At 65.6% G+C, this 57335-nt stretch carries 50 protein-coding genes and 2 pseudogenes (1 of these 52 running past the window's edge); 29 read left to right on the plus strand and 23 right to left on the minus strand.

Going from position 1 to position 57335, the window contains the following annotated elements:
* Positions 1–281: 281 nt before the first annotated feature.
* Positions 282–3758, minus strand: coding sequence for an indolepyruvate ferredoxin oxidoreductase family protein (locus JQ617_RS31850; protein WP_212029765.1), 3477 nt, complete (start codon positions 3756–3758; stop codon positions 282–284).
* Positions 3759–3923: 165 nt separating this feature from the next.
* Between JQ617_RS31850 and JQ617_RS31855 the strand changes: the two are divergent.
* From JQ617_RS31855 to JQ617_RS31865, 3 genes and pseudogenes are all read left to right on the plus strand, one after another.
* Positions 3924–4877 (plus strand): annotated as a pseudogene (locus JQ617_RS31855) (hypothetical protein).
* 236 nt (positions 4878–5113) lie between these two features.
* Positions 5114–5812: a cysteine hydrolase family protein gene (locus JQ617_RS31860; RefSeq protein WP_212029767.1), complete on the plus strand. Its 699-nt coding sequence runs from the start codon at positions 5114–5116 to the stop codon at positions 5810–5812.
* 10 nt (positions 5813–5822) lie between these two features.
* A complete protein-coding gene (locus JQ617_RS31865; protein ID WP_212029769.1) occupies positions 5823–7487 on the plus strand; it encodes a regulator in 1665 nt (554 codons plus the stop codon).
* 68 nt (positions 7488–7555) lie between these two features.
* On the opposite strand, the gene JQ617_RS31870 is transcribed toward JQ617_RS31865, so the two are convergent.
* The 11 genes from JQ617_RS31870 to JQ617_RS31920 all read right to left on the minus strand — a co-directional run bounded on the left by JQ617_RS31870 (position 7556) and on the right by JQ617_RS31920 (position 17307).
* The gene (locus JQ617_RS31870; RefSeq protein WP_063691532.1) at positions 7556–7852 is read right to left on the minus strand and encodes a hypothetical protein; all 297 of its coding nucleotides are present in this window, start codon (positions 7850–7852) and stop codon (positions 7556–7558) included.
* Positions 7853–7972: 120 nt separating this feature from the next.
* Positions 7973–8797 (minus strand): carbohydrate ABC transporter permease, encoded by an 825-nt coding sequence (locus tag JQ617_RS31875; protein WP_212029771.1) that lies wholly within the window; start codon positions 8795–8797, stop codon positions 7973–7975.
* Positions 8794–9732, minus strand: a complete 939-nt coding sequence (locus JQ617_RS31880) for a carbohydrate ABC transporter permease (protein ID WP_212029772.1) — start codon at positions 9730–9732, stop codon at positions 8794–8796. Before JQ617_RS31880 ends, JQ617_RS31875 begins: the two co-directional genes overlap by 4 nt.
* Complete coding sequence (locus JQ617_RS31885) at positions 9729–11054, minus strand: ABC transporter substrate-binding protein (protein ID WP_212029774.1); 1326 nt, start codon at positions 11052–11054, stop codon at positions 9729–9731. The genes JQ617_RS31880 and JQ617_RS31885 overlap by 4 nt, the downstream gene beginning before the upstream one ends.
* Positions 11055–11133: 79 nt before the next feature.
* Positions 11134–11913, minus strand: a complete 780-nt coding sequence (soxA, locus tag JQ617_RS31890) for a sulfur oxidation c-type cytochrome SoxA (protein WP_212029781.1) — start codon at positions 11911–11913, stop codon at positions 11134–11136.
* Positions 11910–12227 carry a thiosulfate oxidation carrier complex protein SoxZ gene (gene soxZ, locus JQ617_RS31895; RefSeq protein ID WP_063691523.1) on the minus strand — a complete coding sequence of 106 codons (318 nt, stop codon included), beginning with the start codon at positions 12225–12227 and terminating at the stop codon, positions 11910–11912. The genes soxA and soxZ overlap by 4 nt, the downstream gene beginning before the upstream one ends.
* Entirely contained in the window at positions 12227–12694 is a 468-nt protein-coding gene (locus tag JQ617_RS31900) for a SoxY-related AACIE arm protein (protein WP_212029783.1), read from the minus strand. The genes soxZ and JQ617_RS31900 overlap by 1 nt, the downstream gene beginning before the upstream one ends.
* Positions 12695–12698: 4 nt before the next feature.
* Entirely contained in the window at positions 12699–13109 is a 411-nt protein-coding gene (gene soxX, locus JQ617_RS31905; protein WP_212029785.1) for a sulfur oxidation c-type cytochrome SoxX, read from the minus strand.
* Between the two features lie 219 nt (positions 13110–13328).
* Positions 13329–14612: an FCSD flavin-binding domain-containing protein gene (locus JQ617_RS31910; protein ID WP_502754904.1), complete on the minus strand. Its 1284-nt coding sequence runs from the start codon at positions 14610–14612 to the stop codon at positions 13329–13331.
* 47 nt (positions 14613–14659) lie between these two features.
* Positions 14660–16846 (minus strand): xanthine dehydrogenase family protein molybdopterin-binding subunit, encoded by a 2187-nt coding sequence (locus tag JQ617_RS31915; protein WP_212029788.1) that lies wholly within the window; start codon positions 16844–16846, stop codon positions 14660–14662.
* Positions 16847–16857: 11 nt separating this feature from the next.
* Entirely contained in the window at positions 16858–17307 is a 450-nt protein-coding gene (locus JQ617_RS31920; protein ID WP_063691516.1) for a (2Fe-2S)-binding protein, read from the minus strand.
* A 318-nt stretch (positions 17308–17625) separates the two neighbouring features.
* Between JQ617_RS31920 and JQ617_RS31925 the strand changes: the two genes are divergently transcribed.
* Positions 17626–19245, plus strand: coding sequence for a B12-binding domain-containing radical SAM protein (locus JQ617_RS31925; RefSeq protein ID WP_212030033.1), 1620 nt, complete (start codon positions 17626–17628; stop codon positions 19243–19245).
* A gap of 4 nt (positions 19246–19249) precedes the next feature.
* Here JQ617_RS31925 and JQ617_RS31930 read toward each other — a convergent pair whose 3' ends face one another.
* On the minus strand, positions 19250–20638 hold the full coding sequence (locus tag JQ617_RS31930; protein WP_212029790.1) for an MFS transporter: 1389 nt from the start codon (positions 20636–20638) through the stop codon (positions 19250–19252).
* A gap of 164 nt (positions 20639–20802) precedes the next feature.
* Between JQ617_RS31930 and JQ617_RS31935 the strand changes: the two genes are divergently transcribed.
* The 3 genes from JQ617_RS31935 (at position 20803) to cax (ending at position 23647) form a co-directional block, all read left to right on the plus strand.
* Positions 20803–21864, plus strand: a complete 1062-nt coding sequence (locus tag JQ617_RS31935) for an isocitrate/isopropylmalate dehydrogenase family protein (protein ID WP_212029792.1) — start codon at positions 20803–20805, stop codon at positions 21862–21864.
* A gap of 229 nt (positions 21865–22093) precedes the next feature.
* The gene (locus JQ617_RS31940; RefSeq protein ID WP_082885091.1) at positions 22094–22447 is read left to right on the plus strand and encodes a UBP-type zinc finger domain-containing protein; all 354 of its coding nucleotides are present in this window, start codon (positions 22094–22096) and stop codon (positions 22445–22447) included.
* A gap of 102 nt (positions 22448–22549) precedes the next feature.
* Complete coding sequence (cax, locus tag JQ617_RS31945; RefSeq protein ID WP_212029793.1) at positions 22550–23647, plus strand: calcium/proton exchanger; 1098 nt, start codon at positions 22550–22552, stop codon at positions 23645–23647.
* Positions 23648–23735: 88 nt separating this feature from the next.
* On the opposite strand, the gene JQ617_RS31950 is transcribed toward cax, so the two are convergent.
* Both JQ617_RS31950 and JQ617_RS40110 read right to left on the minus strand, forming a co-directional pair.
* Positions 23736–24200 (minus strand): hypothetical protein, encoded by a 465-nt coding sequence (locus JQ617_RS31950; RefSeq protein ID WP_212029795.1) that lies wholly within the window; start codon positions 24198–24200, stop codon positions 23736–23738.
* A gap of 128 nt (positions 24201–24328) precedes the next feature.
* Positions 24329–24523, minus strand: a complete 195-nt coding sequence (locus JQ617_RS40110; protein WP_249157722.1) for a helix-turn-helix domain-containing protein — start codon at positions 24521–24523, stop codon at positions 24329–24331.
* Between the two features lie 262 nt (positions 24524–24785).
* On the opposite strand from JQ617_RS40110, the gene JQ617_RS31960 reads away from it, so the two are divergent.
* Positions 24786–25097 carry a hypothetical protein gene (locus tag JQ617_RS31960; RefSeq protein ID WP_249157723.1) on the plus strand — a complete coding sequence of 104 codons (312 nt, stop codon included), beginning with the start codon at positions 24786–24788 and terminating at the stop codon, positions 25095–25097.
* Positions 25098–25163: 66 nt separating this feature from the next.
* Here the strand turns inward: JQ617_RS31960 and JQ617_RS31965 are convergent, their stop codons facing one another.
* Entirely contained in the window at positions 25164–25388 is a 225-nt protein-coding gene (locus tag JQ617_RS31965) for a DUF1127 domain-containing protein (protein WP_212029801.1), read from the minus strand.
* A 172-nt stretch (positions 25389–25560) separates the two neighbouring features.
* Here JQ617_RS31965 and JQ617_RS31970 point away from each other — a divergent pair, with 172 nt between their 5' ends.
* Together JQ617_RS31970 and JQ617_RS31975 are read left to right on the plus strand one after the other, a co-directional pair.
* Positions 25561–27129, plus strand: a complete 1569-nt coding sequence (locus tag JQ617_RS31970) for a winged helix-turn-helix domain-containing tetratricopeptide repeat protein (RefSeq protein ID WP_212029802.1) — start codon at positions 25561–25563, stop codon at positions 27127–27129.
* 128 nt (positions 27130–27257) lie between these two features.
* Positions 27258–29111, plus strand: coding sequence for a caspase family protein (locus JQ617_RS31975; RefSeq protein WP_212029803.1), 1854 nt, complete (start codon positions 27258–27260; stop codon positions 29109–29111).
* Between the two features lie 231 nt (positions 29112–29342).
* On the opposite strand, the gene JQ617_RS31980 is transcribed toward JQ617_RS31975, so the two are convergent.
* Positions 29343–30086, minus strand: a complete 744-nt coding sequence (locus tag JQ617_RS31980) for an SDR family NAD(P)-dependent oxidoreductase (protein ID WP_212029804.1) — start codon at positions 30084–30086, stop codon at positions 29343–29345.
* Positions 30087–30230: 144 nt separating this feature from the next.
* On the opposite strand from JQ617_RS31980, the gene JQ617_RS31985 reads away from it, so the two are divergent.
* The 5 genes and pseudogenes from JQ617_RS31985 (at position 30231) to JQ617_RS32000 (ending at position 36574) form a co-directional block, all read left to right on the plus strand.
* The gene (locus JQ617_RS31985) at positions 30231–31001 is read left to right on the plus strand and encodes a methyltransferase domain-containing protein (RefSeq protein WP_212029806.1); all 771 of its coding nucleotides are present in this window, start codon (positions 30231–30233) and stop codon (positions 30999–31001) included.
* A gap of 198 nt (positions 31002–31199) precedes the next feature.
* The gene (locus JQ617_RS31990; protein ID WP_145664025.1) at positions 31200–32201 is read left to right on the plus strand and encodes a DctP family TRAP transporter solute-binding subunit; all 1002 of its coding nucleotides are present in this window, start codon (positions 31200–31202) and stop codon (positions 32199–32201) included.
* 362 nt (positions 32202–32563) lie between these two features.
* A pseudogene (locus tag JQ617_RS40395) lies at positions 32564–32905 on the plus strand (TRAP transporter small permease); the annotation flags it as partial.
* Positions 32906–33148: 243 nt separating this feature from the next.
* Positions 33149–34432: a TRAP transporter large permease gene (locus JQ617_RS40400; RefSeq protein WP_349630668.1), complete on the plus strand. Its 1284-nt coding sequence runs from the start codon at positions 33149–33151 to the stop codon at positions 34430–34432.
* A gap of 213 nt (positions 34433–34645) precedes the next feature.
* Positions 34646–36574 carry an alkyl/aryl-sulfatase gene (locus JQ617_RS32000; protein WP_212029814.1) on the plus strand — a complete coding sequence of 643 codons (1929 nt, stop codon included), beginning with the start codon at positions 34646–34648 and terminating at the stop codon, positions 36572–36574.
* A 192-nt stretch (positions 36575–36766) separates the two neighbouring features.
* Here JQ617_RS32000 and JQ617_RS32005 read toward each other — a convergent pair whose 3' ends face one another.
* Positions 36767–37837, minus strand: a complete 1071-nt coding sequence (locus JQ617_RS32005; protein WP_212029816.1) for a glycosyltransferase family 4 protein — start codon at positions 37835–37837, stop codon at positions 36767–36769.
* A 273-nt stretch (positions 37838–38110) separates the two neighbouring features.
* On the opposite strand from JQ617_RS32005, the gene JQ617_RS32010 reads away from it, so the two are divergent.
* Genes JQ617_RS32010 through JQ617_RS32025 form a run of 4 tightly spaced genes read left to right on the plus strand, consistent with a single transcriptional unit; the run spans position 38111 to position 44002 of the window.
* Positions 38111–39874 (plus strand): ABC transporter ATP-binding protein, encoded by a 1764-nt coding sequence (locus JQ617_RS32010; RefSeq protein ID WP_063691483.1) that lies wholly within the window; start codon positions 38111–38113, stop codon positions 39872–39874.
* Between the two features lie 57 nt (positions 39875–39931).
* Positions 39932–42136 (plus strand): amylo-alpha-1,6-glucosidase, encoded by a 2205-nt coding sequence (locus JQ617_RS32015; protein WP_212029818.1) that lies wholly within the window; start codon positions 39932–39934, stop codon positions 42134–42136.
* 19 nt (positions 42137–42155) lie between these two features.
* Positions 42156–42659 (plus strand): PRC-barrel domain-containing protein, encoded by a 504-nt coding sequence (locus tag JQ617_RS32020; RefSeq protein ID WP_212029820.1) that lies wholly within the window; start codon positions 42156–42158, stop codon positions 42657–42659.
* A 23-nt stretch (positions 42660–42682) separates the two neighbouring features.
* Positions 42683–44002 (plus strand): MFS transporter, encoded by a 1320-nt coding sequence (locus JQ617_RS32025; protein WP_212029821.1) that lies wholly within the window; start codon positions 42683–42685, stop codon positions 44000–44002.
* A gap of 35 nt (positions 44003–44037) precedes the next feature.
* Here the strand turns inward: JQ617_RS32025 and JQ617_RS32030 are convergent, their stop codons facing one another.
* From JQ617_RS32030 to fixL, 4 genes are all read right to left on the minus strand, one after another.
* The gene (locus tag JQ617_RS32030) at positions 44038–44736 is read right to left on the minus strand and encodes a helix-turn-helix domain-containing protein (protein WP_212029822.1); all 699 of its coding nucleotides are present in this window, start codon (positions 44734–44736) and stop codon (positions 44038–44040) included.
* 103 nt (positions 44737–44839) lie between these two features.
* Positions 44840–45262 carry a response regulator gene (locus JQ617_RS32035; RefSeq protein WP_212029823.1) on the minus strand — a complete coding sequence of 141 codons (423 nt, stop codon included), beginning with the start codon at positions 45260–45262 and terminating at the stop codon, positions 44840–44842.
* A gap of 73 nt (positions 45263–45335) precedes the next feature.
* A complete protein-coding gene (gene fixJ / locus JQ617_RS32040; protein WP_212029824.1) occupies positions 45336–45953 on the minus strand; it encodes a response regulator FixJ in 618 nt (205 codons plus the stop codon).
* A 3-nt stretch (positions 45954–45956) separates the two neighbouring features.
* Positions 45957–47474: a sensor protein FixL gene (gene fixL, locus JQ617_RS32045; RefSeq protein ID WP_212029825.1), complete on the minus strand. Its 1518-nt coding sequence runs from the start codon at positions 47472–47474 to the stop codon at positions 45957–45959.
* Positions 47475–47681: 207 nt separating this feature from the next.
* Here fixL and JQ617_RS32050 point away from each other — a divergent pair, with 207 nt between their 5' ends.
* From JQ617_RS32050 to ccoS, 10 genes are all read left to right on the plus strand, one after another.
* Positions 47682–48515 (plus strand): universal stress protein, encoded by an 834-nt coding sequence (locus tag JQ617_RS32050; RefSeq protein ID WP_212029826.1) that lies wholly within the window; start codon positions 47682–47684, stop codon positions 48513–48515.
* Between the two features lie 38 nt (positions 48516–48553).
* Complete coding sequence (locus tag JQ617_RS32055; protein WP_212029831.1) at positions 48554–48979, plus strand: CBS domain-containing protein; 426 nt, start codon at positions 48554–48556, stop codon at positions 48977–48979.
* A gap of 359 nt (positions 48980–49338) precedes the next feature.
* Positions 49339–50988: a cytochrome-c oxidase, cbb3-type subunit I gene (gene ccoN / locus JQ617_RS32060; protein ID WP_212029833.1), complete on the plus strand. Its 1650-nt coding sequence runs from the start codon at positions 49339–49341 to the stop codon at positions 50986–50988.
* A 10-nt stretch (positions 50989–50998) separates the two neighbouring features.
* A complete protein-coding gene (gene ccoO, locus JQ617_RS32065; protein WP_063691465.1) occupies positions 50999–51733 on the plus strand; it encodes a cytochrome-c oxidase, cbb3-type subunit II in 735 nt (244 codons plus the stop codon).
* Positions 51734–51746: 13 nt separating this feature from the next.
* Positions 51747–51911, plus strand: coding sequence for a CcoQ/FixQ family Cbb3-type cytochrome c oxidase assembly chaperone (locus tag JQ617_RS32070; protein WP_063691463.1), 165 nt, complete (start codon positions 51747–51749; stop codon positions 51909–51911).
* 6 nt (positions 51912–51917) lie between these two features.
* A complete protein-coding gene (ccoP, locus tag JQ617_RS32075; RefSeq protein ID WP_212029835.1) occupies positions 51918–52790 on the plus strand; it encodes a cytochrome-c oxidase, cbb3-type subunit III in 873 nt (290 codons plus the stop codon).
* Positions 52791–52901: 111 nt separating this feature from the next.
* Positions 52902–54368 (plus strand): cytochrome c oxidase accessory protein CcoG, encoded by a 1467-nt coding sequence (gene ccoG, locus JQ617_RS32080; RefSeq protein WP_212029837.1) that lies wholly within the window; start codon positions 52902–52904, stop codon positions 54366–54368.
* Between the two features lie 15 nt (positions 54369–54383).
* A complete protein-coding gene (locus JQ617_RS32085; protein WP_212029839.1) occupies positions 54384–54869 on the plus strand; it encodes a FixH family protein in 486 nt (161 codons plus the stop codon).
* Positions 54870–54880: 11 nt separating this feature from the next.
* The gene (locus JQ617_RS32090; RefSeq protein WP_212029841.1) at positions 54881–57070 is read left to right on the plus strand and encodes a cation-translocating P-type ATPase; all 2190 of its coding nucleotides are present in this window, start codon (positions 54881–54883) and stop codon (positions 57068–57070) included.
* On the plus strand, positions 57070–57237 hold the full coding sequence (ccoS, locus tag JQ617_RS32095; protein ID WP_063691453.1) for a cbb3-type cytochrome oxidase assembly protein CcoS: 168 nt from the start codon (positions 57070–57072) through the stop codon (positions 57235–57237). The genes JQ617_RS32090 and ccoS overlap by 1 nt, the downstream gene beginning before the upstream one ends.
* On the opposite strand, the gene JQ617_RS32100 is transcribed toward ccoS, so the two are convergent.
* Positions 57234–57335: the 3' end of an MFS transporter gene (locus JQ617_RS32100; protein WP_212029843.1), read on the minus strand. The gene runs 1101 nt beyond the window's last position; 102 of the gene's 1203 nt are visible here — the last part of the coding sequence; its start codon lies beyond the right edge, outside the window — the gene reads right to left on this strand; the stop codon is at positions 57234–57236. The two genes, ccoS and JQ617_RS32100, sit on opposite strands and share 4 nt — an antisense overlap.

Below are 57335 nucleotides of genomic sequence, written 5' to 3' on the forward strand. Positions count from 1 at the left end.
AAACCAGTACTCGAAGGTCCGCCGGCGCCCCATCCTGAGCGGATGGAGCCACATCATGCAATCCAGTACGCCGCGGCCCATCGACCTAATCACAACTGCCCCGGAGTACTGGATCGCCCGCCCTCGCGGGCGATGACACCGAATGTGTGGCGAGCGCGTCCTACGATCTCGGTCATTGCGAGCGCAGCGAAGCAATCCAGACTGTCTCCGCGGAGGGACTCTGGATTGCTTCGTCGCAAGGGCTCCTCGCAATGACCGGGAGAGAGGCTCGCGCCTATCCGCTACTCCGCAGCCGCGGCAAAGCGGCTGTTGTCCAGCTCCGCCTCGAGCCGCGCCTTCTCGGCCGCTGCCAGCTTGATATTGGCTTCCTTGACGTGGCCGAAGCCGCGGATGGTTTCGGGCACTTTCGCGAGCCGTGCCAGCAGCGGGATCTGCTCCGCCTTCAGCCCGGCGATCCGCTGGTCGATCATGGCAAGATAATCCTCGACCAGCTTCCGCTCGGTGCGGCGCTCCTCGGTGCGGCCGAACGGATCGAACGCGCCGCCGCGCAGGAACTTCAGCTTGGCCAGCACGCCGAAGGCGTGGAGCATCCAGCCGCCGAACTCCTGCTTCTGAAGACGGCCGGTCGCCTTGTCGCGCTTGGCGAAGATCGGCGGTGCCAGATGGTACTTCAGCGTGAAGTCGCCGTCGAACTTCTCAGACACCTTCTTTGCAAAGCTGCCGTCGGTGTAGAGCCGCGCGACCTCGTACTCGTCCTTGTAGGACATCAGCTTGAACAGGTTTTTCGCAACCGCCTCGGTCAGCTCCGTGGATGCGGGCGAAGCAACGCTCTCCGCCTTCCGTACCTTGGCGACCCCGGCGAGATAGCGGTCAGCATAGGCCTTGTCCTGGTAGCCGGTCAGGAACTCGGCGCGGGTCGCAATGATGTCGTCGAGCGATTTCGCCGGTGCGGACGCCCTGGCCTTGAACTGGAGCACGCTACGCACCCGCGACATGTCGTGGGCGGCAAGGCGGCCCCAGGTGAAGGCGAGCTTGTTCATCTCGATCGCGGCGCCGTTGATCTCGATGGCGCGGAGCAGGGCTTCCAGCGACAGCGGAATGGCGCCCTTCTGGAAGGCGAAGCCGAGCATGAACGGATTGGTCGCGATGCTGTCGCCCATCAGTGCCGCGGCAATGCCTGTCGCGTCGATGATGTCGAGGTTCTTGTCGCCGACGGCATCGCGCAGCACGGTCTGCATCGTGCCCATCTCGAAATCGATGTCGGGGTTCTGCACGAAGCTCGCGGTCGGCTGCAAATCGGCGTTGATATAGGCTTTGGTCACGCCGCGCTCGGCGCGGCTCAGCGCGGTCGGGCCGGCCGAGACGATCATGTCGCAGCCGAGGATGACGTCGGCGCCGCCGGTGGTGATGCGGACGGCCGAGATGTCCTCAGGCTTCGGCGCGATGCGCACATGGCTCATCACCGCGCCGTTCTTCTGCGACAGGCCGGTGAAGTCGAGCGCCGAGCAGCCGCGGCCGTCGACATGGGCGGCCATGCCGAGCAGGGCGCCGATGGTGATGACGCCGGTGCCGCCGATGCCGGTGACGAGGATGTTGTAGGGACCGTCGAGCTCATGGGCGGGCGGCAGCGGCAGGTCGGCAAAGAGCTGGCCGGAATCCACAGCCGACGTCTTCATGCGCTTGAGCGAGCCGCCATGCACGGTCACAAAACTCGGGCAGAAGCCTTCGACGCAGGAAAAATCCTTGTTGCAGTTCGACTGGTCGATCTGGCGCTTGCGGCCGAACTCGGTCTCCAGCGGCTGCACCGAGACGCAGTTGGAGGCCTGCGAGCAGTCGCCGCAGCCTTCGCAGACGAGCTCGTTGATGAAGGCGCGCTTGGCGGGATCGGGATAGAGCCCGCGCTTGCGGCGGCGGCGCTTTTCCGCGGCGCAGGTCTGGTCGTAGATCACGACCGTCAGGCCCTTGATGTCGCGCAGTTCGCGCTGCACGGCATCGAGCTCGCGGCGGTGATGGATGGTTGCGCCTTGCGGGAAGTAATTACCTTGGGGGTATTTGCTGGGATCGTCCGAGACGATCGCGAGCCGCTTGACGCCCTCGGCCCAGACCTGGTGCGCGATCTGCGCGACGTTGAAGGCGCCTTCGGCCGGCTGGCCGCCGGTCATGGCCACCGCATCGTTGTAGAGGATCTTGTAGGTGATGTTGATGCCGGCGGCCGATGCGGCGCGGAGGGCGAGCAGCCCCGAATGCGTGTAGGTGCCGTCGCCGAGATTCTGGAAGATGTGTTTCTCGGTGGTGAAGGGCGACTGGCCGATCCAGTTCACACCTTCGGCGCCCATATGCGAGATCAAATCGGTGCGGCGGGTCGGCATGCTCAGGGCCATGCCGTGGCAGCCGATGCCGGCCATGGCGCGGCTGCCCTCGGGCACGCGGGTCGAGGAATTGTGCGGGCAGCCCGAGCAGAAGAACGGCGTGCGCGCGAGCTTGATCTGCGAGGTGGAGGTGACGGGGCTATCGAACGCCTCGAGCCGGGCGAGGCGCTGCTCCAGCACCGGGCTGTGATGGCCGAGCTTGCGCAGGCGCTTCACCAGCGCGCCGGCGACGATGGTCGGCGTCAATTCGCCTTCGCTCGGCAGCAGCGGCGCGCCGCTTTCGTCGCGCTTGCCCGTGACGGTCGGACGCTTCGAGGCATCGATATTGTAGAGGATGCGCATCAACTGGTCTTCGATGAAGCCGCGCTTCTCCTCGACCACGAGCACGTCCTGCAAACCTTCGGCGAAGCGCTTCGCGCCGCTTTCCTCCAGCGGCCAGGTCAGCGCGACCTTGTAGATGCGAAGGCCCAGGTCCTGCGCGTCCTTGTCGGTGATCCCGAGGTCGGCGAGGGCCTGGCGCAAGTCGAGGTAGGCCTTGCCGGTCGCGACGATGCCGAGCCGGGCCGGCTTCGAATCCAGCACGATGCGGTCGAGCTTGTTGGCGCGGGCGAAGGCCTGCACCGCGGCCATCTTCGGTCCGAACAGGCGCCTCTCGGCCTCGAGCGGCGGATCGGGCCAGCGGATGTTGAGGCCGCCGGGCGGCATCTCGAAATCATCGGGCAGGATGATCTTGATGCGCTCGGGGTCGCTGTCGATCGAGGCCGAGCTCTCCACGGTCTCGCTGATCGCCTTGAAGCCGACCCAGCAGCCCGAGAAGCGCGACAGCGCAAAGCCGAGGAGGCCGAGGTCGAGATAGTCCTGCAGCGTCGCCGGATTGATGACGGGGATCAGGGCCGCCGCGAACACCTGCTCGCTCTGATGCGCCAGCGTCGAGGATTGGCAGCCATGGTCGTCGCCGGCGAGAGCGAGCACGCCGCCGTTGAGCGAGGTGCCGGCCGCATTGGCATGCTTGAGCGCGTCGACCGAGCGATCGACGCCGGGGCCCTTGCCGTACCAGATGCCGAACACGCCATCGACCTTGGCGCCGGGGAACAGGCCGACCTGCTGGCTGCCCCAGACCGCGGTCGCCGCCAGGTCCTCGTTCAGGCCGGGGACGAAGGCGATGTCGTGCTGCTGGAGGAATGACTTCGCGCGCCACAGCGCGTGGTCGTACATGCCCAGCGGGGAACCACGATAGCCCGAGATGAAGCCGCCGGTGTTGAGCCCCTGAAGCCGGTCGCGTTCGCGCTGCAACATGGGCAGGCGGACCAGCGCCTGTGTGCCCGACAGGAAGATCCGCTTCGATTCGAGCCGGTATTTGTCGTCCAGCTCGACCTGCATCAGCGTCATTTCAGGAGTCCTTGTCGTCTTGCTCGGCGGGATTTTGCGCTGCGGGAAGGGGTTGCGGCTGCGCGACGCGAATTGTGACAGTCAAAGCCATGGACCGGCGAAGTCAATATCGCTGGCCGCATCCGTGGCGGTCCTGTTAGTCATGGCTGCCTGTGGAGAAGACCGATGACCGCAAACGCATTCGAGACCGAGATCACCGAGACCGCGGAGGCGCTGATCGGCCCGTGGCGCAAGCCGCGCCAGATGCTGCAGGCACAAACCTACGACGCGCATGCCTCGATCCACGACGACGCCACCGCGCAGAAGCTCGGCTTCAAGGGCGGCACCATCGAGGGCCCGACGCATTTCAGCCAGTTCGCCCCGCTCGGCGCGCGGCTCTGGGGGCAGGCCTAGTTCGAGAGCGGCTGCCTGTCCGCGCACTACCGCAGCGTCTGCTACGAGGGCGAGGAAGTGCAGGCGATCCTGTCGAAGCCGCTGCCCGGTACACGCCAGTGCCAGATCCAGATGGTCAAGCGCGACGGCACCGAGGTCCTGCGCGGCACGGCCTCGGTCGGCGATGCCGCCGTCGCGACCGCGCTCGAGACCCGCCTCACCGAGCTGAAGCCGCTCGCCGATCCCGTCATCCTGCGCGACGTCAAGGTGGCCCAGACGAGCAAGCGGCAGACGGTGCGGATGGCGTTCGAGCAGAACATGGGCGACCTCTATCCGTTCTCCCTCAGGCAGAAGCTCGCGGTCATCACCGAGAGTTCGCCGTACTACTCGGCCGCCGACAATCCGTGGCGCAAGCCCATTATCCCGATGGAGATGCTGAGCGTGCTGTTCCAGTACCGCTCCAAGGAGGATCCGCTGCCGGCCAAGGGGCCGGCCGTCGGCCTGTTCGCCGACCAGGAGATCCGCCTGGTCAAGGGGCCGCTGTTCGTCGACGAAGACTACGAGGTCGAGCGCGAGGTGGTCGCGCTCTCCGGCAGCCGCCGCACCGAAAGCGCCTGGGCAAAGACGCGCGTGTTCGACAAGGCGGGCACACCGGTGGCGACGATGCTGCTCAACATGGCGACGCTGAAGGAGTCCTATGCGCCATATGAGGAGGAGTATCGGCGGCTGTATGGGGCGGGGCGCTAACCAGCTCTCCGTCGCCCCGGAATGACAGCCAGTCAGCAAGCCGGATGGCGCTCATCCTCTAGGCAGATGCACGTCGCAAAGCCGTCGCACAGGGAATAAGCAGGCGTCCGCTTCTCGCGTAAGGTTTTGAGCGCGCAACGAATTCTCTCGCGGCCCGTGCCTCACCGTCATTGTACACAATGGCACGCCGCTTGCAGAACTCTCCCTAACGAGAGTTCTCGCGAGGGGCGGGCGTCATGTTGAACTCAAGCAAGCCGACACTGGGCGTCATCAACGCCGAGCCCGAGCCGATCAAGCTCAACTGGGCCGCCACCGCGCTCCTCATCATCGATATGCAGCGCGACTTCATGGAGCCCGGCGGCTTCGGCGAGACGCTCGGCAACGACGTCAGCCAGCTCGCGCGCGCCGTGAAGCCGATCGGCGCGGTGCTGAAGGCGGCGCGCGACACCGGCATGCTGGTGATCCATACCCGCGAGGGCCATCTACCCGATCTCTCCGACGCGCCGCCGGCAAAGGTCGAGCGCGGCGCGCCGTCCTTGCGCATCGGCGATCCCGGCCCGATGGGTCGCATCCTCATTCGCGGCGAGGCCGGCCACGACATCATCCCCGAGCTCTATCCGCTCGACAGCGAGGTCGTGATCGACAAGCCCGGCAAGGGTGCGTTCTACGCCACCGAGCTCACCGACGTGCTGGAAAAGTACGGCATCGAGAATTTGCTGGTGTGCGGCGTCACCACCGAAGTGTGCGTCAACACCACGGTGCGCGAGGCCAATGACCGCGGCTATCGCTGCGTCGTCATGTCCGACGGCTGCGCATCCTACTTCCCCGAGTTTCACGAGATGGGCCTGAAGATGATCAAGGCCCAGGGCGGCATCTTCGGCTGGGTCGCGGATTCAGCCGCAGTTCTGGAGGCAATGAAGGTTTCGACCACATAGGGGTATTGTCATGAGCACATTGACGGGGACGGCCGGCAGTTCTGATCTGAACAAGTCCGAGTTCAAGCCGGCGCTATGGACATCGGGCGACTGGAACGCGTTTTTCGGCTTCGGCACCAACATCCTCGTCAACATGCTGGTGCTCACGGGCCTGCTGCGCTTCGTTCTGAAGATGCCCGACAGTCTCGTGTTCGGCCGCATCCTGCCCGCGCTCGGGCTGATGATGTGTCTGTCCACTTTTTACTATGCGTATCTCGCCTATCGGCTCGCGCAGAAGACCGGCCGCGACGACGTCTGCGCGCTGCCGTCGGGCGTCAGCGTGCCTCACATGTTCATCGTCACCTTCGTCATCATGCTGCCGATCACGCTGAAGACCGGCGACCCGCTCAAGGGCTGGTCGGCCGGCCTCGTCTGGGTGTTCTTCCAGAGCTTCATCCTGATGATCGGCGGCTTCATCGCGCCGTTCATCCGCAGGATCACCCCGCGTGCGGCACTGCTCGGCACGCTTGCCGGCGTCTCCGTCACCTTCATCTCGATGCGCCCCGCGCTCGAGATGTACATGACGCCGCAGATCGGGCTCGTCTGCTTCGCCATCATCCTGGTGAGCTGGTTCGGCGGCGTGAAGTACTGGCGCGGCATTCCCGCCGGCCTCGTCGCGATTGCGGCCGGCATGATCATCGCCTGGGGCTCCAACCTGTTCGGGCTTGGCCTCGGCGGGTTGAGCATCGCGGGCGTCGGCGCTGCCTTCGCCAATTTCGGCTTCTCGGTGCCGATCCCGGCGGTGGGCTACGTCTTCTCCGGCTTCGAATTCCTCGGCATCATCCTGGTCACCGCCATTCCCTTCGGCATCTACGACCTCGTCGAGGCCATGGACAATGTCGAGAGCGCGGAAGCGGCCGGCGACGAATATCCCACCACGCGCGTCCTGACCGCCGACGGCGTCGTCAGCCTGATCGGCTGCCTGATGGGCAATCCCTTCATCAACGCCGTCTATATCGGCCATCCCGGCTGGAAGGCGATGGGCGGCCGCATCGGTTACTCGGCTGCGACCGGCATCATGGTGGTGGTGCTGGCCTGGTTCGGCATCATCTCGGTGCTGCTGGCGCTGGTGCCCGTCGTCGCGATCTCGCCGATCCTGCTCTATATCGGCATGCTCATCGGCGCGCAGGCGTTCCAGACCACGCCGGTCAAGCACGCGCCCGCGATCGTGCTGGCGCTGACGCCGCATCTGGCCGCCTGGGCCAAGCTCCAGATCGACACCATGCTGGCCTCGACCATGACGGCGGCGGCGACCGTCGGCGGCATGGCGGCCGACAAGGCGGATGCGGTCAAGGTCGCCGCGGTCGCCGCACTGCCGCAGCAGGGCGTGTTCTATCACGGCCTGGAGATCATGGGCGGCGGCTCCATCCTCGGCGGCCTCATCCTCGGCGCGATCGGTGTCTTCATCATCGAGCGCGATTTCGAGAAGGCGTCTGCCTTCGCGCTGGTCGGCGCGGTGCTGACCTATTTCGGCTTCATGCACGGTGAAGCGGTCGGCATCGGCGGCGGCTTCGGCGTCACGCCTCCCGTCGCCTTCGCCTATGCCGTGATGGCAGCCGGGATGTACGCACTCAGCCGGCGCACCAGCGAGCACTACGCGCCGCATCCCGAGATGTCGGCTGCGCCGGCGGAGTAAACTTGGGCTAGCAAAGGCTGCGGCCGGGCGGCAACGTGCCGTCCGGCGCATTCTCCATCTGGCGACACTTATGCTCTGGACTCCATGCTCACCAGAACTTCCCCGTCGACGATCTCGGGGTCTCCAAGATTGAGGTCGAGCAGGCTCGCCTGAACGAAACCCAGCACCTTGTCGTTGGCCGCATTGGCGCTCTCGCGGTCCTCGAATATCATCACGGCGACGCCGACGCCGTCGCCTCCGTCCAGCACATAATACGATTTGAAGCCGGGAGATTCCCTCAGGATCTGACCGATGCCGCTCTTGGCACGGCGAGCTGCGTCCGCGACCGAACGAACCTTGGTGTACTTTCGAACGAACATGTACATCAGGGCACCTATGCGTCTCAGGCCCTGCCACATGCATCAAAGCACATCAGCACGCTCCCGGACTAGGATTTCTTTCTGAGATCGGACGCCCCGTCGGCCGGACGACTTGCGGCACGGAATTCAGCCGCCCTTGACCGCTCCCGCAGTGAGCCCCGCCACGATCTGCCGCTGGGCGAGCACCGTCAGCAGCAGCACCGGGAAGGTCACGATCAGCGCGGCGGCGGCGAGCGGTCCCCAGCTCAACTGATCGAACGAGATCATGTTGTAGACCGCGACGGGCAGGGTGCGCGTCTCGCGTCCGGCCAGCACGATGCCGAACACAAAATTGTTCCAGGAGAAGATCACGGCGAGGATGAAGGCGACCGCGACGCCGGGCTTGGCGATCGGCAGCGCGACATGGCGAAACACCTGCCAGCGGCCGGCACCGTCGATCAGGGCGGCTTCCTCCAGCTCCATCGGCGTCGTCTCGAAATAGCCGATCATGATCCAGATCACGATCGGCACCGTGACCACGAGATGAATGATGATCTGCGGCACCAGCGTGCCGAGCAGGCCGAGCCACTGGAACAGCAGGAACAGCGGGATCAGATAGGACAGGCCCGGCGTGATGCGGGCAATCAGGATCACGATCGCGGACTTATGTGCGGCCATCCGCGCGATGCCGTAACCGGCGGGGACGCCGACCATCAGCGCCAGCAACGTCGCGCTGCCCGTCACGATCAGGCTGTTGATGAAATAGGTCATGAAGCGGTTGGAGGCGAGCACGTCGGCATAATTCTTCCAGGCGATGCGATCCGGAAAGAGCACCGGCGGGTAGGCGGCATTGTCGACCTCGAACTTGAGCGACAACGAGAGCATCCAGAGAAAGAACAGGATCGCCGGCGACACGATGACGAGCACGGAGAGCCACAGGCCGATTTTGCCGATGATCTGACGGGGTGTCATGCGCCGCTCTTGATTTCGGTCCACACCATGCGCTGGCGGGCGTAGAGCATCACCGCCGCAAGCAGGACGATCAGCAGGAAGAACACGACCGCGATCGCCGAGCCGTAGCCGAGGTCGTAATAGGTGAAGGCGACGCTGTAGAGGTAGATGTTGATCGTCTCCGACGCCGAGCCGGGCCCTCCTTGCGTGATCGCGAAGATGATGTCGAAACTCTTCACGGCGTCGATCATGCGGATCATGCCGGCGATGAACAGGAACGGCATGATCAGCGGCAGCGTGATGAAGCGGAACACCTGCCAGAAGCTGGCGCCGTCGATCTGCGCACTCTCGTAAGGCTCGGTCGGGATCGCAGCGAGGCCGCCGAGCACGATCAGCATCACCAGCGGCGTCCATTGCCAGGTCTCGACCAGCACCAGCGAGGGTATGACGGTCGCGGGGTGGAAGACCCAGAGCTGCGCCGGGATGCCGACCAGCGACAGCAGATAGTTCAGCACGCCGAGTTGCGGATGGAACATCATGGTCCAGACCAGCGCGATCGCCACCGGCGTTGCCATCATCGGCATGATGAAGACGCCGCGCAGGAATCCGCGTCCGGCGAACTTCTGGTGAAACACCACGGCCGAGAGCGTGCCGAGGATCAGCGGCAGCACCACCGACAGCACGGTGTAGACCAGCGTGTGGCCGACCGCCTCGAGAAAGCGCGGATCATTCGTGAGCCGCAGATAGTTGGAGAACCCGACGAAGGTGGTCGGCGAGCCGACCTTCCATTCGTTCAGGCTCATCCAGATGGTGAAGACCCACGGGAAGATGATGATGGCGAGCACGACGACCAGCGCCGGCACCACGAACGGCCAGTAGGACGGCGGCCGCAACTCCCTCTCCGGCGCGGCATCGGACCGTGCCGCGGCCGGAGTCGATTGTGTCAACGCACTCACGCCTTTTCGCTGCGCTCCAGGATCGGACGGAACTGATCGTGAGCCTTCTTCAACTCGGCCGCGGGATCGGCGCCCGATAGTGTCGAGGTGAGCGCCGCGCCGACGAGATCGCGGAATTCGGCGACGGGAATCACGACCGGCAGGCCGAGCTTGCTGATCTTGGCGGAGTCGATCACCGACTGCAGCCACTCCTTGGGCATCTTCACGCCGCTCTGGACTTCGGCGTCGTTCAGGATCGAGTTGCGGAACGGCACGCCGCCGCCGGCCTGCAGCAGCCGCGCGCCCTGCTTCTTCGAGACTACCCACTGGCACAGCAGATAGGCGGCTTCCTTGTTCTTGCTCGCCGCGGCGATGCCGATGCCGTCGCCATAAGTGGCCGAATACTGGCCCTTCGGTCCGGCCGGCACGACGGTGTAGCCGACCTTGCCGACGACGCGCGAGGCGGCCGGATCCTCCAGAGGCGGTGCCCAGCCGACGCCGTCGATCCACATCGCCGAGCGTCCTTGCGTGAACGAAGCCATCGACTCCATCCAGTTGAAGCCGGCGACGCCGGGCGGGGCGACCTTGGTCAGGAGCGTCTGATAGAGTTTTGTCGCCGCGACCGCCTCCGGCCCGTCGGTGAGGATGTTGCCCTTGGCGTCCAGGAATTCCCCGCCGTAGTTGAGGAAGAAGTTGGTCCACAACGTCATGTTGGCGTTACGCAGGCCGCGCCCGACGAAGCCGTAGGTGCCGTCCTTGGCGTCGGTGAGCTTCTCGGCGGCTGCGACCATCTCGTCGAGCGTCTTGGGGACCGCGACGCCCTTCTTCTGGAACAGCTCCTTGTTGTAGTAGAGGATGAAATAGTCGACCGACCAGGGCAGCGACAGCATCTGGCCCTTGTCGTTCTTGGCGTATTGCAGGCCGGCGGCCGAGAAGTCGCTCTCGACGAGGTCGGGCGCGGTCAGCGTCGGATCCTTCATGAACGGCGTCATGTCGGCGAGCCAGCCGGCTTTCTCGAACTGCCGTTTCTGCACGTGATAGCTGAGATGCACGACGTCGAAGCTCGGCCGTCCCGAAGTGAGCTCGATCACGACCTTCTGCCGTTGCTGCTGCTCGGGGATCTGCTCCGATTCGACCTGGATGCCGGTGAGCTCGGTGAATTCCTTGATGTTCTTTTGCAGGTTGTCGCCGCGCGGACCCTTGGCGAGGATCACCTCCAGCTTGGTCCCGGCGTATTTCTTCCAGTTGACCTCGGCGCGCGCCGGCAGCCCGGTCAGGCTGAGCGCGCCGGCAGCCGCGGTGCCTGTCAACAGCGTGCGGCGCGAAATGTTGTGGTTTGCCAATTGAGTCCCTCCCTCTCACTCATTTTCTTTGGGAGGGATACTAGCGGCCGTGCCACGCCTGCCTAGCCCTAATCTGCCATCAGGGACGTACGGCCGGTGTTTCCATCGGAAGGCCGCGCGCCCGCGACATCAGGTACAGTTCGAGCGCGACCAGCTCGGGCGAGCCGTAATCATAGGCCTGGGCGCGGACGCCGCTCATGCAGCTGCGCAACCGGCGCTCGATCGACCCCAGCGTCTGCCACTCCAGGCGGTAGAGCGGATAGCCGGTCGGCTGAGCTTGCGTGATCGGCGCGCCCGCAAGGCGCTTGTCGAAATTGTCGTCATGGCAATTGGTGCAGGCGAGGTTGAGCTGACCCTCGCGCTGCACGAAGAGATCGTGGCCCTGCTGGACAAACGGCTTGAGCTCGGGATCTTCGCCGGCCGTGATCAAGACGCCGCGGGACTGGTGGGCGACGAAGGCGGACAGCGCGAGGAGGTCGCGGCTCTCGTAGGGCAGCGGCGTCGTCTGCTGTTGATTGGCCCGGCAGAGATTGATGCGCTGGTCGAGCGTGACGGGGCGGCCGAGCTGCCTGTCGAAGCTGGGATAGCGCGCCGCGACGCCTTTCATGCTGCTGCGCGCATCGCCATGGCAGTCGGCGCAGGCCTTGCCGGCGTCGCCGGTCTTCTTGCCCCAGAGTGCCTCGCCGTCGAGCACGAACAGCATGCCGGGATTGGACGTGTCGTCATCCTGCATGGCGCGCGTGTCGGGCCCCATGAACGAATAGCCGGAGCGGCGCGCATCCGGCGGGATTTCGCCGGCGAGGAGGGCAGGCCCCGTAATGACCAGGAGCGCCGCCGCTATCGCGCGCCAAACAGTCATTCGACTGTGATCGATGCCGAGGCGGTGGATGAATAGCCGTTGTCGCCGATCCACTCGAACTCGAACTTGCCGCTCTCCTTCGCGACCGTGAAGAACGAAAGATACGGGTTCGCCGCGATTGCGGGAAACAGGTCGGCGCGGAAGATCTCGGCGCCGTTGTAGCGGCATGTGAAGCTCGCGATGATGTCGCGCGGCACGAGCTTTCCGTCCGCGGTGTGGCGGAAGCCGGTCTCCATGATGTGCGAGGTCAGCGTGCGGATCTCGATGATATCGCCGCGCTTGGCCTTTGCCGGGACGTTGATGAGCGCGGCCATCAGTTCATCTCCTCGGTGCAGGCGGCCAGCGTCACGACCACGTCGGCGGCGACCTGCCAGAAGCTGTCGTCGGAGAGGCGGGCAATCGCCACGACCTTCTGGGTGTCGGCGAGCCGGATCCTCGTCGAGACCTGGGCACGGCCGGCGGAGGGATTGAGGTAGAAATTGCCGATATTCGGCTGCGGGTTCTTCTCGTTGAAGACGTGGATGCTCTTGACGTAGTCGGCCGCCGTCATCGGGCTCGCGACACTCACCGTCATCGGCACGGTGTTGCCGTTCTCGACCAGCGGCGGAATGTCGAGCTTCACCCTGCCGGTGCGGATCTGGGCCTCGCCGACGACGTTGCGGATCGCGGTGGTGAGCATTGCGGGCGTCGCCTGCAGCGGCCGCAGCGTGATGACGGGGATCGTCCCGGCGACTGTGACGCCACCGGCAAGGCTCAGAAATCGTCGTCGCGTGGTTGGCATGAACCTAGTCCCGAAGCGCTGCAAGAAAAGCCACGATGTCCTCGATCTCCGCAGCCGACAAGATCGGCTTGCCGGCAAAATTGCGCCCGACACGGACGAGGCCATCATTGCGATAATAGGACGGCATGATGGTGTCGGGGTTGAAGCGCGCCGCGTCGATCAGACGAAGCCGCAACTGGCTCGCCGTCCAACGGTTCCCGGCGCCGCTGAGATCGGGCGCGAGGTCGCCCTGGAAACGCGTTTCCGGGAACGGGCCGGAATGGCAGAGGATGCAGGTGGTCGTGCGCGCCAGCACCAGCGCGCGCCCGCGCGCGGCATCGCCAGGCGAGCCGGTGAGCGAGGCCGGAATGCCGTCGCCGGTGATCTCATAGGGGACCAGGTCTTCCGCTTGCGCGGGCAAGGCCAAGATCGACACGAACAATGCTGAAATCGCAACTGCTCGATGGAGTGACTGAGATTGCCACGAGCTCCGCTCACCTCTCCCGCTTGCGGGAGAGGTCGCCGCGCAGCGGCGGGTGAGGGCTTTCTCCTCTTGGGGGTTCTCGCGTACGGAGACACCCTCTCCCCAACCCTCCCCCGCAGGCGGGGGAGGGGGCGCACTGTGGTCGTGGTGGCGGCTTCGTCTCAGCATGCTCTAGCCAAAGGTGTCCGCCGTGATGGTTTGAAACCAGCGCTCCGCCTCCGCCGCCTCGCGCGCGCGCAGTTCGCGCGGCGCATCGACCGGGCTGGTCGCACCGCCCTCGACCTCGGCGAAGATATCGCCCCGGGGCTGGTAGTTGCCGGCGAGCGAGAAGCCGTAACCGGGGGCGACGGTGTTGTAGCAGGCACCGGTCAGCCGCGGTGCCTCTGGCGCACGGCCGGCGAGCAAAGCGACGATCGCAGTCGCGCAAGCCTTGCCCTGTGCGCTCGCGGCCGAGGCCGATTTGGGGATGCCGCCGCCGAGACAGGCGTCGCCGATGACGTGGATGTTCTTGACGAGCTTCGACTCGAAGGTGACGGGATCGATCGGGCACCAGCCGGTGTGATCCGCCGCGCCCGCGATCTCGGCAATGCGTGCCGCGCGCTGGGGCGGAATGACGCTGGCGACGTCAGGGGTGTAGTTGCCGAATTCGGTGACGATGGTTTTGGTCGCGGCATCGACGGAGGTCACGCGGCCGCCCTGCGACAGGCCAATGCGCTCGATCATGTCGCCGTAGAGCTCCTTCCAGGCCTTCTCGAACAGCCGTTGTTGGGAGAAATTGTCCTTGGCGTCCAGGACCAGCACTTTCGAGCGCGGCTTCTTCGTCTTCAGGTAATGGGCGATCAGGCTGGCGCGCTCGTAAGGCGCGGGCGGGCAGCGCGAGGGGTTGGCAGGGATCGCTATGACCACGGTGCCGCCGTCGTCCATCGCCTCCAGTTGCCGGCGCAGCAACAGCGTCTGTGCGCCGGCCTTCCAGGCATGCGGCATCTTTTCCGATGCGGCCTCGTCATAGCCGGGCAGGGCCTCGAGATGGAAGTCGATGCCGGGGGATAACACGAGACGGTCGTAAGGCAGCGCCACACCGTCGGCCGTCAGGAGGCTGCGCTGCTGCGGCTCGATCGCGGCCACGGCCTGGCCGATCACGGTGATGCCATCGGCAGCGATCTTGTCGTAGCCGAACTGCTGCGCGTCGATGTCGCGCAGGCCCGCAATCACCTCGTTGCTGAAGGGACAGGAGGTGAAGACCGCGTTGGGTTCGATCAGGATGATCTGCAGGTCGGCCTGCGCGCGCTTCAGCGCGCGGGCGCAAGCCGCGCCGCCGAAGCCGCCGCCGACCACGACGACACGTCCCGTGGACTGGGCGCGCGAGATCGATGGCCGCGCCAACGTTGCGGCCGCCATGGTGATGCCGAACACGGCATTCCGCCGTGTCACCGGGCGCATGGTCATCAGGGACATTCGAAAACGGCTGCGGCGGCGATCTCTCGCCGCCGAAGCATGTTGCTCTAGGCGAAAGTGATGTTCTGGTCGCGCAGCGGCACCGAGCGGATACGCTTGCCGGTCGCCGCGAAGTAGGCGTTGAGCACCGCCGGCGCCGCAACGCCGATGGTCGGCTCGCCGACGCCGCCCCAGAACCCGCCGCTCGGCACCATCACCGATTCCACCTTCGGCATCTCGTTGATGCGCATCGAGTTGTAGGTGTCGAAGTTGCTCTGCTCGATCTTGCCGTCCTTGACGGTGCAGCCGCCGTAGAACAACGCTGAGAGGCCGTAGACAAAGGAGCCGGCGATCTGCCGCTGCACCTGCGCCGGGTTGACGACATAGCCGGGATCGGTGGAGGCGACGATGCGAAGCACCTTGATCTTGTTGCCATCGGTCACCGAGATCTCGGCGGCGCCGGCGACATAGCTGCCATAGCCCATCACCTGCGCGATGCCGCGATAGACGCCCTGCGGCGCCGGCGTGGTCCAGCCGATCTTCTCCGCGACCGCATTGAGCACCGCCAGATGCTTGGGATGGTTGCCCATCAGCTTGCGGCGGAACTCGAGCGGGTCCTGGCCTGCGGCCTGGGCCAGCTCGTCCATGAAGCATTCCATGTAGATCGCGTTGTGATTGACGTTGACGCCGCGCCAGAAGCCCGGCGGAACGTGCGGGTTGCGCATCGCATGCTCGACCAGCAGGTTCGGCACCGAGTAGCCGAATGCGGCTTCGCCGGTTTGGGCGACACCCTGGAATGCTGCCGGGTCCATGCCGTTCTGCAGCGCTTCGGGGCGCAGCGAGAACAGGATCGACTGTCCGGACAGGCGGTAGTGCAGCGCGACCAGATTGTTGTTGGCATCGAACGCGCCGGTCATCTTGCACTGGGTGATCGGGTGATAGCGGCCGTGCGCCATGTCCTCTTCGCGCGACCACAGCAGCTTGATCGGCGTGCCCGGCATCTGCTTGGCGATCATCACGGCCTGACGGACATAGTCGGTCTGGCCGCGCCGGCCGAAGCCGCCGCCGAGCATCACCTTGTGCACGTCGCACTTCTCCGCCGGCAGGCCGGAGGCCTCCAGCACGGCCGCAAAGGCGGCCTCGCCGTTCTGCGTGCCGCACCAGACCTCGCACTTGTCCGCCGTGTAGACCGCCGTGGCGTTCATCGGCTCCATGGTGGCGTGGTTCTGGTAGGGATAGCTGTAGACCGCCTCGACCTTCTTGGCGGCGCTGGCAATCGCGGCCTTGGCGTCGCCGTTCTTGTTGCCGACATAGGCGGGCTGATCGTCGTTGAGGCCTTCCGCCAGCCACTTCGCGATCGACTCGCTGGAGACCTTGGCGTTCTCGCCCTCGTCCCAGACGATCGGCAGCGCTTCCAGCGCGGTCTTGGCGTGCCACCAGGTGTCGGCAACCACCGCGACCGCGGTGTCGCCGACCTTGACGACCTTCTTGACGCCTTTCATGCCGGTGACCTTGGCCTCGTCATAGCTCTTCAGCTTGCCGCCGAACACCGGGCAATCCTTGATCGCGGCGTTCAGCATGCCCGGCAGCTTGACGTCGATGCCGTACACCATCGCGCCGTTGGTCTTGTCGGCGGTGTCGAGGCGCAGCAGGCCCTTGCCGACCACCTTCCAGTCCTTCGGGTCCTTCAGCTTGACGTCGGCAGGCGGCGTCAGCTTCGCCGCGGCCTCGGCGACCTTGCCGTAGGTCGTGGTTCGTCCGGTCGGCGTATGGGTGATGACGCTGCTCGCCGCCGTGCATTCGGAGGCGGGCACCTTCCAGGCGTCGGCGGCGGCCTGGATCAGCATCACGCGCGCGGTGGCGCCGCCCTTGCGGACATAGTCCTGCGAGGAGCGGATGCCACGGCTGCCGCCGGTGGAGAAATCGCCCCAGACGCGCTTGCGGGCAACGCTCTGGCCGGGGGTCGGATATTCGGTCGTCACCTTCGACCAGTCGCATTCGAGCTCCTCGGCGACGAGCTGGGCAAGGCCGGTGAGCGAGCCCTGGCCCATCTCGGAGCGGGCGATTCGGATCACGACGGTGTCGTCGGGCCTGACCACGACCCAGGCGCCGATCTCGGGCGAGCCGTCGGCGGCGCGGACCACGGCGGGGCCGCCGAAGGGGAGATCAAGGCCGATCGCGAGGCCGGTGCCGACAGCGGCGGTGCCGATCACGAAGGCACGACGGTTCATCTTGGGAGAAACGTGCTTGTTCATGGTGCGGCTCCTTACGCGCTTGCGATCGTGTGGATCGCCTCGCGCACCTGCTGGAAGGTGCCGCAGCGGCAGATATTGGTGATGGCCTCGTCGATGTCGGCGTCGGTCGGCTTCGGCTTCTCGTTCAGCAGCGCGGCGACCGCCATGATCATGCCGCTCTGGCAATAGCCGCATTGCGGAACGTCCTTGGCGATCCAGGCCTCCTGCACCTTGTGCAGCGTGGCGCCGGAGGCGAGGCCTTCGATCGTGGTGATCTTCTTGCCCTCGGCCTCGCTGACCGAGACGCCGCAGGAACGCATGGCGACGCCGTCGATGTGGACCGTGCAGGCGCCGCATTGTGCGATGCCGCAACCGTATTTGGTGCCGGTCAGGCCGGCATTTTCGCGGATCGCCCAGAGCAGCGGGGTATCCGGCTCGACGTCGAGCGTGAAGGTTTTTCCGTTGATTGTTAGGTTTGCCATCGCAGTCCCCTGATTGGCCCAATCCACCGATTAGACTCAGGGGCGCAATGTGTCCGGCAAATTGGAACTGTTCAAATCAAGAGTCTGCGGGGTGGCCTGTCGAAGAAGCTGGCATGGGCCGGGAAGAATGCCGGGGGCGCGGTGTTGCGCCTCGCCAGGCCTTTCGGTGGGGCAACGCCTCTCCCGAGGCGCCAGCGCCGGGCCTGGGGCGACGTCCCTGCGGTTCCTGCGCATGGGGCGGGCGGCAGTTTGTCCCTTTTGCCGGGGGTGCAAGACGACGGCGCTTTGCTACACTGCGCCCGACGCAAAAGGAGTTCCATCGACGTGGCAAGCCCTTGCAATGTGCTGATGCTGTATCCGCAGTTCACCGCGGAGTCGTTCTGGAGCTTTGGCGAATCCTGCAAATTGATGGGAGTCCGGCGCCCGGCCGCGCCGTTGGGTCTGATCACGGTCGCCGCCATGCTGCCCGAGAGCTGGACGGTCCGGCTAATCGATTGCAATACGCAACCCTTCGGCGACGGCGACCTCGCCTGGGCCGACGTCGTCTTCACCGGCGGCATGTTGCCGCAACAGGCCGACACGCTGCGCCTGATCGAGCTCTGCCGCGCCGCCGGCAAACCGGTCGTGGTTGGCGGGCCCGATCCGACCTCCAGCCCCCACATATATGAGCGGGCCGCCTTCCGGGTGCTCGGCGAGGCCGAGGGCGTCATCGACGAGTTCATCGCGGCCTGGGAGGGCGGGTCCCGCTCCGGCGTCTTCACCGCACCGAAATTCCAGGCCGACGTCACCAAGACGCCGGTGCCGCGCTTCGACCTCCTGAAGTTCGAGGACTACCTCTATCTCGGCGTGCAATATTCGCGCGGCTGCCCGTTCACCTGCGAGTTCTGCGACATCATCGAGCTCTACGGCCGCGTGCCCAGGACCAAGACGGTCGAGCAGATGTTCGTCGAGCTCCAGACGCTCTACAATATGGGCTATCGCGGTCATCTCGACTTCGTCGACGACAATTTCATCGGCAACAAGAAGTCGCTGCGCCAGTTCCTGCCGCAGCTCGCCGAATGGCAGCGCGCCCACAACTATCCCTTCGAGCTGTCCACTGAAGCCTCGATCAACCTCGCCGACGATCCCGAGCTGCTCGAGCTGATGGGCGCCGCCAACTTCTTCGGCATCTTCGTCGGCATCGAAAGCCCCGATCCGGCGACGCTGGTGGCGATGCGCAAGAAGCAGAACACGCGGCGCAATATCGCCGAGAGCATCCACAAGATCTATGCCGCCGGCATGCTGGTCACCGCCGGCTTCATCGTCGGCTTCGACAACGAGAAGGTCTCGATGGCCGAGGCGATGATCGATTTCATCGAGGAGGCGGCGATTCCAGTCGCCATGGTCGGCCTGCTCTATGCCTTGCCGAACACGCAGCTGACGCGCCGGCTCGAGCGCGAAGGCCGGTTGCATCCGGGCCACGATGTGGCGCCGACCATCGGTGCCGATCAGTGCACGGCCGGCATCAACTTCGATCCGGTCCGCCCGTTGCGCGACATCCTGACGGATTACAAGCGGGTGCTGGAGCACATCTACAGCCCCGCGGCTTATGCCAGGCGTGTCGACCGCCTGATGACGCTGCTCGACCGTTCCAGACAGCGCCATGAGCTCGCCGAAGGCGATATCCGCGCCAGGCTCGGAGCGATGGAGACCGTGCACCGCGTCGTCACCGCCCTTCCCGAGGCGCGTGCGCCGCTCTGGCAGACTTTCATGAACTGCGCCAAGCGCGACACGTCATCGGCGCGCATCGCCGTGCAGATGATCGCGGCCTATGCGCATCTCGGGCCGTTCTCGCGCAAGGTCATCGAAGCCATCGATACGCGCCTCGCCGCGCTCGACGACGAGACGGTCATCCCGGCGGCGACGATCGACGTGACTGCGGCGCGGCACCTGGCCTGAACGTTTACTTCACCGCGAGCCGCAAAAAGCTCATCACGCTGCCGAGCGCGGCAAAGCCTGCGCCGAGCGCGAGTGCGACGGTCGCGCCGCTGTGCCCCGCAAGAGCGAAGCAGGCGGCAGCGAGCGCCGCGCCCGTCGTCTGGCCCGTCAGGCGCGCAGTGGCGACAATGCCGGAGGCGCTGCCGCTGCGGTGCGGCGGCGCGCTCGACATCACCGCCTTCATGTTCGGCGCCTGGAAGAAGCCGAACCCCATGCCGCAGATCACCATGCGCCAGATGATGTCGGGGATGGCGGGGTTGGACGGCAGCAGCGCGAGCAGCGCCATGCCGAGCCCGAGCAGCACGAGGCCGATGCCGCCGAGCAGGCCGACGGCGTAGCGGTCGGACAGGCGCCCCGCGATCGGCGCCATGATGCCGACCACCAGCGGCCACGGCGTCATGAAGAAGCCGGTCTCGACCTGCGATCGCCCGAGCACGTCCTCGAAATAAAACGGCAGCGACACGAAGGCGAGGCCCTGCACGGCGAAGGAGCACACCGCGGTCGCCGCCGAGAGCGCGAACATCGGCCGTGCGAACAGGTCGATCGGAAGCATCGGCGCCGGATGGTCGGCATGGCGGCGCGTCAGGATGAAGCCGAGTGCGAGCGCCGTGACCAGCTCGACGCCCACGATAACAGGCGACAGATTATGCGCGGCGCTGCCGATGCCGGTGATGAACAGGCCGAGACAGGCCGATGCCAAGAGCGCGCCGAGGAAGTCGAAGCCGTGATCGGCGCGCGGCGTCTTCGGCAGCATCGCAAAGCCGATTCCGATCGCGACCAGACCGAAGGGGATGTTGACGGCGAACAGCCAGGGCCACGGGCCGAAGGCGAGGATGGCGGAGGCGATCGACGGGCCGAAGGTGAAGGCGGTCGCGACCACCAGCGCGTTATGGCCAAAGCCGCGGCCGAGCATCCGGCCGGGATAGACGAAGCGCACCAGCGCGGTGTTGACGCTCATGATGCCGCTGGCGCCAAGGCCTTGCAGCGTGCGCGCGACCAGCAGGCTGTCCAGCGACCACGCCACCGCGCAGAACAGCGAGGCGATGGTGAACAGGATCAGCCCGCCGAGATAGATGCGCTGGTGCCCGACGATCTCGCCGAGCGCCCCGAGCGGCAGCAGCGTCGCCACCAGCGCGATCTGGTAGACGTTGACCACCCACACCGACTGCTCCGGGCTGACATGCAGGTCGGCGGCAATGGCGGGCAGGGCGATGTTGGCGATCGCGGTGTCGAGCGAGGCCATTGCCAGCGCGGTGAAGATCGCGGCGATCGCCCAGCGCCGCTGCGCGGCCGGAAGGCCGTCGGCAACGGGATGGTCGGGCTCGCGCGCGGCGGCAGGTAACGTGATTGTCATTGCCTGGCGCGTTGCTCCGGCGGCTGAGGGGACTTTGGCCATGTACTACGCCGAAGGCCGCTTCCACAGGCATATGCTTGCATGCTGTGTATGCGCGAAGGTGAGGCGATACAGCCGCGCGACGGCGTATGATCGCGCCGGCTGCTGCAGTGAGGGGAAACGCCATGCAACTCGTCGTTCTGCCCGGTGACGGCATCGGACCGGAGATCACGACCGCGACATCGGGCGTGCTGCGCGCCGCATCCGAACGCTTCCAGCTCGATCTGCGGCTCGAGGAGCACGCGGTCGGGCATGCCAGCCTGAAGCAGTTCGGCACCACGGTGCGCCCCGAGCTGCTCGACATCGTCCGCGGCGCCGACGGCCTGATCCTGGGACCGACCGCGACCTTCGACTTCAAGGACGAGGCGCATGGCGAGATCAATCCGTCCAGGCACTTCCGCAAGAGCCTCGACCTCTACGCCAATATCCGGCCCGCGCGTACCTATGCAGGGCGGCCCGGCCGCTTGGGGGATTTCGACCTCGTGGTGGTGCGCGAGAACACCGAAGGGTTTTACGCCGACCGCAACCTCGAGCAGGGCAACGGCGAGATGCTGGTCACATCGGACGTCGTGATCTCGCTGCGCCGGATCACGCGCCTGTGCTGCGAGCGCATCGCGCACGCCGCCTGCCGCCTCGCCATGAAGCGGCGCAAGCATCTCACCATCGTGCACAAGGCCAATGTGCTGAAGATCGGCGACGGCATGTTCCTCGACATCTGCCGCGCGGCGGCGAAGGGCTATCCGGGCCTTGCAGTCGACGACATCCTGGTCGATGCCATGATGGCGCATGTGGTGCGGAGCCCCGATCGCTTCGACGTGATCGTCTCGACCAATATGTTCGGCGACATCCTGTCCGATCTCACGGCGGAGCTCTCCGGCAGTCTCGGCCTCGGCGGCTCGCTCAATGTCGGTGACCGCTATGCGATGGCGCAGGCCGCGCACGGCTCGGCGCCCGACATCGCAGGGCAGGACGTCGCCAATCCGGTCTCGCTGATCCTGTCGACCGCCCTGCTGCTGGCCTGGCACGGCGAGAGAAGCGGCGCGGTGCGTTACGAGGAAGCCGCGCGTGCGATCGAGGCGGCGGTGGCGAAGGCCATCGGCGAGGGCAGGGCGACGCGCGACGTCGGCGGCAAGCTCGGGACGATCGCGGCGGGCGCCGCCATCGCGGAGATCCTGCAGGCGGAGTGAGGGCGTCTTCGCGTTTTCAATCGGGTCTCAAAACAAAAATCGGAAAACAACCCCATGCACAGTAGAACGCCCCTTGATCGACAAGAGATTTTCGCTCCGCGCCGTGACGGCACCCGCGACCGCGGTCAAGTTGACCCGTCGGGCAAAACACTGGCAGGATACGATCGTGGCGGATCGCGGCGTGAAGCATCTGCAGCGGCGACCGTACGCACTTCCAGTGGGTTGACCTATGACGTCTGAGAGCGATGGCATCAACCTCGCAGCCAAGCCGAGTGGAACGGGTTGCGTGGAATGCTCGGCCGCGGGCGGGTGGTGGTTTCATCTCCGCCGATGCGTCGAATGCGGTCACATCGGCTGCTGCGATGCTTCTCCCAACCAGCATGCATCGAAGCACAACGCGGCGACGGGGCACCCGATCATCACGAGCTTCGAGCCGGGCGAACGATGGTTCTACGACTACCGGACAGGCGAGGCTTTCGCCGGCCCGAAGCTTCAGGGCCCTCAATCGCATCCGTTGGATCAGCCGGTGCCCGGACCGGCCGGGGCGGTGCCATCAGATTGGCAAACACGGCTCCATGACTAGGCGGTAGCGGCAGTACGGCGCCGCACACGTTGAGCCAGATCAACACTCCCCCCGCACGCCCGCCGGACCTTTCCATCAGCGCACCATGGAAAGGCAGCCGACATGCAGACCCTGCTCCGGGAAATCCGGGATACCCCTTTGCTCTGGATGCTGGTGTTCGTGCCGATCGTGCTGGTGGCCGAGGCGGCGGCGCCGCATTCGCATACGCTGCTGTTCGTGCTGGCCGTGCTTGCGATCGTGCCGCTGGCGGCGCTGCTCAGCCACGCCACCGAGGCGGTCGCGGCCAAGACCGGCGATGCCGTGGGCGGGCTGCTCAATGCCACGCTCGGCAATCTGACCGAGCTGATCATCGCCATCACGGCGCTGCGGGCGGGCCAGTACATGCTGGTGAAGGCCTCGATTGCAGGGGCGATCGTCACCAACGCGGTGTTCATGCTGGGAGCCTGCCTGCTGCTCGGCGGGCTGCGCTACCACGTGCAGGAGTATAACCGCGCCGGCGCGCGGCTCTCGTCCGGCCTGCTGCTGATGGCGACCGTCGCCCTGCTGGCGCCTTCGGCGGTCGCCGACCTCGACCACCTGCCCCCGGACGGGAGCATCCTGAACAAGCTCAGCGTCGGCATCTCGGTCCTGCTGATCGTCGCCTACGCCCTTGGCCTCCTGTTCTCGCTCGGGACCCACAAGGAATTGTTCGCAAGCGCCGATCATGGCGATGACGAGGGGCACTTGCCGATCGGCGTGGCCGTCGGGACGTTGCTGGTCGTCACCGTGCTGGTCGCGCTGGTGAGCGAGATCTTCGTGGAATCGGTGCAGAAGGCGGCGGAAACGTTCGGGATGAGCCCGGCCTTTGTCGGCTTCATCATCGTCTCGCTGGTCGGCGCCGCCGCCGAATTTGCGGTGGCCTTTGCCGCTGCACGCAAGAACCGGCTCGACATGGTGGTCAGCATTGCGCTCGGCAGCGCCTCCCAGATCGCGCTGTTCGTCGCGCCCGCGCTGGTGCTGCTCAGCTACGTCGTCGGACCTACGCCTATGAATCTGCAGTTCTGGCCCGGCGCCGTCACCATGGTGATGATCGCAACGGTGACGGCGACCTTCATCACCACGAGCGGACGCTCGGCCTGGTTCGTCGGCGCCCTCATGATCTTCATCTACGCGGTGTTCGCGCTGACGCTCTATGTGGTCCCGCCGGCGGGCGAGGGATGATGTGCTGCCGTCCGCCGGCACGGGGACCTTGACTCACGAAGGATGGCGGCGGGTAGCCAGCCATCCCTAAGATGTGAACACGTTCGCGCTAATAGGCCCAGTAGCTGCCGGTGGGCGGGCAATACTCGCCGCCGTAACCGTAACCGTAGCCGCCGCCATAACCGTAGTAGGACGCGGCCGGGGTGCCATAGCCGTAGCCGTAGGCGGGATAGCCGCCGCCATAGTAGCCGCCATAGCTTCCATAGTAGGCGCTCCTGGCGATCGCGCCGCCGACCACGGCGCCGGCGACACCGTAACCGAGGCCGCGATACCCGTACCCGCGATAGCCCCAGCCTCCGCGATAGCCATAGCCGCGGTAGCCCCATCCGACGCCGCGATAGCCGTAGCCGCCACGCCAGCCGCCGACCCAGCGCACTTCGGTCGTGGCCGGATCGACCATCGCCTTCATCGTCGAAAGATGCGTCGGGATCGGCCCGGCCTGGGCGCTCGCGCCGAGCAGCAGGGCGCTCGAAGCGGCGAGGACGAGGGTACGCAGGGGATACGAGGAGGTCATGATCGATCATCTCCTTGGCTACGGCGGCGCGTTCTGCGCGGCCATCGGGCCCATTCCGGTGTGGCGCTGCCGTGGCGGCCTTGATCTGGATCAAGCATCCGCATCGCGCCCACGGCGCCGCAGGGCCTTCACGAGGGGGCGTCCAGCGCCTTCAGCTCGTCCGCCGCCCTGACGATCGCATCGCGGATCGTCTGGAAATATACGGCGTCGACCCGCGAGGCGAGCCCGTCCAATTCGCCCCTGTAGCCGTGCTCGTTCTCCTTGCGGACGACGCCTTCCTCGACCAGGGCGTCAAGGCAGCGGCGGACGTTGGAGCGCGGCAATCCGAGGTGCGGTCAATGGCGGCGCACCGAGATCGTCGGCGACGCGTAGCCGCGAGCGAGCGCTCGATGCCGACCCGTGAACCGGAGGCGCAACGCTGGCCATTGCGCTGATTGTTGATACCAGTGATCGAAGGGCAGGCATGCTGCGGTCGATCGGTGAAATTGATCCAGATCAAGCTCGATGCCGCACCGATTGGAATTCTCCTCGGGTCAAATGACCAGCCGGGTTGTTTGGCGACATCATTTTTCATTGGAGGGGAATATGCCTGCAGTCATTATGCAGTTCGTTTCGCATCCAAGACCCGGTAGCGATCTTGCGACCGTCTTACAGCTCGCAAAAGACGGTGCGGCGCTCTGGAGAAAGCACGGGGCTGATGTCAGCTATTGGTCGGTGATCGGCGGCGAGGTCGGAAACTACGCCTTCGTCGCTCGCTTCGATAGCGTGGAAGCCTATGGGCGTACCTTGGCGTCGCTGGGCGCCGATCCGGCTTTCGTGGAATTCCAAGCCAAGCGGCTGAAGGCCGGGCAATCGGATTGGGTGCGCTCCAACGTTGCCATCCAGGTTGATCTTTGACGGAGCGCCTTCTCTCCCGCGCGAGACCGCCCGCGGGCGGTCTCGCGCTGCGCGACCGATGTCCGGTCATCCGGTCGATCTTATGCCTCGCGGGTCAGTCTCTCGGTTCGCGACCACGTAGTCGATCTCGCCATACGTAATCCCGATATCCTTCAGTTCCTGATCACTGAGGCTGCAAAGATCGTGGCGCAGCCGCTCCCATTTCCGCCACTCCTGAAAAGCGGCCCAGAAATTCCTGAAAGCGCCGCCATGGCGTCGCTGCAATACGGTCGTTTGGGAAATCGTGCTCATCGCAGCATCCTCGAGTGGCCCATTTCCACTCGGAGAATCTGCCGAGATTCAACCCGGCACGCTTGACCTCCAACTTACATTTTCCTCACCGGCAGCTTATTCTTGCGGTCTTCCACCGGGGCTGAAGCGGTAGCCGGTGACCGGGACTTCTGAATCCAGGGAGTTTCGCAGCTTGCGCTATCTGTTCGAGGACTATGCACTGGATCTCGACCGCCGCGAGCTCTATCGCGGCGCGGACGTTGTCCCCTTGGCGCCGCAGGTCTTCGACCTCCTGGACTACCTCATCCGCAACCGGGAGCGCGTCGTCAGCAAGGACGACCTCATCAACGCCATCTGGAATGGGCGCAGCGTGTCGGATGCTGCGTTGACGACCCGCCTGAACGTTGTCCGGAGCGCGGTGAGCGACACCGGGAGCGAACAGCGCCTGATCAAGACGTTACCGCGGAAGGGCTTCCGTTTCATCGGACCGGTGCGGGAGGAAGGGCGCGATAGCTCGGCGGTTGTGGACACCAGGGCAGAACCGGGAAGTCCCGCTCTCCCGCCCCCCGGCAGGCCCTCGATCGCCGTGCTCCCGTTCGCCAATTTGAGCTCCGATCCGGAGCAGGAGTACTTCGCAGATGGCGTCGTGGAAGACATCACGATGGCGCTGTCCCTGTTTCGCTGGCTGTTCGTGATCGCACGCAATTCGAGCTTCACCTACAAGGGCCGGGCCGTGGACGTGAAGCAGGTCGGCCGCGAGCTTGGCGTGCGCTACGTGCTCGAAGGCAGCGTGCGCAAGGCGGGAAATCGCCTTCGTATCGCTGGGCAGCTCATCGATACCGAAACCGGAGCGCATCTCTGGGCGGACCGCTTCGAGGGGCCGATCGAGGATATGTTCGATCTGCAGGACGATGTGACATCCAGCGTCGTGGGAGCCATCGCGCCGAAGCTGCAGCATGAGGAGATCAAGCGGGCCAGACGCAAGCCGACCGAAAATCTGGACGCGTACGATTATTACCTGCGTGGACTGGCGAGAGCTCGCTGGTCCAAGGACGCGAACAGCGAGGCGCTGCAGCTCTTCTACAAGGCGATCGAACTGGACCCTCATCTTGCCTGTGCCTATGGCATGGCGGCCTGGTGTTATGTTCGACGCAAGGCGCTCGGTCGCATGAACGATCAAGCGCTGGAAACAGCGGAAGCCACGCGGCTGGGTCGGAAAGCCGTGGATCTCGGGGCAGACGATCCATTTGCGCTGTGCATGGGCGGATACGCACTCGCGTTTCTGGCCCATGAGTTCGATGATGCTGCCGCTTTCATGGACCGAGCGCTGACCGTCAATCCAAACTTCGCCCGAGCCTGGATGCTCAGTGCCTGGTTGAGGATCTGGAGGGGCGAGCCTGATCTGTCGCTCGCGCACGCTACGCATGCGATGCGCTTGAGCCCGCGCGATCCGTCCATGTACTACACCACGCACAGCGCCATGGCCTATGCTCATTTCCTGGCGGGCCGCTACGACGTTGCGTTGGCGTGCGCCGAAGAGGCCATGCGCGACAATCCGGGTTTTCTGCTTTCAATCTGCATTTTCGCGGCCAGCAATGCGATCGCCGGACGGCTCGAGCAAGCGCAGAAAGCCATGTTGCGCGCGCTCGAACTCAATCCGGATTTGCGCGCCGCCAACCTGGCGGAGCTGGCACCGTTTCGCCGGAGCGAGGACTTCGCGAACTTCGCCCGGGCTCTCCGGGCGGCGGGCCTTCAGGAGTGACGGGCTCTGTGGCACGCGGCGGCGCGGCAGCCGCAAGCCCGGGTGGCTTGTGTGACTGATGTCACATACGTCGCACTTGCCTTTGGCGAGGCTCTGCATAGGCTTGCGCGCATATATTCGGGGCGACGATGGGCGCTTTTCGCTGGTTTTCATTGGTCATTTTCATCTGGCTCGGTTGCGGCCCTGTTCATGCCGAGCGCCGGGTTGCGCTGGTGATCGGCAATTCGGCCTACAAGAGCGCGGCCAAGCTCGCCAATCCCGCGAACGACGCCGTTCTGGTCGGCGGCATGCTGAAGAAGGCCGGGTTCGACTGGATCGACACCCGGACCGACCTCAATGCATCGGAGATGCGCAAGGCGCTGCGCGAGTTCGGCGGGCGGGCGCGCGACGCCGAGGTTGCCGTCATCTACTACGCCGGTCACGGCATCGAGCTCGACGGGACCAATTACCTGATCCCGGTCGACGCGGCGCTGGAGACCGACAGCGACGTGCTCGACGAGACCGTGGGGCTCGACCGCGCGCTGTTCGCCGTCGAGCCGGCGAAGCAGCTCCGCCTCATCATTCTGGACGCGTGCCGTGACAATCCCTTCGCCAAGAGCATGAAGCGGACCGTGGCTGCGCGTGCGATCGGGCGCGGTCTTGCCAAGGTCGAGCCGACCAGCCCGAACACGATGATCGCCTTCGCGGCGAAGGCGGGTTCGACGGCCTCCGATGGCGACTCCCGAAACAGCCCGTTTGCCACGGCGCTGGTCGAGCGGCTGCCGACCCCGGGCCTCGATCTTCGCAAGGCCTTCGGGTTCGTCCGCGACGACGTGCTCAAGAGCACCGGCTACAAGCAGGAGCCCTATGTCTACGGCTCGCTCGGCGGCGATGACGTGCCGCTGGTCGCGGCAAGGCCGGTCGTGACCGCCCCGCAGGCAAGCCCGCAGGATGCCGTCCGCCGCGACTACGAGCTGGCGCTCCAGATCGGCACCAGGGAGGTGTGGACCGCGTTCCTGGCCGAATATCCCGAAGGTTTCTACGCGAGCCTCGCCAAGGGCCAGCTCAACCGGATCGCGGCCGAGGAGACGCGCGCCGCGGCCGTTGAGAAGGCGCGGCTGGCCGAGGAGGAGAAGGCCCGGCTCGCCGCCGATCGGGCCCAGAAGGCGGAGCAGGACAAGGCCGCCGCCGCGGCGAAGGTCGCCGAGGATGCAAGGATCGCCGCCGAGAAGGCGAAGCAGATCGAGGAGGCGAGGGCTGCCGCGGCGGAGCAACGGCGGAAGGAAGCCGAGGCCGCAGTGGCAAAGGCGCTGGCCGACAAGGCGGCCGCGGAGAAAGCGCTGGCCGACAAGATCGCCAACGAGAAGGCCGCGACTGAGGCGGCCGCCAGGAATGCGGCCGCGAAGACGGCACAGGACGGCGGCGACGTGAAGGTCGCAGCCGTTGCGCTCTCGTCATCGCAGCCGAGCCTGTCGCCGCAGGAGACGGCGAAGGCGGTACAGTCGGAATTGCGGCGGGTCGGATGCCTGTCCGCGGCGGCCGACGGCGACTGGAAGGCGTCCTCGCAGCGCGCGCTCGCGATGTTCAACAAATATGCGGGCACCAGGCTCGACGCGGCCAATGCCGGCATCGACGCGCTGGACGCGATCAAGGCCAAGCCGGGCCGGGTCTGTCCGCTGGTCTGCGACCATGGTTTCAGAGCGGACGGCGATGCGTGCGTCAAGATCGCCTGCCGTGCCGGCTACCGCGTCAATGACGACAATGAATGCGAGAAGGTCCAGGAGAAGAAGCCGACTGCGAGCCGCGAGCAGTCCAGGGCGCGCGATGCCGAACGCAAGAGCGAGGAGGCCGCGCCCGCCAAGCAGCAATCATCCGGCCAGATGATCTGCAACCAGGCCGGCTGCCGCCCCGTCGCGCGCGGCTGCAGGCTCGTCGCCGACACTTCCGCCGGGATCGGCAACGCCGCCGGCATCAACGGGCGCACGCGCGAAGTGTGCAACTGAGGCAAGGCGGGGCGTCGCACGCCTCGTCCTTCGAGACGACCGCTTTCAGCGGTCTCCTCGGGATGAGGCTAAGCAGCACCGTGTCCGTTGCAACTGCAGCCACGCATTCCGTCCTCATCCTGAGGAGCCCGCCCAAGGGCGGGCGTCTCGAAGGATAGCCACAGCAGCCGCTCTCAATTGCGATTCCCTACCGACGGCAGGGGTGAACCGGATTGGGAGCGTGCATCGGCTTCAGAACTGATATCGCCGCAAGCCGCCATCCACGGGGATCACTGTGCCCGTGATGTACCTTGCCACCGGTGACGCCAAGAACACCGCGAGCGCGGCGAGGTCTTCCGGCTCGCCCCAATAGCCGACCGGGATCTCTTCCTCCGCAAAGCGCTCGCGATAATCCGGCGGGTAGTTGCGGCGGATCTGCTCGCTCATGATGCGGCCGGGCGGGATGCAGTTGATGGTGATGCCGTGCTCCCCGATCTCGCGCGACAGGCCCTTGGCCCAGGCGTGCACGGCGGCCTTGGCGGCGAAGGCGGCGTTGAGGCCTTCCGGCTCGGACTTGCCGGTGATGTTGACGATGCGGCCCCATTTGCGTTCGATCATCTGCGGCAGCAGCGCGTGCGCGATGCGGCGGTAGCTGGTGAAGTTGAGCGCGATCGCCTCGTCCCATTTGCTGTCGGGCGCATCGACGGGCAGGGGGCGGCTGCCGCCGGCATTGTTGATGAGGATGTCGACATGGCCGAGCTCCTTCACCGCGAAGGCCGCGATCTTCTCGGCTGCGTCCTTGGCCATCACGTCCTGCTCGAGCGGCGTGATCAGGCCGGAGCCGACTTCCTTGACGAGCTCGGCGAGCAGGTCGCTGCGCCTCGCCACCCCGACGACGCGGACGCCTTCGGCGGCGAGGCCCTTGGCGATGGCGCGGCCGATGCCGATGCTCGCGCCTGTCACGACAGCGGTTTTCGATTTGAGCCCGAGATCCATGGTCGCACGCTCTCTTGCTTTGCTTTTGCTTGTTGTTGTTCGTTTTCCTGCCCGTCCCGCGAGCCAGCGAATTGCCTTGGCGGGACGAGCAGTGGTAACCAGAAGCGCTCGCGAAGGAAACACGAAAAAGAAAAGGCTGGAACGATGGTCTGGGATCCGCAGCAATATCTGAAATTCTCCGGCCACCGGCTGCGGCCCGCCGTCGACCTCCTGATGCGGATTCCGGATTTCGCGCCGCGCGAGATCGCCGATCTCGGGGCGGGCGCGGGCAACGTCACCAAGCTCATTAGGGAGCGCTGGCCGGAGGCGGCCGTGACCGGTGTCGAGGGTTCGGCCGAGATGGTCGCCGCCGGCCGCAAGGCGGCGCCGGATGTGGAATGGTCGCATGAGGATCTCGGCCATTGGCGTCCGGCGAAGCCATATGATTTGATCTATTCCAATGCCGCACTGCACTGGCTGCCCAATCATGCGGCACTCTTCCCGTCGGTGATGGAGAAGGTGAAGCCGGGCGGCATGCTCGCGGTGCAGATGCCGCGCAATTTTCTCGCACCCTCGCATGTGCTGATCGGCGAGACCGCGCTCGACGGCCCCTGGCGCGCCAAGGTCGAGCATCTCGTCACCCCGCCGCCGGTGGAGGGGCCGGCCTTCTATCACGATCTTCTCGCGCCGATGTCTGCCAATATCGACATATGGGAGACCGAGTATCTGCAGGTGCTCGAAGGCGACAACCCCGTGAAGGAGTGGACCAAGGGCACCTGGCTGACGCGCTATCTCGATATTCTCGAGGGCGACGAGAAGGCCGCGTTCGAAGCTGCCTATGGCGCGCGGGTCGCCAAGGCCTATCCGAAGAATGATGCGGGGCAGACGCTGTTCCCGTTCCGGCGCCTCTTCATCGTCGCCCAGCGCAAGAGCTGATCCCGTTGCCGCAATGCGGCATAAGCGTCGCTCCGTTGCAGCGAAGCTTGTGCCGGGTTGCGCATGCAGTTCGCGTCACGATAGCTTGGCTGCAGAAAATTGGGCTTAGGTCTAGTTGTTCGGCTGCCGGTTTGCTGCCACTACTGACCGCGTAAAACAAAAAAGACCCGGTTATAGAGGTTGTTGGGAGGTTCCTTCATGCGCAAGCTGCTCCTTGCGGTCGCCGCTGCGGCCATTCTCATGGCCCCCGCGATTGCAGAGGCCCAGAGCCCCATCGTCATCAAGTTCAGCCACGTCGTCGCCAACGATACGCCGAAGGGCAAGGGCGCCCTGAAGTTCAAGGAACTGGCGGAGAAGTACACCGACGGCAAGGTCAAGATCGAGGTCTATCCGAACTCCTCGCTCTACAAGGACAAGGAGGAGATCGAGGCGCTCCAGCTCGGCTCGGTGCAGATGCTGGCGCCTTCGACCGCGAAATTCGCGCCGCTCGGCATCAAGGAGTTCGAGGCGCTCGACCTGCCCTGGCTGTTCAAGGACGACGCGACCTATTCCGCCGCGATGAAGGGCACGATCGGCAAGTGGCTGTTCCAGAAGCTGGAGGCCAAGGGCATCACCGGGCTCGCCTACTGGGACAACGGCTTCCATATGGTGTCGTCGAACCGCGCGCTGATGAAGCCCGAGGATTTCAAGGGCCTCAAGTTCCGCATCTCCGGATCCAAGATCGCCGACCAGTATTTCCGCCTGATGGGCTCGATCCCGCAGATCATGGCGTTCTCCGAAGTGTACCAGGCGCTGCAGACCGGCGTCGTCGACGGCTGCGAGAACACCGCGTCCAACTATTTGACGCAGAAGTTCTACGAGGTGCAGAAGGACATCACTGTGTCCTATCACGCGCATCTGCAATATGCCGTGATCGTCAACTCGAAGTTCTGGTCCGGCCTGCCGCCCGACGTCCGCGCCCAGCTCGAAAAGGCGATGGTCGAGGCGACCGACTACACCAACCAGATCGCGCATCAGGAGAACGAGGACGCGCTGGCCGAGATCAAGAAGACCGGCAGGACCACGCTGCATTACCTGACCGACGCCGACCGCAAGGCCTGGCAGGAGGCGATGCAGCCGACCTACAAATGGGCGAAGGGCCGCGTCGGGCAGGAAGTGCTCGATCTCGTTGCCAAGGAACTCGACGTCAAGATGAACTGACGCGTTTTCCGGGCGAGGACAGTATCAACGGTCGGGAGTGCAAGCACTTCCGGCCGTTTCGTATCGCTAGAGCGCGATGAGATTTGGATGAATCGTCATAGTGCTTCAGGTTATTGTTTGCGCATGATCTCTTCGGAAGGCCGCTTTGCACTTTCCGGATCATGCTTTGGGGGGACTTTGATTTGCTTCGCGTGCTCAACCAGGCGCTCAACCATCTCGAAGAGTGGTTGATCGCGACGCTCATCGCGGCTGCGACCGGCCTTATCTTCATCGCTGTCGTGCACCGCTACGGCGCGGGCGAATCGATCGCCCTCTCCAGGTGGGCGGCCGCGCACGGGATGACCTGGCTGGCCTCGCTGTCGATGGCGGTCTTCACTTTCCTCTCGGAGCTCGACCTGTCCTGGGCGCAGGAGCTCTGCATCTACATGTTCATCTGGATGGCGAAGTTCGGCGCGGCCTATGGCGTGCGCACCGGCATCCATGTCGGCGTCGACCTCCTGGTCAACCGCCTGCCCGAACATTCGCGCAAGCACGTGATCCTGTTCGCGCTGCTGTGCGGGGCGCTGTTCACCGGCATGATCGCCGCCTTCGGCTCCTCCTTCGTGCGCGAGATGTTCCACACCGGCCAGCAGTCCAACGATCTGGAAGCGCCGATGTGGTTCGTCTATCTCGCGATCCCGCTCGGCTCCGGCCTGATGTGCTTCCGCTTCCTGCAGGTCTCCTGGTTCTACTACTGGACCGGCGCGCTGCCGCATCATGACGAGACCCATGTCGAGGGCGTCGAGGCCGACGTCTCGCCGGCACTGCATCCGCAGCCCGCCGGCGCCGCAACCCGCGCTGCTGCGCGAAAGGTGTCGCCGCTGGGCGTCATCTTGATCATGGCGCCGGTGCTGATCTTCATGATGTGCCTTGCCGAAAAGTTCGGCGTGGTGGTGCTGCCGCACTGGATGCGCGCCGCGACCGTCTTTGCGCTGCTGATCGCGCTGATGCTGACCGGCATCCCGGTCTCGATCGCGCTCGGCCTCACCGTGATGACGTTCCTGTTCACGCTGACCACGGTGCCGATCGAGGCGGTCTCGATGAAGCTCTTCACGGGCATCGAGGGCTTCGAGATCATGGCGATCCCGTTCTTCATCCTCGCCGGCAATTTCCTCACCCATGGCGGCGTCGCGCGCCGCATGATCAATTTCGCGACCTCGCTGATCGGCCACTGGTATGGCGGCCTCGGCCTTGCCGGCATCGTCGCCTGCGCGATGTTCGCGCTGGTCTGCGGCTCGAGCGTTGCGACCGTCGCGGCGATCGGCGCCATCGTGCTGCCCGAGATGGTCCGCCACGGCTATCCGATGCGGTTCGGCGCCGGCATCATCACGGTCGCCGGCTCGCTCGGCATCCTGATGCTGCCCTCGATCCCGAAGATCGTCTACGCGGTCTCGACCAACACCTCGATCGGCGCGCTGTTCGTCGCCGGCCTGTTGCCAGGCATCATGCTGACGACGATGCTGTGCATCGTTACCTGGTGGCTGGCACGCAAGCGCGACTATCCGCGGCTGCCGAAGGCGAGCTGGGGCGAAACGGTCCGCACCTTCCGCGAGAGCATCTGGGGCCTGATGCTGGTCGTCATCATCATCGGCGGCATCTATAGCGGCCTGTTCACCGCGACCGAGGCGGCGGCGATGGCGGCAGTCTACTCCTTCGTCATCGCAGTATTCGTCTACAAGGCGATCAAGATCGTGGACGTGCCGCGCGTGCTGCTGCGCGCCGCCAACACCAGCGCGATGCTGCTCTACATCGTCACCAACGCGGTGCTGTTCTCCTTCGTGCTCTCCAACGAGAACCTGCCGGCGACGCTTGCCGACTGGATCGCGGCGCAGAATCTCGGCTGGGTCGGCTTCCTGCTGGTGGTCAACATCCTCTTGCTGCTCGCCGGCAACTTCATGGAGCCCAACTCGATCATCCTGATCATGGCCCCGATCCTGGCGCCGGCGGCCAAGAAGCTCGGCATCGATCTCGTCCATTTCGGCATCGTGATGGACGTCAACATGGAGGTCGGCCTCTGCCATCCGCCTGTCGGCCTCAACCTCTACGTGGCGTCCATGATAGCGCGAATGCGGATCACCGATCTTGCGGTGGCGGTGATGCCGTGGCTGATCACCATGCTCGGCTTCCTCGTCATCGTGACCTACTGGCCCGACCTGACGCTGTGGCTGCCGCGGGTGCTGGGGATGCTCTAAGCGGATGCTCGCCGCATAGACGGTGCGCCCTCTCTTCTTGCGGGAGAGGGTGGCTCGCCGCGGAGCGGCGCGACGGGTGAGGGCCTATGCCACCTTCTCCCGCAAGGGGAGAAGCGAAGAGGGCATCGCGTTCGATTTCGGCAGTCTCCTCCCCAATGGCAATCATCCGCGAGATGCGGTTAGATGACCGCAACAGGCCGGGAGGACACAAACATGACCGACACCAGCAGCGAGCCGAAGGACGCAACCTCGTCCGTCATTGCGCAGCAAACGGCGATGCGCAACGCGCTGCCGTTTTCCGACACGCGGGATTTCGACGATGCCGCGCGCGGCTTCCTCGGCACGATCGAGAACGCGGAGATCGCCAATCCGCAAGGGCGCACGGTGTGGAGCCTGAAGCCCTACGGCTTCCTCTCGGCTGAAGAGGCGCCGCCGACGGTCAATCCCAGCCTGTGGCGGCAGTCGCGGCTCAACATGCAGCACGGGCTGTTCGAGGTGGTGCCCGGCGTCTACCAGGTGCGCGGGCTCGACATCGCCAACATGACGCTGATCGAGGGCGACAGCGGCGTCATCGTCGTGGATACGTTGACCTCGATCGAAGGCGCGCGCGCCGCGCTGGATCTCTATTTCAGCCATCGCGGCCGGAAGCCGGTCGCCGCCGTCATCTTCACGCACACCCACACCGATCACTGGGGCGGCGCGCGCGGCGTGCTGGAGGAGGATGCGCTGGCGACCGGCCGCGTGCCGATCATCGCGCCGAACCTGTTCATGGAGCACGCGGTCTCCGAGAACATCATCGCGGGGCCCGCGATGCTGCGGCGGGCGCAGTACCAGTTCGGCCCGCTGCTTGCCAAGGGGCCGCGCGGGCAGGTCGATTGCGGGCTCGGCAAGTCGATGGCGGCGGGATCGGTCGCGCTGCTGCGGCCGACCGACCTGATCATGGTGACCGGCGACAGGCGCGTGATCGACGGTGTCGAATTCGAATTCCAGATGGCGCCCAACAGCGAAGCGCCGGCGGAGATGCACTTCTTCATCCCGCGCTACAGACTGCTGAACCTCGCCGAGAACTGCACGCACAATTTCCACAATCTGTTGCCGTTTCGCGGTGCCGACGTGCGCGATGCGCTGGCCTGGTCCAAATATCTGAACGAAGCGTTGCAACTGTGGGACGGCAAGGCCGAGGCGATGTGCGGCCAGCATCACTGGCCGGTGTGGGGGCGCGAGCGCATCGGCACCATGATCCGGCAGCAGCGCGACCTCTACAAATTCGCGCATGACCAGACCATCCGCCTGATGAACCATGGCCTGACCGCCGCGGAGATCGCCGAGACGATCCGGCTGCCGGCAAGTCTCGAAGGCGCCTGGCACGGCCGCGGCTATTACGGCCATATCCGCCACAATGTGAAGGCGATCTACCAGAAATATCTCGGATGGTACGACGCCAACCCGGTCAATCTCGATCCGCTGCCGCCGGTCGAGTCCGGCAGGAAATATGTCGAGTATATGGGCGGCGCCGAGGCGATCCTCGCGCGTGCGCGCAACGATTTTGCCAAGGGCGAGTTTCGCTTCGTCGCGCAGGCGCTCGGCCATCTCGTGTTTGCCGAGCCCGACAATGCGGCGGCACGTGGCCTGCTCGCGGACACGCTGGAGCAGCTCGGCTATGCCGCCGAGAGCGCGACCTGGCGCAACGCCTATCTGTTCGGCGCGCAGGAATTGCGCCAGGGTATGCCGAAAGTGCCGGCCCGCCCGCCAATGTCGCGCGAGACGCTGGCGGCGCTGCGTACCGAGCAGCTCTGGGACGTGCTCGGCATTCGCCTGAATGGGCCGAAGGCGGAAGGCAAGCACATCGTGCTGAACTGGACCTTCTCCGATACCGGCGAGACGTTCGTGCTCAACCTGGAGAACTGCGCGCTGACCTACACCGAGGGTGTGCAGGCCGACAATGCGGACGCCGGCTTCACCTTGGCGCGGGCAACGCTGGATGAAGTCATCGCGAAGCTGACGAGCTTTCCGGAAGCGGTTGCCGCCGGCAAGGTCAAGCTGTCGGGTAACCCGATGAAGCTCGCCGAGCTGATGGGCCTGATGGACGAGTTTCCGCGGATGTTCGAGATCGTGGAGCCGAAGCGGGCGGCGGTGGGGTAGGGCGGGGTGGTGCCCGCTTCTACCTCCCTTCTCCCCTTGCGGGAGAAGGTGGCGCGAAGCGCCGGATGAGGGGTCTCTTTCCCCGGAGAGACTTTCCGAAGCAACCCCTCACGCAAGCGAGCATGTCGCTTTGTTCTTGAGCCCTCTCCCGCAAGGGGAGAGGGCGCTTCGATTGGCAGCGGTGTAGAAGGCCTACTCCGCGCTGCTCACCAGCTTGATCCGCGGCGCTTGCTCCTCGGTCAGGCTGCGATAGGCGGCGAGATAGTCCAGCGCCATTCGCCGCGCGGTGAAGCGCGTCTCGAATTGCTTGCGGATCGCGGCGCGGCTCAGTTGCGGAAGGCGATTGACGACGCCGGCGGCGCTGATGATGTCCTCGACGACGAAGCCGGTGAGGCCCTCGTCGATGATCTCGGGCACCGAGCCGCGGTTGAAGGCGACGACCGGCGTTCCGCAGGCCATGGCTTCGATCATCACGAGGCCGAACGGCTCCGGCCAGTCGATCGGCAGCAGCAGTCCGAGCGCGCCGCTGAGGAACTCCGACTTCTCGTGATCGCCGATCTCGCCGATGAAATCGACCAGCGGGTTGTTCACGATCATCGGCTTGATCAGCTCGTCATAATAATCCTGGTCGGCACGATCGACCTTGGCCGCGATCTTCAGCGGGATGCCGCAATGGGTCGCGATCTTGATGGCGCGGTCGACGCCCTTCTCGGGCGCGATGCGGCCGAGCACGGCGAGGTATTCCTGCTTCGCCGGCTTCGGCGTCAGCAGGTTCTCCGGCAGGCCATGGTGAATCGTCTTCACCCAGTTCGCCTGCGGCACCGGCCGCCGCTGCGCATTGGAGATCGAGATCACCGGGATCTTGGGGAAGGTGTTGAAGACAGGCTGATGCTCCGGCAGATCGAGCCGGCCATGCAGCGTAGTCAGGAACGGCGTCGGCTGCCGGTAGAACAGCGACCACGGATAGTAGTCGAGATGGAAGTGGAGGAAATCGAACTCCTCGTCGTCACATTTTTGCCGCACGCGCTCGAGGAGCACCATGTGCAGGGCGTTGGGGTCGCGCACGGAGCCGTCGAGGCGAAGCGCCCGCGGCCATAATGCATCCAGCTTCGCCGACGTCTGCGAGTCGCCGCTCGCGAACAGTGTGACGTCGTGTCCCAGGGCAACCAACTCTTCCGTCAACCAGTGCACCACCCGCTCGGTGCCGCCATACAGCTTGGGTGGAACAGCCTCCGTCAACGGAGCTACCTGCGCGATGCGCATCTCACCATCTCCTCTGCGATCATGGAGTTTAAGCCCCCGCCGTGTTTGGGCACCGGCATGCCAATCAGGGAACGTTCTCGCATTTGCGAAGTTCCTTCCCCCGAACGTTACTTCTTCGACACGGTGCGGCGTGGTCGTGATGCTGCCATCACCTCTTCTCACTCCGTCCGCATCCGCATGTCGTGATCGCCTGGCCCGGGAACCGAGGCGAAGCAGTCGATGTTCAGTCGGCTGAGACAAAAACTGGAATCATAACGACGGGGCGATAGCCATATGGATCATCTTTCTGGATACGCGCGCAGGCCATTTGCCTTTGTCTTGCGCTATCTGCGGCGGCGCCTTGCATCGCATTTGGTGATCCTGACCGCCGTCGTCGCGGCGGTCGCCTGCTCCGTAGGCACGCAGTACGGTGTCAAATCCCTGGTCGACAGCCTGTCGGCGGGAACATCGCATGGTGGCAGCGTATGGCTGGCATTCCTTCTGCTCATGTCGCTGATCGCGGCGGACAACTTCCTCTGGCGCATCGCGAGCTGGACGGCGAGCTTCACCTTCGTTCGTGTCACGGGCGATTTACGCCGTGACATATTTCGTCATCTGACCGGCCACGCGCCGAGCTACTTCTCCGATCGCATGCCGGGCATGCTGACGAGCCGCATCACGGCGACGTCGAACGCGGTGTTCACGGTCGAGAACATGTTCGTCTGGAACGTGCTGCCACCGTGCATTGCCACAATTGCGGCGATCATGCTGATTGGAACCGTCAGTCCCTACATGGCACTCGGCCTGATCGTGATCGCCGGCGGCATGGTGATCGCGATGTTCCGCCTCGCTGCGGCCGGCAAGCCCCTGCATGACGACTTCGCCGACAAGGCTGCGGTCGTCGACGGCGAGATGATCGACGTCATCAGCAACATGCCGCTGGTCCGCGCCTTCTGCGGCATCGGCCACGAGCACGAGCGGTTCGACGCCACCGTCAACCGCGAGCTCACCGCGCGCGGCCGCAGCCTGCGTTATCTGGAGAAGCTGCGGCTCACCCATGCCGGCGTGACAGTCCTCCTGACCGTTGCACTCATGGCTTGGGCGATCACGCTCTGGCAGCAGGGCGAAGCCACCACCGGCGACGTCGTGCTGGTCTGCACCCTCGGCCTGTCCATCCTCAACGCCACGCGCGATCTCGCGGTGGCGTTGGTCGACGTCACCCAGCATGTCGCGCGCCTGACCGAGGCGATCGCGACGCTGCTGGTGCCGCACGAGCTGCGCGACCATCCCGAGGCCGAGCCCCTCGTCAAGAGCGGCGCCGCGATCGCGTTCAACAACGTCACCTTCGGCTATCCCGGAGCCGAAAAGATATTCGAGCGCTTCAGCCTGCGGCTGCAGCCCGGCCAGCGCGTCGGCCTGGTCGGCCAGTCCGGTGGCGGAAAGTCGACACTGTTCACGCTGCTTCAGCGCTTCTATGATGTCGACGAGGGCAGTGTCACCGTCGACGGTCAGGACATTGCAAAGGTGACCCAGCAGAGCTTGCGCGAGGCGATCTCGGTGGTGCCGCAGGACATCTCCCTGTTCCATCGCTCCATCAGAGAGAACATCCGTTACGGCCGGCCCAACGCGACCGACGACGAGGTGCTGCGCGCGGCTATCGCGGCGCGGTGCGATTTCATCGACAGCCTGCCCGAGGGGCTCGACACCATGGTCGGCGACCGCGGCGTTAAGATGTCCGGCGGCCAGCGCCAGCGCATTGCGATCGCGCGCGCCTTCGTGAAGGACGCCCCGATCGTGCTGCTCGACGAGGCGACGGCCGCGCTCGACAGCGAATCCGAGGAGGCGATCCGCGAGGCGCTGTCGCGCCTGATGCGCGGCCGCACCGTGATCGCGATCGCGCATCGCCTCGCGACGCTGCGCAATTTCGACCGCGTCGTGGTGCTGAAGAACGGCCGGATCATCGAGGACGGCGCACCCGACCGCCTGATGCAGGGCCACGGTCCGTACCGTGAGCTGGTGACGCAGGAGATGAGCCGGCTCGCGAAGTTCGCGGCGTAAGGCCGACAGTCGCGTTCGCGTTGGTTGCGTCTCGAAACAAGCGCAGGGGAGCAGCTTATGGCCGCCGAAGTCGTCACCAAACTCGTCTCCGTGACGCGGACCGTCGAGCAGGTCGCGGAGCAGCCGTTCTATATCCCGATGACGGGACCGTCGGCGCGCCCGCGGCGCTCGCTCAAGCACGACGACACCTTCATCGTGCTCGACAGCCATGGCGACATCGGCGCCTCGGCCGGCGGGCCGGACGGCCTGTTTCACCATGACACCCGCTATCTCGCCCGGCTGGAGCTCGTGCTCAACGATCTCCAGCCGCTGCTGCTCGGCTCCAATTTGCGCGACGACAATTCGGCGCTGACCGTCGATCTGACCAATCCCGACATCTACCGCGAGGGCAGCCTCGTGCTGCAGAAGGACCTGCTGCACATCGTGCGCACGATCTTCCTGTGGCGCGGCTCGGCCTATCAGCGCATCGGCGTGCAGAACCATGGCGACCGGCCGACCAGCTTCGAGCTGACGCTGCTGTTCGGCAACGACTTCGCCGACCTGTTCGAGGTGCGCGGCGAGCGCCGTCCGCGCCGCGGCACCGGCACGAGCAAGCTGCTGGGCCCGACCGACGTGCTGTTCGAATATCACGGGCTCGACGAGTCCGAGCGCACCACGGCCCTGCATTTCGACCCGCGTCCGACCCGGCTCTCCGTCAATGCGGCCACCTGGCAGCTCGAGCTCGGTCCGCACCAGGCGAAATCGCTGTTCGTGGCGGTGTCCTGCAACAGGCCGGCGTCTGAAAAGCCTGGGCGCTTCTTTCAGGGCCTCCTGGCCCACCGCCGCGAGATGCGGCAGTCGACCATGGGCGCGGCCAGCATCGAGACCTCCAACAACATCTTCAACGAGGTGCTGTGCCAGGCCATGGCCGACCTCAACATGCTGATGACCGAGACGCCGCAGGGCCGCTATCCCTATGCCGGCATTCCCTGGTACTCGACGACGTTCGGCCGCGACGGCCTGATCACCGCGCTGCAGATGCTCTGGGTCGATCCGCGCGTCGCCAAGGGCGTGCTCAGACGGCTCGCGCATTTCCAGGCGAAGGCGGTCGATCCGCTCGCCGATGCCGCGCCCGGCAAGATCCTGCACGAGATGCGCGGCGGCGAGATGGCGGCGCTGCGCGAGGTGCCGTTCGCGCAATATTACGGCAGCGTCGATTCGACCGCGCTGTTCGTGCTGCTCGCCGGAAGCTATTTCGAGCGCACCGGCGACGAGACAACGCTGATCGAGCTATGGCCCGCAATCGAGGCGGGCCTCGCCTGGATCGACGGTCCCGGCGATCCTGATCAGGACGGCTTCGTCGAATATCAGCGCGCGACCGAGAAGGGCTTGGCCAACCAGGGCTGGAAGGACTCCTACGACGCGATCTTCCATGCCGATGGCCAGCTCGCGGAAGGCAATATCGCGCTCGCGGAGGTCCAGGGCTACGTCTACATGGCCAAGCTGCTGGCCGCGCGCTGCGCATTGCGGCTCGGCAAGCCCGACCTCGTGCGCAAGTTCGAGGCCGAGGCCAAGGCGCTGGCGGAGCGCTTCGAGCAGGCGTTCTGGTGTGAAGAGCTCGGCACCTACGCCCTTGCCCTCGACGGCAAGAAGCGGCCCTGCAAGGTGCGGACCTCCAATGCCGGGCAGGTGCTGTTCAGCGGCATGATCCGCGAGGACCGCGCGCGCCTGGTGGCCGCCGACCTGATGCGGCCGCATTTCTTCTCCGGCTGGGGCATCCGCACCGTCGCCGTCGGCGAGGTTCGGTACAATCCGATGTCCTATCACGACGGCTCGATCTGGCCGCACGACAACGCGCTGATCGCGTTGGGGCTCGCGCGTTACGGCCTCAAGCATTCGGTGGCGCATGTGTTCAAGGGGCTGTTCGATGCCGCGACCTACATGGATCTGCGGCGCCTGCCCGAATTGTTCTGTGGCTTCCGGCGCGAGAAGCGGCGCGGCCCGACGCTCTACCCGGTCGCCTGCGCGCCGCAGGCCTGGGCCAGCGCGACGCCGTTCACGCTGCTCGAGGCGGCGCTGGGTCTCGAGTTCGACGTGGCGCGCTGCGAGATCCGCCTGCGCAATCCGCATCTGCCGGCATTCCTGAACGAAGTCATCCTGCGCGATCTGCGCCTCGGGGAGTCCAGCGTGGATCTGCGCGTCAGCCGCCACGGCGACGACGTGGCGCTCGAGGTGTTGCGCACGCGCGGCCAGATCCAGGTCTCGATCGTGCTGGCGCGCTAGCGGCGCGCAAGGAGGGACCATGCGTGTCATCGGAGCGTTGATCCTGGGCGTGGCCATTGCCGGAGGCCTGGCGGTCGCCACGCGTGCCGCGGAAGATCAGCCCGCAGCGCAGAGCGAGGCAAAAGCGCCGCCGGCTTCGACGGTGCCCGTGACGCCGAAGGACGCCGCGCCGCCGCCCTCGGTCACCATCATCGGGGCGAGCGATGCCCACGGCGTGCTCGGGCGCGACGTGCGCAGCGCGGCGGACGAGGACATGGGCCGCATCGTCGACGTCATCGTCGATCGCGAAGGTCATGTGCGCGCGGCGGCGATCGATTTCGGCGGCTTCCTCGGCGTCGGCAGCCGCAAGATCGTGGTGGACTGGAACGCGCTGCGCTTCGGCAAGATCGCCAACAAGAAGGACAGCATCACGCTGGAATTGACCAAGGCGCAGGTCGCGGCCGCGCCGGAATACAAGGAAGACACGCCGATCGTCGTGCTCGGCGCGTCCGGCAGCCTGCAACCGCTGCAAGCGATACAGTGAGGCGCGGGGAGGGATGGCCGCTGGTGCTGTTGTCAAGCAAGCCGAACCCTGCCGCCGAGGAACGAGCGCGCCGCGTTGAGCAGGACAACGTCGCGGCGCTGTCGGCCGGCGGCATCCCGGCGCCGTCGCGCCGCAGCCTGCGCGGCCTCGACTGGTTCATCTTCTTCCTTGCCGACGTGCAGACCGGCTTCGGCCCCTTCATCGCGGTCTATCTGACCACGGAGAAATGGACGCAGGGGCAGATCGGCCTCGTGCTGTCGATCGGCGGCATCGTCGGCCTAATCGGGCAGATGCCGGGTGGGGCGATCATCGACGCGGCCAAATCCGAGCGGCTGGTCGCAGCGCTTGCGATTGCGACCATCGGCGTCTGCGCGCTCGCCTATGCGGCCATGCCGGTCTTCCCGGTCGTGGTGGCCGCCGCGACCCTGCATGCGGCGGCGAGCTGCGTGCTGGGACCGGCGATCGCGGCGATCAGCCTTGGCCTCGTCGGCCCGCTCGCGATCGGCGAACGGCTCGGCCGCAATGCGCGCTTTGCCTCGCTCGGCAACGGCGTCGCCGCCGCCGTGATGGGTACGGCCGGATATCTGTTGTCGAGCCGCTCGGTCTTCCTCGTCACCTTCCTGCTCACGATCCCGGCCCTGATCGCACTCTCGCGCATCCGCGAGCAGGAGGTCGACATCGCGCGCTGCCATGGCGAAATGCCCCGCGAATCGGCCGATCGCGGCGATACCAATCTCTGGCACCTGGTCCGGCAGCGGCCGCTCATCGTGTTCGCGCTCAGCGTGATGCTGCTGCAGCTTGCCAACGCCGCGATGATGCCGCTGATGGCGAGCGCCGTGACGGCGCGGTCGAGCCAGTGGGCGACGGTGCTCGTCGCCTTCTGCATCGTCGTGCCCCAGGCGATCGTGGCGCTGCTGTCGCCGACGGTCGGGCGCAAGGCGCAACTCTGGGGCCGCCGGCCGCTGCTGCTGATCGGCTTCGCCGCGCTGACGATCCGCGGCCTGCTGTTCGCGACCGTGCGCGATCCCTATCTGCTGGTCGCGGTGCAGGTGTTCGACGGCATCACGGCGGCGGTGTTCGCGGTGATGATTCCGCTGATCGTCGCCGACGTCGCCTTCGGCAGCGGCCATTTCAACCTGGCGCAGGGCATCGTCGGCACCGCGACCGGCATCGGCGCGTCGCTGAGCACGGCGCTCGGCGGCTATGTCAGCGACAAGTTCGGCAACGCCACGGCCTTCATCGGGCTGTCCGGCGTCGCGGCGATGGGCCTGCTGCTGATCCTGCTGGTGATGCCGGAGACCCGGCGCACCAGCATGACCGCGCCAAAAGAAATGGCCGGCTGAACGAATTCAGCCGGCCAAGTCAGTGGGGAGGAAATTCAGGCGTCGAGATTGTGCAGGCGCGCCCGGTTGCGCAGCACGATCTGGCGGGCACCGGAGAAGCCGAGAATGCCCTGGGTGTGGAGCTGGGACAGCGCGCGCGAGACGGTTTCGAGCGTGAGGCCGAGATAGTCGCCGATGTCGCGGCGGCACATCGGCAGCGCCATCATGCCGGCAACCGCGAGGCGGCGATCCATTTCGAGCAGGAAGGTCGCGACACGCTCCATCGCGGTCTTGCGGCCGAGCAGCAGCATGTGGTCCTCGGCGTGACGCAGCTCGGAGGCGGTCATGGCCCAGAGCTTGCGGGCGACCTGCACGTCGGTGCCGGCGGCCTTTTCGAGGCTGGCGCGCTTCACGAGGCGCACATTGGTGTCGATGATGGCTTCGGCAGCGAGGCGGTGGGTCGGGCCGGATTCGAGGCCGAACACGTCGCCGGGAAGATGGAAGGCGCCGATCTGGCGGCGGCCGTCGGACAGAAGCTTGTAGCTGCGCACCGCGCCCGACACGACCTGGTAGACGTATTCGGCCGGCTCGTCCTCGCCATAGATCTCCTCGTCCTTGCGGTAGGAGAACTCGGTGGCGACGAGGCCGACATGGCCGGTGATCGCGCCGAACTGGTCGGAAACGGGGTGGGCAGGAACAACCTTGCCACGGACTTCCGTGTTGATCGCCTGGGTCTTGAGCGTCTGGGTCAGCATCTGCGCCATCTCCGTTGTGATGGAGCATTGCTACGCGGGTTTGCGCAATCCGGAAATTTCGCGCGTTATCTTAAGGACGTTTACCTACGTAGATTCCCGTAGGTCAGTTGCCGCGGCGATCCTGGATGGCGTGGCGGATGCGTTTGACCAGGTTTTCGTCCAGAAGCGGCTTCAAAATCACGTCCTTGACGCCCGCGGCCGCCGCCCGGGCCGAGATGTTCACGTCGGGATAGCCGGTGATCAGGATCACCGGGGTCGCGCCGTCCGACTGCCGCAGCCGGCCGGCCAGCTCGATGCCGTTGATGTCGGGCATCTTGTAGTCGATCACGTAGCAGTCCGCAGCCAGCGCGCCGGCGGCATTGAGCAGCGCCGTCGCATTCCTGAAGGTCCGCACGGCAAAGCCGTCGGTTTCAAGCAGGAATTGCAGGGAGCCCAGCACGGCGGCATCGTCGTCGACCACGTAGACAGTGGGCTTTGCCGGTGCCGCCATTGGGAGCCGCTGAGGGTGCGAGCCAATCTCGATCATTCTGACTGGCTAGCACGTGCGGGGGCAACCGCCTTGACTTGCCTCAAGTCGATTTGCCTCAAGCCCGCCCGGCTCAATCGTTGAGCATGCCGGCGCGCATGGCGAGGCGGACCAGCTCCGAGAGGCTGTTGGCCTGCATCTTGGTCATGACGTTGGCCCGGTACACCTCGATGGTGCGCGGGCTGATGTCGTATTCCCTAGCGATCAGCTTGTTGGAAAGGCCTGCGATCAGCCCTTCCATGACCTGACGCTCCCGGGGACTCAGGGACGCGACGCGGGCGGCGATGTCCTGCGTCACCGCTTCGTTCTTGGCCGCGGGCTCGGCCTGGCGGATCGCGGTCTCGATCATGGTGGTGAGGCGATCGTCCTCGAACGGCTTCTCCAGGAAGTCGACGGCCCCGAGCTTCATCGCCTCGACCGCGAGCGGCACGTCGCCGTGCCCGGTCATGATCAGGATGGGAAACGGGCTCTGCTGCGCCTTCATGCGTTTGAGCAGCTCGATGCCGTCGAGGCCCGGCATGCGCACGTCGGAGACGACACAGCCGAAGGCGAGGCCGGGCAGGGCGTCGATGAAGCCCTGCGCGCTGTCGAACAGCGTGACGCCGAAGCCGCAGGAATCCAGCAGGAAGTTCAGCGAGTCCCGCATCGCCTCGTCGTCGTCGATGACGTAGACATGTCCTTTGGTCGTCATGGATCAACTCTCGTCGGCTGCCGGGAGGGTGAAGCGGAATGTCGCCCCGCCCGATGCGTTGCTCTCGGCCCACATGCGCCCGCCGTGAGCCTCGATGATCGAGCGGCTGATGGACAGTCCCACGCCCATGCCGGTGTCCTTGGTGGTGAAGAAGGTCTGAAACAGATTGGGAATGACGTCGTCCTGGAAACCGCTGCCGGTGTCGGAGACCTCGACCTCGATCATGTCGTCGCCGGCGCGGGTGTTGGTGACGACGAGCTCGCGCTGCTGCGACTGCGCCATTGCCTCCAGCGCGTTGCGGAACAAATTGACCAGGACCTGCTGGATCTGCACCCGGTCGGCGAGAACCAGATCGGCCTCCGGATCGAGGCTGAAGCGGAGCTGCACATTCTGCTCGCGCGCGCCGGCGAGGCCCAGCGCGCCGGCCTCCTCGATCAGCTTGGACAGGCTCTCGACCCGCTTCTCGGATTCGCCGCGGGAGACGAAGTCGCGCAGGCGCCGGATGATCTGGCCGGCCCGCAGCGCCTGCTCGGCGGCGCGGTCCAGCGCGCTCTCGATCTTCGGGGTGTTCGGGTCGGCGCTGCCGGCCAATAGCCGCCGCGAGCCCTTCATGTAGTTGCTGATCGCCGCCAGCGGCTGGTTGAGCTCGTGCGCGAGCGCGGACGCCATCTCGCCCATGGCGCTCAGCCTGGAGACGTGGACCAGCTCGGATTGCAGCTCCTGCAGCCGCGCCTGGGTCTGCTGGTGCTCGGTGAGGTCGCGGACGAAGCCGGTGAAATAGGGCTCGCCGCCGGATTGCATCTCGCCGATCGACAGGTGCATCGGGAAGGTGGTGCCGTCGCGGCGCCTGCCGGTGACGATGCGGCCGATGCCGATGATGTGTGGGTCGCTGGTGGTGCGGTAGCGTGCGATGTAGCTGTCGTGCCGGGAGCGGTCGGGCTCCGGCATCAGGATGTTGACGTTCTGGCCGATCGCCTCGTGCTCGGACCAGCCGAACAGCCGCTCGGCGGCGGTCGAGAACAGCTGGATGATGCCGTGGCCGTCGATGACGATCATGGCGTCGGGAATGGTGTGGAGGATGGAGCGAAGGTGGCTCTCGCGCGTGCGCAAGGCCTCCTCGACCTGCTTCTCCTCGTCGATGTCCAGGAAGATGCCGCTGAGATGACGCGCTGCGCCGGCGTCGTCGCGAATGACCCCCGCCCGCGCGCGAATCCACTGACCCCCGTTGGAGGCGCCTGCGACCTTGAAGGACACGTCGAGCCCGCCGCCCCGCTCGCAGACGCGCGCGATCGCGCTGTCCACGCGCGCGCGATCCCTCGGCTCGAGCCGCGACAGGAAGAGGTCGTAGCTCGGCGGCTGATCCGGCGCGATGCCGAGCAGGCTCCTGGCCGTGTCCGACCAGTCCAGTTCCCGCGTCGCAAGGTCGAGATCCCAGGTGCCGACGCCGAATCCCTCAATCCGGACCCGGAAATGCTCGCCGCGACCATCGTCTGGCGGATGCGTTACGCGGGTCGGCGACAAGCGGTGACTCCCAGTTTCGGCCCGCAGGCCTGGCCCCGCGAACATGGCGGCAATTTCGCCCATGGGCGGGCCCGAGGCAAGTTCGGATGTCTGATTCCATTGGCGGATTTCCCGCAACCCGACACCGGCGATTTGATCTAGCTCATCCTGCCTCGCGCCGGCGAGGCTAGATTTCGCGCCGGTTCACTTCCGTGCGGAGAATTCCGAATGACATACGCGACCGTGATGGTCAGCCTGGCGCTCGATCAGCCCAATGAGGCGCGTCTTCAGGTCGCGGGCGAGCTCGCCGAGCGATTCGAATCAGCCATCATCGGCGTTGCCGCGGCGCAGTTCGCCCCGCCGCTCTATTTCACCGATGGCGCCGAGGCCCAGGGGCTGATCGAGGAGGGCGAAGCCTCCGCCAGGCGGCGGCTGGCCGAGCTGGAGGCGCAATTCCGGACCGCGATGAAGAATCGCGGCGGCCGCGCGGAGTGGCGCAGCGCCATGGATTTTCCGGCGCGGTTCGTCCTGGCGCAGGTACGCTGCGCCGACATCGTCGTCAGCGGCGGGCAGAGCCCGGCCTTCTCCGACGCATTCGCGCTCGCAAGCCCCAAGGACCTGGTAATGCAGGCCGGACGTCCGCTTCTCGTCGTTCCCGACCGCGTCGACTGGCTCGATCTGCGCAGCGTGCTGGTGGCCTGGAAGGATACGCCGGAGGCGCGGCGAGCGGTGACCGACGCGCTGCCGATGCTGCGCAAGGCGGGTGACGTCACCGTCGTCGAAATCCCCGAGCAGGGCGACGACCGCTCGGCCGTGATGGCCGGTGTCACCGACGTCGCCGCCTGGCTCGCCCGCCACGGCATCTCGGCGAGCGCGCGCATCGCGGACGGCGCGCGGAGCGAAACCGCCGCCGCGCAATTGGAGAAAATCGCCGGCGACGTCGGTGCCGGCCTGATCGTCGCGGGCGCCTACGGGCATTCGCGGTTTCGCGAGCTGATCCTGGGCGGCGTCACCCAGCATCTTGTCACGCAATCCAGCCGCTGCGTGCTGCTGTCGCACTGACGGCCGGTCGGCCGAGAGCTAGTCGAGGAGGACGCGCCGTGTACAAATTTCTTGAGCAGACCGCCAGCGGCTACATGACGCGCAACGTCAGGACGGTGCAGCGCGACCAGGATCTGCTCGCGCTCAGCGAGATGTTCGAAAACGACGATTTCAACTCCTATCCGGTCGAGGACGACGGGCAGGTGGTCGGCATCGTCACCAAGTTCGACATCCTGAAGTGCTTCGCCTTCACGCCGAACCAGATGCTGCCGCGCTACCACGATTTGATGAGCCGCAGGATCGGCGACGTCATGACGCCGGAGTTCATCTATGTCAGCCCCGACACGCGCCTGACGCGCGTGCTGCAGATCATGGTCGAGCACCGCATCAGGAGCATCCTCGTGCTCGACGGTGCGCAGAAGCTCGCCGGCATCATCGCCCGCGAGGACGTCATTGCCGCGCTCAAGGCGACGGCGACGGAGTGAGACTTTCCTTCTTCCTTCTCCCCTTGCGGGAGAAGGTGGCGTAGGCGGCCTCCGGCCGCCGTTCTTGAGAACGCCGAAGCGGAGCTTCGGCTATGGCGCCGGATGAGGGGTTGTCTCCACAAACTGAGATCAGAGTTCGAGGAGAGAACCCCTCACCCAAGCAAGGCTGCCGCACTGTCCCCGCTGCCCTCTCCCGCAAGGGGAGAGGGCATTTTAACGGGTGGCTCCGCAGAAACACGGGGGCTCCCCAGGAAGGCCCCCCGATAGTCAGGACTCAAACGCATGTCTTGATTTCAATCAATTCCCCGCGAGGGTGAATGTGGTTTCTGGCCCCGTGTTCTTTCGAAAGAGAATCCGCGATGAGCCAGCCCTCCATCTCCAAATCCATGACGCCAGGTGAAAGCGGCCTGGCCGTCGTGTTCGCAGCCACCGCCTTCATCTGCGTGGTCGCCTCGGCCAAGGCGCTCGATGCGCCCTTTGCCTTCCATGCCGCGCTGAGCGCGGCGGCGAGCCTCGCCGCGGTGTTCGTCATCATCAACCGCTATTTCGAGCGCCCGGCGGCGCTGCCGCCGGCGGAGATCAACGGGCGTCCCAACTACAACATGGGACCGGTCAAGTTCACTGCCGTGATGGCGATGTTCTGGGGCATCGCCGGCTTCCTCGTCGGCCTCATCATCGCCTCGCAACTGGCCTGGCCCGCGCTGAATTTCGATCTGCCCTGGACCAGCTTCGGCCGCCTGCGGCCGCTGCACACCTCGGCCGTGATCTTCGCCTTCGGCGGCAACGTGCTGATCGGCACGTCGTTCTACGTCGTGCAGAAGTCCTGCCGCGCGCGCCTTGCCGGCGACCTCGCGCCCTGGTTCGTCGTGGTCGGCTACAACTATTTCATCCTGGTCGCCGGCACCGGCTATCTGCTCGGCGTCACCCAGTCGAAGGAATATGCCGAGCCGGAATGGTACGCCGATCTGTGGCTGACCATCGTCTGGGTCGTCTACCTCCTCGTCTTCCTTGCCACGATCATCAAGCGCAAGGAGCCGCATATCTTCGTCGCGAACTGGTTCTACCTCGCCTTCATCGTGACGATCGCCGTGCTGCATCTCGGCAACAATCCCGCGCTTCCGGTCTCGGCTTTCAGCTCGAAGTCCTATGTCGCCTGGGGCGGCATCCAGGATGCGATGTTCCAATGGTGGTACGGCCACAACGCGGTCGGCTTCTTCCTGACCGCCGGCTTCCTCGCCATCATGTACTACTTCATCCCGAAGCGCGCCGAACGGCCGATCTATTCCTACCGGTTGTCGATCATCCATTTCTGGGCGCTGATCTTCCTCTACATCTGGGCCGGTCCCCACCATCTGCACTACACGGCGCTGCCCGACTGGACGCAGACGCTCGGCATGACCTTCTCGATCATGCTGTGGATGCCGTCCTGGGGCGGCATGATCAACGGCCTGATGACGCTGTCGGGAGCCTGGGACAAGCTGCGCACCGATCCCGTGCTGCGCATGCTGGTGGTCTCCGTCGCCTTCTACGGCATGTCGACCTTCGAAGGTCCGATGATGTCGATCAAGGTGGTCAACTCGCTCAGCCACTACACCGACTGGACCATCGGCCACGTGCACTCCGGCGCGCTCGGCTGGGTCGGCTTCGTCTCCTTCGGCGCGCTGTACTGCCTGGTGCCGTGGGCCTGGAACCGCAAGGGCCTCTACAGCCTCAAGCTCGTCAACTGGCACTTCTGGATCGCGACCCTCGGCATCGTCCTCTACATCTCGGCGATGTGGGTGTCCGGCATCCTGCAGGGCCTGATGTGGCGCGCCTACACCTCGCTCGGCTTCCTCGAATATTCCTTCATCGAGACCGTCGAGGCGATGCACCCCTTCTACATCATCCGCGCCGCAGGCGGCGGCCTGTTCCTGATCGGCGCGCTGATCATGGCCTACAATCTCTGGATGACCGTTCGCGTCGGCGAGCAGGAAGTCCAGATGCCCGTCGCGCTCCAGCCGGCGGAATGAGGAGCTTCCCATGTCGTTCTGGACACGCCACCAAATCTTCGAAAAGAACTCGATCATCCTGATCGTCGGCATCCTGCTGGTGATCGCGATCGGCGGTCTCGTCGAGATCACCCCGCTGTTCTACCTCAAGAGCACGATCGAGAAGGTCGACGGCGTCAGGCCGTACACGCCGCTGGAGCTTGCGGGCCGCAACGTCTATGTCCGCGAAGGCTGCTATCTCTGCCATTCGCAGATGATCCGCCCGCTGCGCGACGAGGTCGAGCGCTACGGCCACTTCTCGCTCGCCGCGGAGAGCATGTTCGACCATCCGTTCCAGTGGGGCTCCAAGCGCACCGGTCCCGACCTTGCCCGCGTCGGCGCAAAATATTCCGACGACTGGCACGTCACCCATCTGACCAACCCGCGCGCGATCGTGCCGCAATCGGTGATGCCGGGCTACCCGTTCCTCAGCCAGAACGAGGTGGATCCGGACACCATCGCGGACCACATGCGCACGCTGAGGGCGGTCGGCGTTCCCTACACCGACGACCAGATCGCAAGCGCCGGCGCCGACCTGAAGGCCCAGGCCGATCCTGACAATGCCGGCTCCGACGCCTTCACCAAGCGCTACGCCAAGGCCGTGGTGCGCAACTTCGACGGCAAGACCGGCACGCCGACCGAGATGGACGCGCTGATTGCGTACCTGCAGATGCTCGGCACGCTGGTCGACTTCAAGATCTACAACGAGAAAGCCAATCTTCGCTGAGAAGGCACGAACGATGAAAGCTATCCTGACAGTCCACAATCTTGCGTCCGAGCTCGTGACGACGATCTGGACGCCGGTGTTCGTCGCGATCTTTCTCGCGATCATCGCCTACGCATTTTGGCCCCGTAACAAGGCTGCATTCGACGAAGCAGCTCACCTGCCGTTGCGGGAGGAGTGAGAGACCATGACCGATCATAGCGAAGTCGATACCGTCACCGGAAAGTCCACGACCGGACATGAATGGGACGGCATCAAGGAGCTCAACACGCCGCTGCCGCGCTGGTGGGTGATCAGCTTCTATCTCACCATCATCTGGTCGATCGGCTACTGGATCGTCTATCCGGCCTGGCCGCTGATCTCCAGCAATACGACCGGGCTGCTCGGCTACTCGACGCGCGCCAGCCTCGCGGTGGAGCTCGCCAATCTCGAGGCGCTCCGCGGTGACAAGATGGCGGCGCTGGGCGCGGCCTCGCTCGCCGACATCGAGAAGGATCCGGCTCTGCTCGCGCTTGCCCGCGCCAAGGGCAGGACCGTGTTCGGCGACAATTGCGCGCCGTGCCACGGCTCGGGCGGCGCCGGCGCCAAGGGCTTTCCGAACCTGAACGACGACGACTGGCTGTGGGGCGGCACGCTCGACCAGATCATGCAGACCATCCAGTTCGGCGCACGTTCGGGCCACGCCAAGACGCATGAAGGCCAGATGCTCGCCTTCGGCAAGGACGGGGTGCTGAAGCCCGACGAGATCGTCACGGTCGCCAATTACGTGCGCTCGCTGTCGGGCCTTCCGACCCGCAAGGGCTTCGATGCCGCCAAGGGCGAGAAGATCTTCGCCGAGAACTGCGTCGCCTGCCACGGCGACGGCGGCAAGGGCAACCAGGAGCTCGGCGCGCCGAACCTGACCGACAAGATCTGGCTCTACGGCTCGGACGAGGCCTCCCTGATCGAGACCATCGGCCAGGGCCGCGCCGGGGTCATGCCGGCCTGGGAAGGGCGGCTCGATCCGGCCACCATCAAGGCGATGGCGGTCTACGTCCACTCGCTGGGCGGCGGCAAATAGCCGAACGAAAACAGGGCGGGGGTGGACAAATTGCCCCCGCTTGAGCTGGATCAAACGACGCACGCGCGTCGGGTCTAGGTTTAATCGCACCTTTTCGAGTTGCCTCAAGCGATGAACAAGACCGTGAACCCGAACGAACTCACATCGGACGACGACTACGGGCCGCTCTACGCAGCCCGCAAGAAGGTCTATCCCCAAAGCACCCACGGCACCTTTCGCCGGATCAAATGGGGCCTGATGGCGTTCTGCCTCGGCGTCTACTACTTCCTGCCCTTCGTGCGCTGGAATCGCGGCCTCGGTGCGCCCAGCCAGGCGGTGCTGATCGACCTTCCCAACAGCCGCTTCTATTTCTTCTTCATCGAGCTGTGGCCGCAGGAGGTCTATTACTTCACGGGCCTCTTGATCGTCGCCGCCGTCGCGCTGTTCCTGATGAACTCCGTGGGCGGCCGCATCTGGTGCGGCTATCTCTGCCCGCAGACGGTGTGGACCGACCTGTTCTACGCCGTCGAACGCCTCGTCGAGGGCGACCGGCGCGAGCGGATGAAGAAGGACAAATCGTCCGACCCGATGAATCTCGAGCGCATCTCCGAGATCGTGCTCAAGCACTCGATCTGGCTGATGATCGCCTGGTGGACCGGCGGCGCCTGGGTGCTCTATTTCAACGACGCGCCGACGCTGGTGAAGGAGCTCGTGACCTTCCAGGCGCCGATGATCGCCTATATCTGGATCGGCATCCTCACCGCGACGACCTATCTGCTCGCCGGCTTCATGCGCGAGCAGGTCTGCACCTACATGTGCCCGTGGCCGCGGATCCAGGCGGCGCTCACCGACGAATGGGCGCTCAACGTCACCTACCGCTACGACCGCGGCGAGAAGCGCACCTCGGTCAAGAAGGCGGCCGAGCTGCGCGCGCTCGGCGAGCATGTCGGCGACTGTGTCGATTGCTACCAGTGCGTCGCGGTCTGCCCGACCGGTATCGATATCCGCAACGGACCGCAGATGGAATGCATCCAGTGCGGGCTCTGCATCGATGCCTGCGACAACGTGATGGAGAAGATCGGCCGGCCGAAGCGGCTGATCGGCTACGACAACGACATCAACATCCAGCGCCGCCAGGAAGGCAAGGCGCCAGTCTACCGCATGGTCCGGCCCCGTACCATCGCCTATAGCGCGATCATCGCCGTCGTCGGCGGCTTCATGATCTATACGCTGGCGACCCGTAGCCTGCTCGACGTCAACGTGCTGCACGACCGCAATCCGGTCGCGGTCAGGCTCAGCGACGGCTCGATCCGCAACGCCTACACGGTGCGGCTGCTGAACAAGAGCGGCTATGATCGCGTCATCGCCATCGACGCCCACGGCCCGGCGAATTTGTCGGTCCACGTCATCGGCGTCGACTCGGTGACGCCCGACCGGCCGATGATCGTGATTCCGCGCGACTCCACCAGCGAGCTCAGGCTGCTCGTCACCGCGCCGGCGGAAAGCAACCCCGAGAAGTCGATGCCCGTGCGCTTCCAGGTCACCGATATCGGCCTCGGGGAAGTCGCCACCGCCACCGACAATTTCGTCGCGCCGTAAGACCAGGAGAGAGCCATGGCATCCAAGCCGCTGACCGGAACCAAGGTGTTCCTGATGCTGGTCGCCTTCTTCGGCCTCGTCATCGGCGTCAACGTGACCATGATGAAGCTCGCGATCGCGACGCTGCCCGGCACTGATGTCGACAGCCCCTATGCGGCGGGCCTGACCTACGACCGCGAGATCTCGGCGGCACAGGACCAGGCTGCGCGCAAATGGCAGGTCAACGCCCATATCGAGCGCCGCACCGATGGCGGCGCCGCGATCCAGGTCGAGGCGCGCGATGCGAGCGGGCAGCCGCTCGCCGGATTGAAGTTCGGCGGACGCCTGGAGCGGCCGACCGACAAGCGCGCCGACCTCCAGGTCGAGCTCGCGGAAGCCGGCATCGGCGTCTATCGCGGCAATGCCGCGTCCGTCGCCCCGGGCCAGTGGGATCTGGTGATCGAGGGCGAGGCGCGGGGGACGCGCGTGTTCCTCTCGCGCAACCGTGTGATCCTGAACTGAGGGATGTGGTCATGCAGGTAACGCGCGATTTCTCCCACTATATCCGCAGCGCAGGCGAGGGCCTTCAGCACATCGATCTCGCGGTCGAGGGCGTTCACTGTGCCGGCTGCATGGCGAAGATCGAGCGCGGCCTGTCGTCCATTCCCGATGTCACGCTGGCGCGCGTGAACCTCACCGACCGCCGGGTCGCGCTGGAGTGGAAGGCGGGCACGCTCGATGCCGGCCGGTTCATCGACCGGCTTGAGGAGCTCGGCTACAAGGCCTATCCGTTCGAGACCGAGAGCGCGGAGGAGGCCGAGGTCGCCGAATCCCGCTTCCTGCTGCGCTGCCTCGGCGTCGCCGCGTTCGCCACCATGAACGTGATGATGCTGTCGATCCCGGTCTGGTCGGGCAACGTCTCGGACATGCTGCCGGAGCAGCGCGACTTCTTTCACTGGCTCTCGGCGCTGATCGCGCTGCCGGCGGCGGCCTATGCCGGCCAGCCGTTCTTTCGGTCGGCCTGGCGCGCGCTGTCGGCGAAGACGACCAACATGGACGTGCCGATCTCGATCGGCGTGATCCTGGCGCTCGGCATGTCCGTGGTCGAGACCTTCCACCACGCCGAGCACGCCTATTTCGACGCGGCGATCATGCTGCTGACCTTCCTGCTGGTCGGCCGCTACCTCGACCAGAGCATGCGGCGCCGGACGCGCGCCGTGGCCGGCAATCTCGCCGCGCTGAAGGCAGAGACCGCAGCCAAGTTCATCGGGCCCGACGAGATCTCGCAGGTGCCGGTCGCAGCGATCCATCCCGGCGACATCGTGCTGCTGCGCCCCGGCGAGCGCTGTGCGGTGGACGGTACCGTGATCGAAGGCCGCTCCGAGATCGACCAGAGCCTGATCACAGGCGAGACGCTCTATGTCACGGCCGGGCAGGGCACGGCGGTCTATGCGGGATCGATGAACATTTCCGGCACGCTGCGCGTGCGGGTCTCGGCGGCCTCGGAGGCGACGCTGCTCGCGGAGATCACGCGGCTGCTCGACCACGCGCTTGCCGCCCGCTCGCGCTACATGCGCCTCGCCGACCGCGCCTCGCGGCTCTATGCACCGGTGGTGCATGCGACGGCACTTCTGACCATTCTCGGGTGGGTCATCGCGGGGGCAGGCTGGCACGATGCCATCGTGACCGGTGTCGCCGTGCTGATCATCACCTGTCCCTGCGCGCTCGGGCTCGCGATCCCGACGGTGCAGACGGTCGCGGCGGGCGCGATGTTCAGGGCAGGCGTGCTGCTCAATGCGGGCGATGCGATTGAGCGGCTGGCGGAAGCCGATCATGTCATCTTCGACAAGACCGGCACGCTGACGCTGCCCGATCTCGAAGTAATGAACGCAGCCGATATCCCCGCCGACATCTTCGAGCTCGCCGGGCGCCTCGCGCTGTCGAGCCATCATCCGGTGGCCGCTGCGGTCGCACAGGCTGCCGGTGCCAGATCGCCCATCGTCGGTGCGATCGAGGACGCCGGGCAGGGCGTGCGTGCGACCGTGGATGGTGTCGAGATCCGTCTTGGCCGTCCGTCGTTCTGCGGTGCCGAGGGGCTGGTCGGGCTGACCGACGATCTCGATCCCGAAGCCTCCATCGTGGCTTTCAGCAAGGGCAGCGAGAAGTTCATCCTTTCGGTGCGCCAGGGCCTGCGCCCGGATGCGCAGGCCGTGATCGCGGCGCTGAAGGCGCGCGGCATCGGCATCGAGATCCTCTCCGGCGACCGCGAGCCGGCGGTGAAGGCGGCGGCGCATGCCCTGTCCATTCCCGAATGGCGCGCCGGCGTCACGCCGGCCGACAAGATCGCGCGGATCGAGGAGCTGAAGCGGCGCGGCATGAAGGTGCTGATGGTCGGCGACGGCATGAACGATGCGCCTTCGCTGGCGGCCGCCCATGTCTCGATGTCGCCGATCTCGGCCGCGCATCTCAGCCAGGCCACCGCCGACCTCGTGTTCCTCGGCCGCCCGCTGGCGCCCGTGGTCGCCGCCATCGATGCTTCGCGCAAGGCGCTGCACCTGATGCGGCAGAACCTCTGGCTCGCGATCGGCTACAACGTCCTCGCCGTGCCGGTTGCGATCAGCGGCGTCGTGACGCCCTTGATCGCCGCGGCCGCCATGAGCGGATCGTCGATCCTGGTCATGCTGAATTCACTTCGGGCACGCACCTCGCGGGAGATCGTGTGATGGAGATCCTGGTTATTCTGGTGCCGCTGGCCTTGATGTTGGGAGGGGCAGGCCTGGTTGCCTTCCTGTGGTCGCTCCGCAGCGGCCAGTACGATGATCTCGACGGCGCTGCCTGGCGCGCCATCGCCGACGACGACCCGCCGCAGGAAGCTCCGGTCAAGCGCTAACGCTTCAAGGCGAAGGTCAGCAAGGCTGCTATTGCGAGGGCCGCGCCGACGCCCGCGACGCAGGCGGGCCAGCCGAAACTGTCGAACAGCCGCCCGAG

The organism is Bradyrhizobium sp. KB893862 SZCCT0404, from assembly GCF_018130885.1.
Taxonomy (GTDB): domain Bacteria; phylum Pseudomonadota; class Alphaproteobacteria; order Rhizobiales; family Xanthobacteraceae; genus Bradyrhizobium; species Bradyrhizobium stylosanthis.

Excerpts from the sequence above, each read along its gene's own strand:
- fixJ (WP_212029824.1), bottom strand. The coding sequence starts at position 45,953 with ATGACGACCAAAGGACATGTCTACGTCATCGACGACGACGAGGCGATG.
- JQ617_RS31930 (WP_212029790.1), bottom strand. The coding sequence starts at position 20,638 with ATGACAATCACGTTACCTGCCGCCGCGCGCGAGCCCGACCATCCCGTT.
- soxA (WP_212029781.1), bottom strand. The coding sequence starts at position 11,913 with ATGACTGTTTGGCGCGCGATAGCGGCGGCGCTCCTGGTCATTACGGGG.
- JQ617_RS32085 (WP_212029839.1), top strand. The coding sequence starts at position 54,384 with ATGGCATCCAAGCCGCTGACCGGAACCAAGGTGTTCCTGATGCTGGTC.
- JQ617_RS31860 (WP_212029767.1), top strand. The coding sequence starts at position 5,114 with ATGTTGAACTCAAGCAAGCCGACACTGGGCGTCATCAACGCCGAGCCC.
- JQ617_RS31975 (WP_212029803.1), top strand. The coding sequence starts at position 27,258 with ATGGGCGCTTTTCGCTGGTTTTCATTGGTCATTTTCATCTGGCTCGGT.
- JQ617_RS31865 (WP_212029769.1), top strand. The coding sequence starts at position 5,823 with ATGAGCACATTGACGGGGACGGCCGGCAGTTCTGATCTGAACAAGTCC.
- JQ617_RS32015 (WP_212029818.1), top strand. The coding sequence starts at position 39,932 with ATGGCCGCCGAAGTCGTCACCAAACTCGTCTCCGTGACGCGGACCGTC.
- JQ617_RS31965 (WP_212029801.1), bottom strand. The coding sequence starts at position 25,388 with ATGAGCACGATTTCCCAAACGACCGTATTGCAGCGACGCCATGGCGGC.
- JQ617_RS31900 (WP_212029783.1), bottom strand. The coding sequence starts at position 12,694 with ATGCCAACCACGCGACGACGATTTCTGAGCCTTGCCGGTGGCGTCACA.
- soxZ (WP_063691523.1), bottom strand. The coding sequence starts at position 12,227 with ATGGCCGCGCTCATCAACGTCCCGGCAAAGGCCAAGCGCGGCGATATC.
- JQ617_RS31910 (WP_502754904.1), bottom strand. The coding sequence starts at position 14,612 with ATGTCCCTGATGACCATGCGCCCGGTGACACGGCGGAATGCCGTGTTC.
- JQ617_RS32005 (WP_212029816.1), bottom strand. The coding sequence starts at position 37,837 with ATGCGCATCGCGCAGGTAGCTCCGTTGACGGAGGCTGTTCCACCCAAG.
- JQ617_RS32070 (WP_063691463.1), top strand. The coding sequence starts at position 51,747 with ATGAAAGCTATCCTGACAGTCCACAATCTTGCGTCCGAGCTCGTGACG.
- JQ617_RS32010 (WP_063691483.1), top strand. The coding sequence starts at position 38,111 with ATGGATCATCTTTCTGGATACGCGCGCAGGCCATTTGCCTTTGTCTTG.
- JQ617_RS32050 (WP_212029826.1), top strand. The coding sequence starts at position 47,682 with ATGACATACGCGACCGTGATGGTCAGCCTGGCGCTCGATCAGCCCAAT.
- ccoO (WP_063691465.1), top strand. The coding sequence starts at position 50,999 with ATGTCGTTCTGGACACGCCACCAAATCTTCGAAAAGAACTCGATCATC.
- JQ617_RS31875 (WP_212029771.1), bottom strand. The coding sequence starts at position 8,797 with ATGACACCCCGTCAGATCATCGGCAAAATCGGCCTGTGGCTCTCCGTG.
- JQ617_RS31920 (WP_063691516.1), bottom strand. The coding sequence starts at position 17,307 with ATGGCAAACCTAACAATCAACGGAAAAACCTTCACGCTCGACGTCGAG.
- JQ617_RS31990 (WP_145664025.1), top strand. The coding sequence starts at position 31,200 with ATGCGCAAGCTGCTCCTTGCGGTCGCCGCTGCGGCCATTCTCATGGCC.
- JQ617_RS32020 (WP_212029820.1), top strand. The coding sequence starts at position 42,156 with ATGCGTGTCATCGGAGCGTTGATCCTGGGCGTGGCCATTGCCGGAGGC.
- JQ617_RS31950 (WP_212029795.1), bottom strand. The coding sequence starts at position 24,200 with ATGACCTCCTCGTATCCCCTGCGTACCCTCGTCCTCGCCGCTTCGAGC.
- JQ617_RS32000 (WP_212029814.1), top strand. The coding sequence starts at position 34,646 with ATGACCGACACCAGCAGCGAGCCGAAGGACGCAACCTCGTCCGTCATT.
- cax (WP_212029793.1), top strand. The coding sequence starts at position 22,550 with ATGCAGACCCTGCTCCGGGAAATCCGGGATACCCCTTTGCTCTGGATG.
- JQ617_RS32090 (WP_212029841.1), top strand. The coding sequence starts at position 54,881 with ATGCAGGTAACGCGCGATTTCTCCCACTATATCCGCAGCGCAGGCGAG.
- JQ617_RS31985 (WP_212029806.1), top strand. The coding sequence starts at position 30,231 with ATGGTCTGGGATCCGCAGCAATATCTGAAATTCTCCGGCCACCGGCTG.
- JQ617_RS31850 (WP_212029765.1), bottom strand. The coding sequence starts at position 3,758 with ATGACGCTGATGCAGGTCGAGCTGGACGACAAATACCGGCTCGAATCG.
- JQ617_RS31940 (WP_082885091.1), top strand. The coding sequence starts at position 22,094 with ATGACGTCTGAGAGCGATGGCATCAACCTCGCAGCCAAGCCGAGTGGA.
- JQ617_RS31980 (WP_212029804.1), bottom strand. The coding sequence starts at position 30,086 with ATGGATCTCGGGCTCAAATCGAAAACCGCTGTCGTGACAGGCGCGAGC.
- JQ617_RS31935 (WP_212029792.1), top strand. The coding sequence starts at position 20,803 with ATGCAACTCGTCGTTCTGCCCGGTGACGGCATCGGACCGGAGATCACG.
- ccoP (WP_212029835.1), top strand. The coding sequence starts at position 51,918 with ATGACCGATCATAGCGAAGTCGATACCGTCACCGGAAAGTCCACGACC.
- JQ617_RS32035 (WP_212029823.1), bottom strand. The coding sequence starts at position 45,262 with ATGATCGAGATTGGCTCGCACCCTCAGCGGCTCCCAATGGCGGCACCG.
- ccoG (WP_212029837.1), top strand. The coding sequence starts at position 52,902 with ATGAACAAGACCGTGAACCCGAACGAACTCACATCGGACGACGACTAC.
- ccoS (WP_063691453.1), top strand. The coding sequence starts at position 57,070 with ATGGAGATCCTGGTTATTCTGGTGCCGCTGGCCTTGATGTTGGGAGGG.
- JQ617_RS31870 (WP_063691532.1), bottom strand. The coding sequence starts at position 7,852 with ATGTACATGTTCGTTCGAAAGTACACCAAGGTTCGTTCGGTCGCGGAC.
- JQ617_RS40400 (WP_349630668.1), top strand. The coding sequence starts at position 33,149 with ATGCGCGCCGCGACCGTCTTTGCGCTGCTGATCGCGCTGATGCTGACC.
- JQ617_RS32030 (WP_212029822.1), bottom strand. The coding sequence starts at position 44,736 with ATGCTGACCCAGACGCTCAAGACCCAGGCGATCAACACGGAAGTCCGT.
- ccoN (WP_212029833.1), top strand. The coding sequence starts at position 49,339 with ATGAGCCAGCCCTCCATCTCCAAATCCATGACGCCAGGTGAAAGCGGC.
- JQ617_RS31960 (WP_249157723.1), top strand. The coding sequence starts at position 24,786 with ATGCCTGCAGTCATTATGCAGTTCGTTTCGCATCCAAGACCCGGTAGC.
- JQ617_RS31915 (WP_212029788.1), bottom strand. The coding sequence starts at position 16,846 with ATGAACAAGCACGTTTCTCCCAAGATGAACCGTCGTGCCTTCGTGATC.